49 protein-coding genes, 1 tRNA gene and 3 pseudogenes (1 of these 53 running past the window's edge) are annotated in these 56117 nt (G+C 73.3%); 22 read left to right on the forward strand and 31 right to left on the reverse strand.

Annotation, left to right across the window (positions count from 1 at the left end):
- Positions 1-131: 131 nt before the first annotated feature.
- Positions 132-470 (forward strand): annotated as a pseudogene (locus tag ACFYP3_RS18715) (IS5 family transposase); the annotation flags it as partial.
- Between the two features lie 19 nt (positions 471-489).
- Here the strand turns inward: ACFYP3_RS18715 and ACFYP3_RS18720 are convergent.
- The 4 genes from ACFYP3_RS18720 to ACFYP3_RS18735 form a co-directional block, all read right to left on the reverse strand.
- Positions 490-1734 (reverse strand): MAB_1171c family putative transporter, encoded by a 1245-nt coding sequence (locus tag ACFYP3_RS18720; protein ID WP_388833416.1) that lies wholly within the window; start codon positions 1732-1734, stop codon positions 490-492.
- 4 nt (positions 1735-1738) lie between these two features.
- On the reverse strand, positions 1739-3172 hold the full coding sequence (locus tag ACFYP3_RS18725) for an NAD(P)/FAD-dependent oxidoreductase (protein ID WP_388833418.1): 1434 nt from the start codon (positions 3170-3172) through the stop codon (positions 1739-1741).
- Positions 3173-3258: 86 nt separating this feature from the next.
- Complete coding sequence (locus tag ACFYP3_RS18730; protein ID WP_388833421.1) at positions 3259-3852, reverse strand: toxin-antitoxin system, toxin component; 594 nt, start codon at positions 3850-3852, stop codon at positions 3259-3261.
- A complete protein-coding gene (locus tag ACFYP3_RS18735) occupies positions 3849-4880 on the reverse strand; it encodes a hypothetical protein (RefSeq protein ID WP_388833424.1) in 1032 nt (343 codons plus the stop codon). Before ACFYP3_RS18735 ends, ACFYP3_RS18730 begins: the two co-directional genes overlap by 4 nt.
- Before the next feature lie 259 nt (positions 4881-5139).
- On the opposite strand from ACFYP3_RS18735, the gene ACFYP3_RS18740 reads away from it, so the two are divergent.
- Positions 5140-5556, forward strand: a complete 417-nt coding sequence (locus ACFYP3_RS18740; protein WP_388833427.1) for a hypothetical protein — start codon at positions 5140-5142, stop codon at positions 5554-5556.
- On the opposite strand, the gene ACFYP3_RS18745 is transcribed toward ACFYP3_RS18740, so the two are convergent.
- Together ACFYP3_RS18745 and ACFYP3_RS18750 are read right to left on the reverse strand one after the other, a co-directional pair.
- Entirely contained in the window at positions 5542-6357 is an 816-nt protein-coding gene (locus ACFYP3_RS18745) for a helix-turn-helix domain-containing protein (RefSeq protein ID WP_388833430.1), read from the reverse strand. The genes ACFYP3_RS18740 and ACFYP3_RS18745 overlap by 15 nt on opposite strands.
- Before the next feature lie 37 nt (positions 6358-6394).
- Positions 6395-8197: an FAD-dependent oxidoreductase gene (locus ACFYP3_RS18750; RefSeq protein ID WP_388833433.1), complete on the reverse strand. Its 1803-nt coding sequence runs from the start codon at positions 8195-8197 to the stop codon at positions 6395-6397.
- A gap of 175 nt (positions 8198-8372) precedes the next feature.
- Between ACFYP3_RS18750 and ACFYP3_RS18755 the strand changes: the two genes are divergently transcribed.
- Complete coding sequence (locus tag ACFYP3_RS18755; protein ID WP_388833436.1) at positions 8373-8678, forward strand: 4a-hydroxytetrahydrobiopterin dehydratase; 306 nt, start codon at positions 8373-8375, stop codon at positions 8676-8678.
- Positions 8678-9442 carry a class I SAM-dependent methyltransferase gene (locus ACFYP3_RS18760; RefSeq protein WP_388833439.1) on the forward strand — a complete coding sequence of 255 codons (765 nt, stop codon included), beginning with the start codon at positions 8678-8680 and terminating at the stop codon, positions 9440-9442. The genes ACFYP3_RS18755 and ACFYP3_RS18760 overlap by 1 nt, the downstream gene beginning before the upstream one ends.
- Positions 9443-9512: 70 nt before the next feature.
- Here ACFYP3_RS18760 and ACFYP3_RS18765 read toward each other — a convergent pair whose 3' ends face one another.
- The 5 genes from ACFYP3_RS18765 to ACFYP3_RS18785 all read right to left on the reverse strand — a co-directional run bounded on the left by ACFYP3_RS18765 (position 9513) and on the right by ACFYP3_RS18785 (position 15712).
- A complete protein-coding gene (locus ACFYP3_RS18765; RefSeq protein ID WP_388833441.1) occupies positions 9513-9938 on the reverse strand; it encodes an RICIN domain-containing protein in 426 nt (141 codons plus the stop codon).
- Between the two features lie 13 nt (positions 9939-9951).
- Positions 9952-10758 carry an aldo/keto reductase gene (locus tag ACFYP3_RS18770; RefSeq protein WP_388833790.1) on the reverse strand — a complete coding sequence of 269 codons (807 nt, stop codon included), beginning with the start codon at positions 10756-10758 and terminating at the stop codon, positions 9952-9954.
- Positions 10759-10920: 162 nt separating this feature from the next.
- Positions 10921-11691, reverse strand: a complete 771-nt coding sequence (locus ACFYP3_RS18775; RefSeq protein ID WP_388833444.1) for an ABC transporter ATP-binding protein — start codon at positions 11689-11691, stop codon at positions 10921-10923.
- The gene (locus ACFYP3_RS18780; protein ID WP_388833447.1) at positions 11688-14435 is read right to left on the reverse strand and encodes an ATP-binding cassette domain-containing protein; all 2748 of its coding nucleotides are present in this window, start codon (positions 14433-14435) and stop codon (positions 11688-11690) included. The genes ACFYP3_RS18775 and ACFYP3_RS18780 overlap by 4 nt, the downstream gene beginning before the upstream one ends.
- Before the next feature lie 71 nt (positions 14436-14506).
- Positions 14507-15712 carry an ABC transporter substrate-binding protein gene (locus ACFYP3_RS18785; RefSeq protein WP_388833450.1) on the reverse strand — a complete coding sequence of 402 codons (1206 nt, stop codon included), beginning with the start codon at positions 15710-15712 and terminating at the stop codon, positions 14507-14509.
- Positions 15713-16042: 330 nt separating this feature from the next.
- Here ACFYP3_RS18785 and ACFYP3_RS18790 point away from each other — a divergent pair, with 330 nt between their 5' ends.
- Positions 16043-16678 carry an HdeD family acid-resistance protein gene (locus ACFYP3_RS18790; RefSeq protein WP_388833452.1) on the forward strand — a complete coding sequence of 212 codons (636 nt, stop codon included), beginning with the start codon at positions 16043-16045 and terminating at the stop codon, positions 16676-16678.
- A gap of 45 nt (positions 16679-16723) precedes the next feature.
- On the opposite strand, the gene ACFYP3_RS18795 is transcribed toward ACFYP3_RS18790, so the two are convergent.
- Both ACFYP3_RS18795 and ACFYP3_RS18800 read right to left on the reverse strand, forming a co-directional pair.
- The gene (locus ACFYP3_RS18795; protein WP_388833455.1) at positions 16724-18547 is read right to left on the reverse strand and encodes an AMP-dependent synthetase/ligase; all 1824 of its coding nucleotides are present in this window, start codon (positions 18545-18547) and stop codon (positions 16724-16726) included.
- A gap of 152 nt (positions 18548-18699) precedes the next feature.
- Positions 18700-19551, reverse strand: a complete 852-nt coding sequence (locus ACFYP3_RS18800; RefSeq protein ID WP_388833458.1) for a LysR substrate-binding domain-containing protein — start codon at positions 19549-19551, stop codon at positions 18700-18702.
- Positions 19552-19698: 147 nt separating this feature from the next.
- Here ACFYP3_RS18800 and ACFYP3_RS18805 point away from each other — a divergent pair, with 147 nt between their 5' ends.
- The 3 genes from ACFYP3_RS18805 to ACFYP3_RS18815 all read left to right on the forward strand — a co-directional run bounded on the left by ACFYP3_RS18805 (position 19699) and on the right by ACFYP3_RS18815 (position 22537).
- Positions 19699-20901: an oxidoreductase gene (locus ACFYP3_RS18805; RefSeq protein WP_388833461.1), complete on the forward strand. Its 1203-nt coding sequence runs from the start codon at positions 19699-19701 to the stop codon at positions 20899-20901.
- A gap of 145 nt (positions 20902-21046) precedes the next feature.
- On the forward strand, positions 21047-22087 hold the full coding sequence (locus ACFYP3_RS18810) for a bile acid:sodium symporter family protein (protein WP_388833464.1): 1041 nt from the start codon (positions 21047-21049) through the stop codon (positions 22085-22087).
- 18 nt (positions 22088-22105) lie between these two features.
- Positions 22106-22537: a (2Fe-2S) ferredoxin domain-containing protein gene (locus ACFYP3_RS18815; protein WP_388833792.1), complete on the forward strand. Its 432-nt coding sequence runs from the start codon at positions 22106-22108 to the stop codon at positions 22535-22537.
- On the opposite strand, the gene fdhD is transcribed toward ACFYP3_RS18815, so the two are convergent.
- Complete coding sequence (gene fdhD, locus ACFYP3_RS18820) at positions 22527-23354, reverse strand: formate dehydrogenase accessory sulfurtransferase FdhD (protein WP_388833467.1); 828 nt, start codon at positions 23352-23354, stop codon at positions 22527-22529. The genes ACFYP3_RS18815 and fdhD overlap by 11 nt on opposite strands.
- A gap of 207 nt (positions 23355-23561) precedes the next feature.
- On the opposite strand from fdhD, the gene ACFYP3_RS18825 reads away from it, so the two are divergent.
- Complete coding sequence (locus ACFYP3_RS18825) at positions 23562-24503, forward strand: beta-ketoacyl-ACP synthase III (RefSeq protein WP_030720623.1); 942 nt, start codon at positions 23562-23564, stop codon at positions 24501-24503.
- Here ACFYP3_RS18825 and ACFYP3_RS18830 read toward each other — a convergent pair.
- Complete coding sequence (locus ACFYP3_RS18830; RefSeq protein WP_388833470.1) at positions 24490-25656, reverse strand: low temperature requirement protein A; 1167 nt, start codon at positions 25654-25656, stop codon at positions 24490-24492. The genes ACFYP3_RS18825 and ACFYP3_RS18830 overlap by 14 nt on opposite strands.
- 267 nt (positions 25657-25923) lie before the next feature.
- Here ACFYP3_RS18830 and ACFYP3_RS18835 point away from each other — a divergent pair.
- Positions 25924-26008 (forward strand) — tRNA-Leu (locus ACFYP3_RS18835).
- A 411-nt stretch (positions 26009-26419) separates the two neighbouring features.
- On the opposite strand, the pseudogene ACFYP3_RS18840 reads toward ACFYP3_RS18835, so the two are convergent.
- A pseudogene (locus ACFYP3_RS18840) lies at positions 26420-27139 on the reverse strand (IclR family transcriptional regulator C-terminal domain-containing protein); the annotation flags it as partial.
- 818 nt (positions 27140-27957) lie between these two features.
- Entirely contained in the window at positions 27958-28506 is a 549-nt protein-coding gene (locus ACFYP3_RS18845) for a sigma factor-like helix-turn-helix DNA-binding protein (protein ID WP_388833472.1), read from the reverse strand.
- 467 nt (positions 28507-28973) lie between these two features.
- Between ACFYP3_RS18845 and metG the strand changes: the two genes are divergently transcribed.
- Positions 28974-30689 (forward strand): methionine--tRNA ligase, encoded by a 1716-nt coding sequence (gene metG, locus ACFYP3_RS18850; protein WP_388833473.1) that lies wholly within the window; start codon positions 28974-28976, stop codon positions 30687-30689.
- Positions 30690-30828: 139 nt separating this feature from the next.
- Complete coding sequence (locus tag ACFYP3_RS18855) at positions 30829-33387, forward strand: MFS transporter (RefSeq protein ID WP_388833476.1); 2559 nt, start codon at positions 30829-30831, stop codon at positions 33385-33387.
- A 45-nt stretch (positions 33388-33432) separates the two neighbouring features.
- Here the strand turns inward: ACFYP3_RS18855 and ACFYP3_RS18860 are convergent, their stop codons facing one another.
- Both ACFYP3_RS18860 and ACFYP3_RS18865 read right to left on the reverse strand, forming a co-directional pair.
- The gene (locus ACFYP3_RS18860; RefSeq protein ID WP_388833479.1) at positions 33433-34974 is read right to left on the reverse strand and encodes a YfcC family protein; all 1542 of its coding nucleotides are present in this window, start codon (positions 34972-34974) and stop codon (positions 33433-33435) included.
- 183 nt (positions 34975-35157) lie between these two features.
- Positions 35158-36912 carry a serine/threonine-protein kinase gene (locus tag ACFYP3_RS18865; protein ID WP_388833482.1) on the reverse strand — a complete coding sequence of 585 codons (1755 nt, stop codon included), beginning with the start codon at positions 36910-36912 and terminating at the stop codon, positions 35158-35160.
- 193 nt (positions 36913-37105) lie between these two features.
- Between ACFYP3_RS18865 and ACFYP3_RS18870 the strand changes: the two genes are divergently transcribed.
- Positions 37106-37705 (forward strand): hypothetical protein, encoded by a 600-nt coding sequence (locus ACFYP3_RS18870; protein WP_388833484.1) that lies wholly within the window; start codon positions 37106-37108, stop codon positions 37703-37705.
- An 85-nt stretch (positions 37706-37790) separates the two neighbouring features.
- Complete coding sequence (locus tag ACFYP3_RS18875; RefSeq protein ID WP_388833486.1) at positions 37791-38567, forward strand: hypothetical protein; 777 nt, start codon at positions 37791-37793, stop codon at positions 38565-38567.
- A gap of 16 nt (positions 38568-38583) precedes the next feature.
- Here the strand turns inward: ACFYP3_RS18875 and ACFYP3_RS18880 are convergent, their stop codons facing one another.
- The 3 genes from ACFYP3_RS18880 to ACFYP3_RS18890 form a co-directional block, all read right to left on the reverse strand.
- Positions 38584-39753 carry an MAB_1171c family putative transporter gene (locus tag ACFYP3_RS18880; RefSeq protein WP_388833487.1) on the reverse strand — a complete coding sequence of 390 codons (1170 nt, stop codon included), beginning with the start codon at positions 39751-39753 and terminating at the stop codon, positions 38584-38586.
- A complete protein-coding gene (locus tag ACFYP3_RS18885; RefSeq protein ID WP_351291935.1) occupies positions 39750-40307 on the reverse strand; it encodes a toxin-antitoxin system, toxin component in 558 nt (185 codons plus the stop codon). Before ACFYP3_RS18885 ends, ACFYP3_RS18880 begins: the two co-directional genes overlap by 4 nt.
- A 64-nt stretch (positions 40308-40371) precedes the next feature.
- Positions 40372-41040: a helix-turn-helix transcriptional regulator gene (locus tag ACFYP3_RS18890; RefSeq protein WP_326587006.1), complete on the reverse strand. Its 669-nt coding sequence runs from the start codon at positions 41038-41040 to the stop codon at positions 40372-40374.
- Between the two features lie 216 nt (positions 41041-41256).
- Here ACFYP3_RS18890 and ACFYP3_RS18895 point away from each other — a divergent pair, with 216 nt between their 5' ends.
- The 4 genes from ACFYP3_RS18895 (at position 41257) to ACFYP3_RS18910 (ending at position 46798) form a co-directional block, all read left to right on the forward strand.
- Positions 41257-42246 carry a helix-turn-helix domain-containing protein gene (locus ACFYP3_RS18895; RefSeq protein WP_388833491.1) on the forward strand — a complete coding sequence of 330 codons (990 nt, stop codon included), beginning with the start codon at positions 41257-41259 and terminating at the stop codon, positions 42244-42246.
- A gap of 205 nt (positions 42247-42451) precedes the next feature.
- Positions 42452-43807, forward strand: a complete 1356-nt coding sequence (locus ACFYP3_RS18900) for a 6-phospho-beta-glucosidase (protein WP_388833494.1) — start codon at positions 42452-42454, stop codon at positions 43805-43807.
- Between the two features lie 217 nt (positions 43808-44024).
- The gene (locus ACFYP3_RS18905; RefSeq protein ID WP_388833795.1) at positions 44025-46007 is read left to right on the forward strand and encodes an MDR family MFS transporter; all 1983 of its coding nucleotides are present in this window, start codon (positions 44025-44027) and stop codon (positions 46005-46007) included.
- 125 nt (positions 46008-46132) lie between these two features.
- Positions 46133-46798: a GPP34 family phosphoprotein gene (locus ACFYP3_RS18910; RefSeq protein ID WP_388833497.1), complete on the forward strand. Its 666-nt coding sequence runs from the start codon at positions 46133-46135 to the stop codon at positions 46796-46798.
- A gap of 35 nt (positions 46799-46833) precedes the next feature.
- Here the strand turns inward: ACFYP3_RS18910 and ACFYP3_RS18915 are convergent, their stop codons facing one another.
- Positions 46834-47331, reverse strand: coding sequence for an NUDIX hydrolase (locus ACFYP3_RS18915; protein WP_388833500.1), 498 nt, complete (start codon positions 47329-47331; stop codon positions 46834-46836).
- On the reverse strand, positions 47328-47948 hold the full coding sequence (locus ACFYP3_RS18920) for a helix-turn-helix domain-containing protein (protein ID WP_388833503.1): 621 nt from the start codon (positions 47946-47948) through the stop codon (positions 47328-47330). The genes ACFYP3_RS18915 and ACFYP3_RS18920 overlap by 4 nt, the downstream gene beginning before the upstream one ends.
- Positions 47949-48122: 174 nt before the next feature.
- On the opposite strand from ACFYP3_RS18920, the gene ACFYP3_RS18925 reads away from it, so the two are divergent.
- Both ACFYP3_RS18925 and ACFYP3_RS18930 read left to right on the forward strand, forming a co-directional pair.
- Positions 48123-49094, forward strand: a complete 972-nt coding sequence (locus ACFYP3_RS18925; protein WP_388833506.1) for an NAD(P)/FAD-dependent oxidoreductase — start codon at positions 48123-48125, stop codon at positions 49092-49094.
- Between the two features lie 148 nt (positions 49095-49242).
- A complete protein-coding gene (locus ACFYP3_RS18930; protein WP_388833509.1) occupies positions 49243-50766 on the forward strand; it encodes an NAD(P)/FAD-dependent oxidoreductase in 1524 nt (507 codons plus the stop codon).
- On the opposite strand, the gene ACFYP3_RS18935 is transcribed toward ACFYP3_RS18930, so the two are convergent.
- Complete coding sequence (locus ACFYP3_RS18935) at positions 50655-51797, reverse strand: ATP-dependent DNA ligase (protein WP_388833512.1); 1143 nt, start codon at positions 51795-51797, stop codon at positions 50655-50657. The two genes, ACFYP3_RS18930 and ACFYP3_RS18935, sit on opposite strands and share 112 nt — an antisense overlap.
- Before the next feature lie 75 nt (positions 51798-51872).
- On the opposite strand from ACFYP3_RS18935, the gene ligD reads away from it, so the two are divergent.
- Both ligD and ACFYP3_RS18945 read left to right on the forward strand, forming a co-directional pair.
- Positions 51873-52892 carry a non-homologous end-joining DNA ligase gene (gene ligD / locus ACFYP3_RS18940; RefSeq protein WP_388833515.1) on the forward strand — a complete coding sequence of 340 codons (1020 nt, stop codon included), beginning with the start codon at positions 51873-51875 and terminating at the stop codon, positions 52890-52892.
- 144 nt (positions 52893-53036) lie between these two features.
- Positions 53037-53282, forward strand: a complete 246-nt coding sequence (locus ACFYP3_RS18945) for a WhiB family transcriptional regulator (RefSeq protein WP_030712993.1) — start codon at positions 53037-53039, stop codon at positions 53280-53282.
- On the opposite strand, the gene ACFYP3_RS18950 is transcribed toward ACFYP3_RS18945, so the two are convergent.
- From ACFYP3_RS18950 to ACFYP3_RS18975, 6 genes and pseudogenes are all read right to left on the reverse strand, one after another.
- Complete coding sequence (locus ACFYP3_RS18950; protein ID WP_388833518.1) at positions 53283-53870, reverse strand: hypothetical protein; 588 nt, start codon at positions 53868-53870, stop codon at positions 53283-53285. It abuts the gene before it with no gap.
- A complete protein-coding gene (locus tag ACFYP3_RS18955) occupies positions 53867-54487 on the reverse strand; it encodes a hypothetical protein (protein WP_388833521.1) in 621 nt (206 codons plus the stop codon). The genes ACFYP3_RS18950 and ACFYP3_RS18955 overlap by 4 nt, the downstream gene beginning before the upstream one ends.
- Positions 54484-55116, reverse strand: coding sequence for a hypothetical protein (locus ACFYP3_RS18960; protein ID WP_388833807.1), 633 nt, complete (start codon positions 55114-55116; stop codon positions 54484-54486). The genes ACFYP3_RS18955 and ACFYP3_RS18960 overlap by 4 nt, the downstream gene beginning before the upstream one ends.
- Before the next feature lie 187 nt (positions 55117-55303).
- Positions 55304-55618, reverse strand: a pseudogene (locus tag ACFYP3_RS18965) (putative T7SS-secreted protein); the annotation flags it as partial.
- On the reverse strand, positions 55611-55913 hold the full coding sequence (locus ACFYP3_RS18970) for a hypothetical protein (RefSeq protein ID WP_388833523.1): 303 nt from the start codon (positions 55911-55913) through the stop codon (positions 55611-55613). The pseudogene ACFYP3_RS18965 and the gene ACFYP3_RS18970, both read right to left, overlap by 8 nt.
- A gap of 72 nt (positions 55914-55985) precedes the next feature.
- Positions 55986-56117 carry the end of an acyl-ACP desaturase gene (locus tag ACFYP3_RS18975; protein ID WP_388833525.1) on the reverse strand. It continues 840 nt past the right edge of the window, so only the last 132 of its 972 coding nucleotides appear in the window; the start codon falls outside the window, past its right edge — the gene reads right to left on this strand; its stop codon occupies positions 55986-55988.

The following is a 56117-nucleotide window of genomic DNA, read 5'->3' on the forward strand; positions in this document are numbered from 1 at the left end:
GGACCCCAAGCCTTTCGTCTGGACGAAGACAGCCGACCAGATCCTTGAGTCCCTCGCCTCGTACTGCCGGCGAATTACTGACTCAGCACACTAGGCCGTTTCTCTCGGATCATCTGATCGTTGGTTGATGTGTGTCGTTGACTGACGCGCAGTGGGCGCGGATCGAGCCGTTGCTGCCGGACCGGACGCCAAAGCGGGGTGGGCGGTGGCGTGATCACAGGCAGGTGATCGATGCGATCGCGTTCAAATACCGCACGGGCACGCCGTGGATGGACCTGCCCGAGCGGTTCGGCTCGTGGAAGGGCGCCTACAGTCGCCTGCGGACGTGGGCGATCGACGGCACGTGGGACCGCGTCTTCGCCGCCCTGCTGGCCCAGGCCGACGCCGAAGGCGACCTGGAGTGGGTCGTTGCGGTCGACTCCACGATCGTGCGTGCTCACCAGCACGCCGCCGGGGCCCGTCAAAAGGGGCCCCGGCCGGCGAGCGGGCCTAGGCCCGTACGGCGGCGGCCCGGGCGGCGGCGACGATGGGGGAGCCGCGGAACTCGCGGGCCAGGGCCGTCAGGGGCTGGCCGGACAGCCGTGCCGGCTCGCGGTCCCGCGACGGGGCGGAGCAGGCGCCGGCGGCGGTCCCGGGTGAGGCCGCGTCCGAGGCGGCCGGGCGGGGGCCGGTGTCCGCGTCGGCGGGGGCGGCGGTGGCGGCGGTCCTGCGGCCGCACGCGGCGGCGAGCATGGCGGCGTCCGCGACGACCTCGGCCCGGGCCTCGCTCATGCCCTGCTCGCGCGCGGCCTCGTACGCCTTCCGGCGCACGCACGGGTCGAACCAGCGGGCGAGGGCCAGGATCCCGTCGTCGATGACCGATTCGCGGTGGATCAGCCGGATACCGACCGGTGACCACCAGGTGAGCGGAACCGTCCGCACGCTGGACGCGGCGAAGCCCCGCAGGGCCTTCCACAGCGGATGCAGTCCCCGGTACTCGCTGAAGTCCCGCCAGGTCGCCGACCCGCCGACCAGCGGCACGATGAAGCCCGTCGCGACCATCAGGGCCGCCCCCGCGGCCAGCGGCGGCGCCGCGTCCGTGGACAGGCCGTCCCAGTCGCGGCCGCTCCAGCGGGCACCCAGCGCGGTCCACTTGGCGACGAGATAGCCGAGGTCCAGCAGCCCGCCCGTCATGATCAGGGCCAGCCCGGTGCGCAGCGGCCGCAGGGAGGGGTGGGTGCGGCGCAGCCACCGCCCGGTGAGCAGGGTCAGCGCCGAGCTGCCGACCGTGTGCGCCAGCAGGTAGCAGACGATCATCTCCCGGATCCACGGGGTGTCGGCGTAGTACGTGTCCAGGTCCCGCAGGCGTTCCACCGGGGCCTCGCCGATCACGAAGAGGACGATGATCGCCACCGCGACCCCGCCGTAGACGGCCACCGTCAGCCGGGTGGCGCGGCGCACCACGGCCGGGGGGCCACCGCCCCACTGCAGGACCAGCACCACGCACGACCCGGAGAACGCGGTGATCAGGCCGAAGACCAGCGGGGCCGAGAAGTTGGCCACCCCGGTGAAGCGGTTGACCGCCGCGATCGTCGGCGGCGCCGCCAGGAACAGCACGAGGCAGCCCATGACCAGCAGCGCGCAGACGGCCCGCATCGGGGGCTGGTCCCACCTCCTGTGCAGCGTGGGCGCCTTGACCAGCAGGATCAGGATCAGGAGCGCCCCCGGCACGTAGAGGATCAGGCCGCTCTTCACCTCTTCACCGGGCCCGGCCGACGGGATCGGCCGGATCCGCCCGCTGGTCGAGCCCGGCGACGGTCCGTTCCGCGGCGGTGAGCGGCGGTGCCTTCAGCGCGCCGCGGTCGGAGGCGCGCAGGACGTTCCAGACCACCGAGGGCCGCAGCCAGTGGGTGGGCGTGGTGCTCATCGTGATGACCTGGAGGAAGGCGGCGGTGAGGGCCTCCCGGGTGGTGGCCCCCGTCATCAGCCGGCTGACGTACCCGTTCAGCAGCCCTGCCCCGGTCCGCGGCTTCATGCCGGTGGCTCCGGGGTAGAGGATGTCCTGCGAGGTGGCGAGGTCCCATGCCGTGGCCACCTGCGGGGCGATCGCGCGCTGAGCCTCGCGCCCGAAGGCGGGGTGGGCGAGCCCCTTGGCCCGCAGCAGGGACCGTACGGCGAGCAGCCCCTGGGCCGCGACGGTCATGCCCTGCCCGTAGAGCGGGTTGAAGGTGGCGACCGAGTCCCCGACGGCGAAGAAGCCGTCGGGCAGCTCGACCCTCTCGAAGAAGATCCGGCGGTTGGCGGTGCCCTTGGTGACGGCCACGTCCGTGAGGGGCTTGCGGCCTTCCAGGAGCTCGCCGACGATCGGGTCCCGGATGCCCTTGGCGAAGGGGATGAACGCGTCGGGGTCGCCGGTGGGCTGGCCGCCGCGGGTGCCGGAGAGGGTGGCCTGCCACTGGCCGTTCTCGATGGGCACGATGGTGGCCGTCTGGCCCGGTACGGGCACGCGGGGGTCGGACTGGACGTTCACTATGGGGAAGCCCGACTCGTGGGCTCCCTCGGGCGCCTCGAAGATGCGGGTCGCGTAGACCAGGCCGGAGTCGACCTCGGCCTGCCGGATCCCCCTCACGCCGAGCCCCTGCAGCCAGGTGCGGGCGCGGGAGCCGCGCCCGCTCGCGTCGACCACGAGGTCGGCGGGCACGAGTCTGCCCTCCTCCTCCGGGGTGTCGACGCGGACGCCGGTGACGCGGGCCGCGGTGCCCTCCAGGCCGCGGACGCGGCTCCGCTGGAGGGTGGAGACCCCGTCGAGGGCGGTCACCCGGGCCCGGACGACCGAGTCGAGGAGGTCACGGCTGCAGGAGATGTTGAACTGCATCTCCGCGAAGCGCGGGATCCAGCCCTCGGCGGTCTTGGTGACCAGGTCGGTGGGCAGGCTGCGGCGGATCGCGCCCGCCGCCGTCCAGTCCTCGGTGATCCCGGGCAGGATGTCCTCGATCGCGCGCGCCCCGCCGGACCACATCACGTGGACGTGCCGGGCCTGCGGCAGTCCGCGGCGCGGCGCCGGGCTGTCCGGAAGGGTGTCCGCGTCGATGATCGTGACCGTGGCGTGCTCGGCCAGGACGGCGGCCGCGAGCAGGCCGGCCATGCTGCCGCCGATGACGACGGCGTGGCGGGGCGGGGGAGACTGGGTCATCGTGTCGTGCTCTCTGTCGGGGCCGTGCTGAGGGCATCGGCGCAAGGAGTGCGGCGGGGGCGGGTTGCGGGTCACCGGCGTGACGCTCAACGCCCCCAGCCGAGCGAGGTCTTGATGCGCTCGATCGCCTCGGGGACCTGTTCCTCCCGGGGAGGCGGCAGGTAGGGCTTGAGGAGTTTGCCGAGGTACAGGCCGAAGATCTCGGCCCTGATCTCCGCGGGATCCTCCCGGTCGGCGCGCGCGGCGGCCTGCCGGACCACCGTGCCCAGACCGGTGTCCGACCGGAGCAGCTTCGCGAGGCCGCCGGCCCGGCCGGCTCCGCCGTCCGCGGTGCCCGCGTCGCCCGTGAGCCGGGCGGCCACCGCCATGCCCGGGCCGTGACTGTCGCAGGTGCCCTCGTCCACGTGCCACAACTCATGGCATGCGATGACGAGTTGGTGCTCGGGTCGGGTGTGCTCCTCGATGACGAGGAGATCGCGGGCGTCCATCTCCAGCCACAGCCCGCTGGCCGTGTCGGGCGGGAAGGAAGCGAAGCGGAAATCGACCTTCCGGCCGCCGCGCCGCCGGCCGTACGCGGTGCACAGCGCGCCGATGATCTCGGCGGCGCAGGCCGGCGGCGTCAGCCGCGCACCGGCGAGCAGATCGCCGCCCAGCCGGCGCATCGCCCGTGTGGTCCTCATGGCGCTCCCCCCTCGTCGGGCTCCGCCGGGCGGCCGAGCCGGCCCTCCCGCGCGAGCAGGTCGTCCAGGTGGTCGGCGAGCGACTTCCAGCCCCGCGGGGAGAGCCGGCCGGCCCGCGTGACGATGCTCCGTACGTCGTGCGCCCGCATCACGGCCAGCATCGGGTTCTCCCGGTCAGGCTCCGCGGACTCCAGTTCGGCCTCGATCAGGGCGAATGCGCCGGCGAGCGCCTCGGTGTCGTCGGCCAGCAGGAACCCGCCCTCGACCCCGTAGAAGCGCTGGATCCCGGCGGCCGCGGCGAGGTTGGGCAAGCCCTCGCCCTGCGCGAGGCGGGTCAGCGACTGGCCCGACGCGTCGAAGGACCTGGCGATGGCCGCCAGCGAATGGGCCTGGCCGTCCTCCCGTACGCGGGTCCGGCGCAGGTGCTCGAACCGTTGGTGCACCTGCTCCTTGAGGGGGAGCCGGGGCGGTTCGCCGTCCAGGGTGAGCCGGATGGCCTGCGGGGTCATGCCGGTCAGGTACGAGAGGTGCGCGAGGTCGTCGCGGCCGTTCGGGGCGGCGGTGGCGGTGGCGGCGGCCGGGAGGGCGGTGGCGGTGGCCGGGAGGGCGAGGGCCCGTTCCACGGCGCTCTTGCTGTCGGCCAGGAGGAAGCCGGCGTAGACCCCGAAGAACCGCTGCACGCCCGCCGCGTGTCCCATCCGCGGCAGCCCGGTGCCCGCGTTGAGCGGCCCGAGGGAGGCCCCGGGCGCGTCGAAGTCGTCGGCGATGGCGGCGAGCGGCCACTCCCGGCCGTGCTTGTCCCGTCGGGTGGCCCGCAGCCGCAGGAACCGCTGGTGCACGCGCCGTTCCAGGGGCACCTCGGCGGCCGTGCCCGCCACCACCTGAGCTATGCGCCCCGGTTCGACCCCGGACAGATGGCTCAGCCGCTCCACGCCCACCACCTCGGCCGGGTCGTGACCGCGCCGCTCCGACAGTGCCTCGACACGCCGCCGGATCGCGGCGAGATCGGGACGGACGGCGGCTCGCACCGGCGGACTCTCCATATGTCGACAAGGCGTTCGAGTGGATCGGGCTCCGTGAAGCCTAGCCCCCCGCCCTTGCCCGAACCATGGGAACCCCAACGTTTCCTGCCGTACGGCTCAAAAAGGGTTGGCATGACCCGGGAGGTAATCGACCCCCTCCGGGCCGCCCGGCACAGTGGGGGCATCGGGTTCCGGGGCCGCGCACTCGGCCCCGGAACCCGATGCCCCCACCTGGCCGTTCCACCTCGACGAAGGATGGTTCCCCATGTCCGCGACCCTGCTCGGCAGCATCGCCCGTACCGGCGTCCCGCAGCTCATGCTGCGACGCTTCCTCGCCCTCGACTCCGTCGTCACCACCGGCAACGGGCTCGCGTACGTCGCCTTCTCCGCCCCGCTCGGACGGCTGCTCGGCATCGGGCAGGGGGTGTTGTTCGGGCTCGGGGTGCTGCTCGTGGCCTACGGGGCCGCCGTCGGGCTGCTCGCCTCGCGCGGCCGGCCCCCGGCGCTCGCCGTGAAGGCCGTCATCGAGACCAACTACGCCTGGGCGGCCCTGAGTCTCCTCTCCCCGGCCGTCTGGTTCACGCCCACCCTCGCCGGGACCGTGTGGATCGTGGCGCAGGGCCTCACCGTCGCCGGCTTCGCCCTGCTCCAGCAGCTCGCCCTGCGCTCAGTCGACGAGTGAGCGCAGGTACTTCGCCGTCGCCGGGTCGGCCGGGAGCATGGTCTCGATGGCCAGCTCGGCGACGGTCACGTCCATCGGCGTGTTGAAGGTCGCGATCGACGACACGAAGGACAGCAGGTGGCCGTCGTGCTCGATGACGAGCGGCAGCGCGATGTACGCGACGGGCTCGGCCGGTTCCCCGTCGCCCGGGCGCTGCGCGGCCGGCGCGAGCGGGTACGCGGACACCTCCTCGTACAGCGCGCGCAGCGGCTCGGAGCGGGCCAGCGCGATCTGGCGTTCCATCTGGGCCAGCAGGTGCCCGCGCCACTCCCTGAGGTTGTGGATCCTCGGGGCCAGGCCCTCGGGGTGCAGGGTGATCCGCATGGCGTTCAGCGGCGGGGTCAACAGGTGCTCGGGCAGCCCCTCCAGCAGCATCAGGACGCCCCGGTTGGCGGCGACCACGTGGTAGGTGGCGTCGACGACCAGCGCCGGGTAGGGCTCGTACCCGGTGAGCAGCTGCTGGATGCCCTCGCGCAGCGTCTCCATCGACGGGTCGTCCAGCGCGGTCTGCGCGTAGCGCGGGGCGTAACCCGCCGCCAGCAGCAGGGCGTTGCGCTCCCGGACCGGGACGTCGAGGCGGTCGGCGAGCCTGAGCACCATCTCCTCGCTCGGCCGGGACCGGCCGGTCTCGATGAAGCTGATGTGCCGCGACGAGGAGTCGGCGCGGCCCGCCAGCTCCAGCTGGCTGATACCGCGCCGCTCCCGCCACGCGCGGAGCAGGGCGCCGACCGTCGGAGCGGCCGCGGGCGTCGTGGTGGTCATGGCGACGACGGTAGCCGAGCCCCCGGGGGTGTGCCCGTCACCCCAGGTCGAAGACGTTGCGCAGGCCGAGGCGGTGGCGCCACAGGTCGTGGCGCCTGGCGGACTCCATCTCCGGCGCCCGGTACAGCGGCTGGACCGTGCACCGCCCGGCCTTCGAACCATCCTGGTCCAGGAGGCAGTTGACGGCGGCGCGGGCCGAGGCGTTCGCGCCCTCCATCGTCGCCAGGTCGATGTCCACCGCGACGTAGTCCCCGCTGAGGAAGAAGTTCGGGATGCGGGTCCCCGCGCTCGGCCGGTTGTGGAAGGTGCCCACGGGGTGGATCAGCAGCTCGTCCTGGTTGGTGGGGTGCGGGGTGCCGAGTCCGTCCACCCCCGGGTCCAGGAACCACGAGTGCAGCCGGGAGTCGCTCAGCGGCGTCTTCCCGGTGTCGTTGAGGGAGGCCTTCAGCTGCGCCCACACCTCGCGGGCCACCTCCTCGCGGGTGCACTGCTTGGCCGTCTTCCCGTACAGGATCCCCGGCTTGTCCCACTCGGAGATGTCCACCGAGAGGCAGTCGACGGCCGTACCGTCCCCGTAGTCGGCCGGGAAGTTCCGCGCGGGCCAGTGCTCGGCCTGCTGGATCGCCGTCAACGACCAGGGGGAGTCGATGCAGTTGAGGTGCCCGTGCACGAGGGGCGCCCGCTCGGTCAGATAGAACTGGATACCGGTCATCCAGTCGGTCTCCAGCCTGTCGCAGCGCCCCAGCATCGGATCGGCCGCCCGCAGCCCGGCGCTCCAGGTGCGGCGGGCATGCTCGACAGGCAGTGCGCTCACGTAGTGGTCGGCCGTGACCGTCCGGCGGGCGCCGTCCGGGCCCTCGACGGCGACCCCGCTGACCCGGCCGTCGCCGTACTGCACCTCGCGCACGGTCCACCCGATCCTGAACTCCACGCCGACCGCCCGCAGATGGGTCTCCCACGGGTCGATCCAGGCCTCGTTGGTCGGCAGGTTGAGGATCCGGTCCGGCGGGCCGTCCGCCCCGCGCCCCAGCAGGTTGAAGACGAAGGCCTCGCCGAGGGTCCCGACCGTACGGGTGGAGGCCTCCTCGGCCTTGGTCGCGACGATGTTGCGGGTGATGCCGACGGCGAGGATCCGCTGGTACTCGGGCGACATCTGCGCGGCGCGCACGAAGTCCCACCAGGGTGTCCGCTCCCAGACCTCGCTCCGCCGCTCGTCGCAGCTGGTGAGGAAGACGAGGACGCGGTTGACGAAGTACGCCGTCTCGTGGAGCGGGAGCCGCACCAGCGTCTGCAGGATGCCGGTGAGGGCCCTGCGGACCTCGTCGGGCGTCAGCTCGGCGGGGGAGTGCTCCGGCCAGGGGATCGGTCCGCGCAGGTCCTCGCGGCCTGCCGCCCGGGCGAACATCATCTCGCGCGGGGCGACGAGGTTGTCCCACACGCCGTTCGCGTTCCCGGGGAAGGGGATGCGCCGCATGGTGTCGGGCAGGTTGTGGTAGATCCCGGGGATGAAGCGGAAGCCGTGCTCGGCGGGCAGCGGCCGGCGGCCGCCGCGGGCGCTGCCGGGCACGTCCATGCTGCGCGCCTTGCCGCCGAGCGCCCGGCGCTCGTACACCGTGACGGCGTAGCCGCGCTCGGCGAGTTCGTGCGCCGCCGTGAGCCCGGCCACCCCACCGCCCAGGACGGCGACGCGGCGGCCGTCGGGCGCCGCCGGGGCCCCCGAGGGCGCGGCGGCCGCGGCCGGGGCGGTCGCGATCCCGGCCGACAGCGCACCGGCGGTGGCGACGGCGCCCGCGCCCGCCCCCGCGATGAACGTACGCCTGGAACTCCCTGTGCTGGTCATGGCGAATGCCCCCTGGTTACCGCTGGTAACAGTCATGTCCGGCGCAGGAGCATAAGGGGGCCGCGACGGGCGCGGAAGGCACAGGAGCACCCGTGCGCACTATGGCGCGAAAGGGTTGCCCCGGCCCGCACTGTGGGAACCTTGACTACACGTCACGGGGAAAAGGAGCCGGTGCATGCCGAGTGAGCCGCTGTCACAGAAGGAGATCGAGGACCGGTTGCGGGAACTCCCCGGCTGGGCCTTCGAGGACGACCGGATCATCCGCACCTACCGGCTGGGCACGCACTTCGCCGCGAGCGCCCTCGTCGCCCACATCGCCTCGGTCCAGGAGGAGTTGAACCACCACTCGGACCTGACCCTCGGCTACAACACCGTCCGGCTCGCCGTGAACAGCCACGACGCGGGCGGGGCCGTCACCGAGACCGACTTCGCACTCGCCGAACGCGTCGAGGCCCTCGCCCCCGCCCACGGCGCGAGCTGATGACCACGCACATACAGTCCGTCAGACCCCTGCTGGACTACGACGCCGAGGCCGCGGCCTACGACACGAGCCGCGGCGGCGCCCCACGGGCCGAGGCCGCGGCCGCCGCGGTCCTGCGGCTGCTCCCGGCCGACGCGCGAACCCTCCTCGACCTCGGCTGCGGCACGGGCATCGTCACCCGCCGGCTGACCCGTCCCGGACTGCGCGTCCTGGGCGCGGACGCCTCCCACGGCATGGCCTCCGTGGCACTGCGCCGGGGCGTCCCCGTGGCCCTCGCCGACGCGGCCCGGCTGCCGGTGCGGTCCGGATCGGTGGACGCGGTGAGCGCGGTGTGGCTCCTGCACCTGCTGCGGCAGCCGGGACTGGTGCCCGCGGTGATCGCCGAAGCGGGCCGGATCCTGCGGCCCGGCGGGGTCTTCGTCACCACCGTGGACAAGGACTCCGCGCACGACGTGGGCAGCGACATCGACGCCGTGTTCGCCGCGCACCTGGCCCCCACCCCCGCCGACGCCTCCGGGGACGTCGAGGCCTACGCGGCCCGGGCGGGCCTCCTCCCGGCCGGCGAGGCCCTCTTCACCGGCCACGGCCAGGGCCGCAGCCCGCGCGCCTCCGCCGAGGCCCTGCTCGCGGGCCGGTACGCCTCCCGCATCGCCCCGCGCGGCATCACCCCGCAGGAGCTGGCGGCCCGGCTGGAGCTGCTGCCCGACCAGGAGGTGCCGCGCGCGGAGCCGACGTACCGCCTGCGCGCCTTCGTACGCGTCTGACGGGCGCGCGGCGCGGAGCCGCGCGGCTCCGCCCCGCGCGCCCGGCACACCGGATGCGGGCGCCGCGGGGCTACACCCGTTCCAGGCGCCACCACTGGGCCGGCGAGTCGGTGTCCTCGCCCTGCCGGACCGGGCCCGCCCCGTCCGTCTCCAGCGGCAGGCCGCTGATGCAGGCGATCAGGGACACCACCCCCGGATCGTCGAGGTGCTCCTCGACGATCCACTCCTGCGCGCCGAACGCGTTGGCCCGCCACACCTGCACCCGGGCGCCGCTGTCCGTCGACGCGTTCGCCACGTCCAGGCGCCGCTCGTTGTCCTCGCTCACCACGTGGAAGATCCCGCCGCCGTCGTGCACCGGAGCGATCCGCCAGCGGCGGGCGGCCTGCGGAGCGGGCGGCCCGTCCGGGCCGACCCGCACCCGGGAGGCGCCCTCCAGCTGGAGCACCAGCCCGCTGCCCACGTTGCGGATCCGGTAGAGCCCTTCGGGAAGGTTCATCCGGCCGTCGCCCTCAGACGTCGAACTCGGCCGGGTCCGGCCCGATCCGGCGGCCCGCCGCGCCCGCGCCCAGGGCGTCCAGCGCGGCCATGTCGGCGGCCTCCAGCTCGAAGCCGAAGACGTCCAGGTTCTCCCGGATGCGCGCCGGGGTCACGGACTTCGGGATCACGACGTTGCCGTGCTGGAGGTGCCAGCGCAGCACCACCTGGGCGGCGCTGCGCCCGTACTTGTCGGCGAGCGCGGTGACCTCCGGGAGGGTGAGCAGCTCCTTGCCCTGGCCCAGCGGTGACCAGGCCTCGGTGGCGATCCCGCGCGCGGCGTGCACGGCGCGCAGCTCGGCCTGCGGGAAGAGGGGGTGCAGCTCGACCTGGTTCACCGCCGGCACCAGCGCGCTCTCGGCGGCGAGCCGCTCCAGGTCCTCCGGGCGGAAGTTCGACACGCCGACCGCCTTGGCACGGCCGCTCGCCGCGATCTCCTCGAAGGTCTTCCAGATGGAGACGAAGTCGTCGCGCATCGGGCGCGGCCAGTGGATCAGGTAGAGGTCGACGTGGTCCAGGCCCAGCTTGCCGAGGGAGTCGTCGAAGGCGCGCAGTACCTCGTCCCGGCCCCACCGCTGCTTGCGGCCGTTCCACAGCTTGGTGGTGACGAACAGCTCCTCGCGCGGCAGCCCGGAAGCGGCGACGGCCTTGCCGGTGCCCTTCTCGTTGCCGTAGACGGCGGCCGTGTCGATGCTGCGGTAACCGGCCTCCAGCGCGGTCCCGACGGCGTGCTCGGCGTCCGCGTCGGGCACCTGCCAGACGCCGAAGCCGAGCTGGGGCATGAGGGAGCCGTTGTTGAGCTGAAGGGTGGGGACCTGCTGGTTCACGTCTGGTCGTTCCTCGCGTCGGCGGCGGTACAGCGTCGTACGAGGGGCGACAACCGGCCCCTCGTACGACCTATTCCCGCCATCCGCGGAGCGCTCACGAGGCCCCTCGGACGGCCCTCACGCGGCGCCCAGATACGCCTCCCGCACCAGCGGGTCCGCCCGCACCTCGGCCGCCGTCCCCTCGGCCAGCACCGTCCCGAGGTCCAGTACGACCACCCGCGCGCACAGGTCCATCACGAAGGCCACGTTGTGCTCGACCAGTAGCACCGCACAGCCCTCCTCGGCCGCCAGCCGCCGCACGACCCCGGCCAGCTGCCCGCGCTCGGGCGCCGACATCCCGGAGGCGGGCTCGTCCAGCAGCAGCACCCGCGGCGGATCGGCCACCGCACGGGCCAGTTCGACCATCCGGGCCTGCCCGACGGGCAGCCCGCCGGCGTACGAGGCCCCCAGCGCGCCGATCCCGCAGTCGGCCAGCACCCGCTCGCCGCGGACCCGGCGGGCCCGCTCCCGGGCGCGCCGGGCCGGGACGGCGAGGAGGTCGGCGGCCAACCCGCCCCCGCCGCCCCGCCACTCCTGCGCCACCAGCACGTTGTCGGCCACGCTGAGCTGCCCGAACAACTGCTGGCGCTGGAAGGTCCGGCGCATCCCGTGCCGGGCCCGCCAGACGGGGGAGCGCCGGGTGATGTCCGCTCCGTCCAACAGCAGCCGCCCCTGGTCGGGCCGGCGGATCCCGGACAGGACGTCGAAGAGGGTGGTCTTCCCGGCCCCGTTCGGCCCGATCAGCCCGCACACCTCGCCCGCCCGGATCCCGAGGTCCACCCCGGTCAGCGCCGTGACCCCGCCGAAGCGGACGCCGACACCCCTGGCCTCCAGCACGTAGCCGCTCATGACCCCACCCCGCTCGTCCCCATTCCCAGGTAGGCCTCGGTGAGCCGGTCCGCCTCCACCTCGGCCCGGGGGCCGCACCAGGAGACCCGGCCCTGGGCGAGGTAGGCGACGGTGTCGGCGATCCCGAGGATCCCGGCGGCCTTCTCCTCCACCAGGAGCAGCGCGGTCCCGGCGTCGCGCAACTCGGTGAGCAGCGCGTACACCTCCTCCACCACGCGCGGGGCGAGCCCGAGCGAGGGCTCGTCGGCGATCAGCACCTCGGGCGGCCGCTGGAGCAGGGGTGCCAGGGCCAGCAGTTGCTGCTCCCCGCCGGACAGTGCCCCGGCGGGCACGGCGCGGCGCTCGGCGAGGCGGGGGAAGCGCGCGTACACGGCCGCCCGGGCCCCGGCCTCCGTGAGGTACAGGGCGAGGTTCTCCTCGATGGTGAGCGCGGGGAAGAGTCCCCGGCCCTCGGGGGCGAGCAGCACCCCGGCCCGCGACCGCCGCACGGGGCCGTCGCGGGTGGCGTCCCGCCCGCGCACGAACACCGCGCCGCCCGTGACCGGCAGCAGCCCGGCGGCCACCCGGCACGCGGTGCTCTTCCCGGCCCCGTTGGGCCCGAGCACGGCGAGGATCTCCCCCTTGCGGACGGTGAGATCGACCCCGTGCAGCACGAGCCCCCCGTCGTACCCGGCGCTGATGGCGCGCAGCGCGAGCGCGGGCGCCGCGGGCGGTGCGCCCGAGGGGGCCCGGGGCGGGGCCCCGGTTTCCGGAAGGGACGGGACCCCGGTTTCGGAAAGGGGCGGGACCCCGGTCTCCGGAAGGGGCGGGGCGGGGGACGAGCTGCCCGCGGGGCCCCCCGCCCGCCGCTTCGCGAGCCGCACCGGCACGGCCGCGCAGTACCCGTCGGGATCGTTGGCCAGGGCCAGCCCCGCCAGGCCGAACAGGATCACCGGCAGGTGCGCGGACGGTGTCACGTAGTCGGACAGCAGCCGCGGAGCAACGGCGAACACGAGCCCCGCCACCACCGCGTACTGCGGCCGACGTACGCCCGCCGCCACCACGACCGCCAGCCACACCAGCCCCGTCAGGGCCGTGAAGTCCGTCGCCGTGATGCGGGTGTTGTACGAGGCGTACAGGACGCCCCCGAAGCCGGCCAGCCCCGCCGACAGGGTGAACAGCAGCAGCTTCGTCCGCAGCACGGACACCCCCGAGGCCACGGCCGCCGCCGGCGCCGACCGTACGGCCAGCATCGCCCGCCCCGACGGGGAGTTCCGCAGTGCGCCCAGCCCCGCGGCGACCACCGCGACCAGCACCACCAGGGCCACTCCCAGCGCCCGGTCGTCGGACAGGTCCACCGGCCCGAACACCGGCCGCGGGACCGACCACCCGGAATCGCCGTTCCGCAGCCACCTCAGCTGGAAGAGGACCTGGTCGGCGAGGAACGCCAGCGCCAGCGTGGCCAGCGCCAGGGACCTGCCCCCGAGCCGCAGCGCCGGCAGCGCGACCAGCGCCCCCAGCAGCGCCGCCGCGCACGTGCCCACCGCCAGCGCGGCCACGAACGGCCAGCCCCGGCTCATCAGCAGCCCGGCGACGAGCGCGGCCCCGGTCACGAAGGTGCCCTGGGCCAGGGACACCATCGCCCCGAGCCCGGTCACGACCGTGAAGGACATGAACACCAGCGCGATGGCCAGCCCCTGGGCGAGCAGCCCGCTCCAGAAGGGTGTGGTGACGGTGTAGAACGCCACGCACAGCAGTGCGCCGCCCGCCGCCCACACCCCCCACCGCCGCCCCCACGAGGCCCCCGCCAGATGGTCGACGGGCGGGGCGTCCACGGCCGCGACCCCCGCCGTCCGGGCCCTGCGGGTGAGCACCAGCAGCCCGCCGAACAGGATCAGGAAGGGCACCGCCGTACGGAAGCCCGTGATGCCCTCGGCGAAGGACGCGTACCCGGCCACCAGGTTCTGCAGGACCCCCAGCCCCAGCCCGCCCGCGAAGGCGAGCGGCACGGACGCGAACCGCCCGAGGACCGCCGCCGTGGCCGACACGAACAGGAACAGCGTGAAGTCGTGCGCCGACAGCCCCAGCAGCGGCGTCGCCAGCACCCCCGCCAGGCCCGCCAGCCCCGACGCGATCATCCACGCGGCCGACGACAGCCGGTCGGCGCTGATCCCGCGCAGTTCGGTCAGCGAGCGGTTGTCGACGGCGGCCCGCAGCAGCAGCCCGAGGCGCGTGTGCCGCATCAGCACCCACAGGGCCACCGCCACCAGCGCCGTCACCACCCAGGTGATCAGCTGGTCGGAGTCGATGCCGACGCCCTCGGCGAGCTGCCAGGACCGGGCGGGGCTCGGCCCCACCCCCGGCAGGCCGAACTGGTTCTCCGCCGGCTTCACCGGCGCGCCCGCGTCCGCCAGCAGGTCCACCGCCCACAGCCCGGCGGCCGGCAGCGCCACCAGCAGACCGATGGTCGCCACGATCTGGGCCGTCTCACCGACCCGCGCGAGCCGCCGGAACATCAGCCGGTCCAGCCCCCAGCCGAGACCGGGCGCAAGGACGAACACCACCAGCAGCGCCGCCGGGACCGCCGGCCAGCCCAGCCCCGAGTGCAGCTCGTAGAAGGTGAGCGCGCACAGGTAGGCGGTGGCCCCGTGCGCGAAGTTGAACAGCCCGGACGCCGAGTACGACAGCACCAGCCCGGTGGCGAGCAGTGCGTACAGGGCGCCGGAGACCAGACCGCTCAGTACGAAGACGAGCAGATCTCCCATGCCGCGGCCCTATTTGAAGGGGACGGGTTCGTAGCACGTGAACGGGACGGAGACCTCGTACGCGCCGTTCTTCAGCTGTACGAGCGCGCCGCAGCCGAAGCTGTCCTTCTGCCCCTTGGTTCCGCCCGGTCACCGACGAGGGTGCCGGTGTCGGAGAAGCCCTGCGCGGCGCTCTGGAAGGACTCGACGGTCAGGTCCTTGCCCGCCTTCCGTGCGATGGACACGAACAGGTCGGCCGACATGTACCCGGTCAGCATGTGCATGCTCAGCGGGACTTCCCGGCCGTCCGCGGCCGCCTTGATGTCCGCCTTGAACTGCGCCATCTGCGGGTCGGTCGACTCGAACGGCTGGAACTGCAGCAGGACGTGCACCCCGTCGAGCGCCTGCTTCGTGGCGTCCTTGGCGAGCAGGCCCGGGTCGTAGTCGGTCGGGTCGGACAGCAGCCCCTTGTACCCGCCGCGCTTGAGCGCCGTGAACAGCCCGATGTTGTTGGGGGTCTGCATCACGGAGACCACGGCGTCCGGGGCCTTGCCGCCGTTGCTCTCCAGGATCTCCTTCACGTACGCGGACCAGTCGCTGGGGACGGCGGTGGCGGGCACGGAGGCCTTGGCGTAGGAGACGGTGAACCCGGCGCTGGTGAAGCCCTGCTGGAAGGTACGGATGCCGAACTTCCCGGCGTCGCTGTCGTTGGCGATGACCGCGACCGACTTGCCCTGCGCCCCGCCGAGGATCCGGGCGATGCCCTCGGGCCAGGTCTGGTTCAGGGTGCCGCCGGGGGTGGGGACCAGGCAGCCGTTGAACCCGTAGACGTACTTGGGCCCGCAGAAGGAGGGCAGGGTGCCCCAGCCGAAGGTGGGGACCTTCTCCTGTTCCAGGAAGTCGGCTCCGGAGAAGGTCACCGAGCTCATGGGGGAGACGGCGAAGACCTTGTCCTGCTGGACGAGCTTGCGGGCGGCCGCCAGGTTCTTCGCCGGGTCCTGGCCGTCGTCCTCCGCGCCCAGGTAGTCGATCCTGCGGCCGTTGACGCCTCCCTCGGCGTTGGCCCTCATGTAGCGGGCCTTGGCGCCGAGGTCGGTGTCCTTCTTGCTGTAGCCGCTGGCGCTGGTCATCGACACGATGCCGCCGACCTTGATCGAGTCGGCGGTGATCCCGCGGGAGTCCCCGGGGCCGTCGCCGGGTCTGCCCGGGCTGGTGCCGTTCGTGGAGGCGGAGTTGCAGGCGGAGACGAGCGCGAGGGCCGCCGCCGCGGCGGCCAGGGTGCGGATCGGTCGCAACATGTCGGGGGATCCCCTCCGGTCGGAATCCCCGCATTCTGTGCGTGACCTGACGCACCGTCAATATTTACGGCAAAGAGAAATGACGGACCGTCAGTTGTACGGGAGGGGCGGCCGGCAAGGGGGCCGGACCTGCGGCGACCGTGACGAAGGGGTGATCGAGGCCAAGGGTGCCGGCGAGGCGCTCCGCCCGGTTACCGGCCTCGGCGTGCAGGGCCGCCTTCGACACGGCGAATCCTGACATATCCGACTAAGGTGGGTCGGAAAGGTAAAAAAGCATGTCCGGCGGCTCGTGGCATCCCCGCGCGCCGTCCGGCTGTCCCTGGAGGCGTGATGACCGTACCCTCCGACGCGGCGCCGCGGCACCCACAGAGCGACCCCGAGGACGTCCTCGGGCAGCTCGGAAACTCCTGGCACTGGGCGCTCGGCTTCGCCCTCGCGACCCTGATCCCGGGCATCCTGGTGCTCGTCTGGCCCGACGAGACGCTGCACATCCTGGCCGTGATCATCGGCCTGCAGCTGCTGGTGGCGGGCGGCTTCCGCTTCGTCTCGGCCTTCTCCCACCGCACCGACGGGGGCAGCAGCCGACTGGCCGGCGTCCTGATCGCCCTGCTCGCGTTCCTGGCCGGCGTCCTTGTGCTGCGGCATCCGATGCAGACCATCGGTGCGCTGTCCCTGATCGTCGGGGTGTTCTGGCTGATGACCGGAGTGCTCACGGCCTACGTCGCCATCGCCGACCGCGCGCTCGTGCACCGGGGCCTGACCTTCGCCCTCGGCGCCCTCGGCGTCGTGGCCGGAATCGTCGTGCTCTGCTTCCCGGTGGACTCCGCGGTCGCCCTGACGCGGCTGCTGGGCCTGTGGCTCGTCCTGCTCGGCGTGTTCGAAGTGGTGATGGCCTTCGCGCTGCGCTCGGCCACCCGCCGGACCGCGCCCCCACCGATGCCCAGGACGACGCCCCGGACGGGGTGAACGCCGGGCACCGTCCTCACGAGCACGACGAGCCGGGCACCCCCCTCACGACGAGTAGAGCGCCGCGACCTCCTTGGCGTACACCTTCTCGATCGCCCGGCGCTTCAGCTTCAGCGAGGGCGTCAGCAGCCCCCGCTCCTCCGTGAACTGCTCGCCCAGCACCCGGAACGTCCGGATCGCCTCCGCCTGCGACACCAGGGTGTTCGCGGCCACCACCGCCCGGCGGACCTCCGCCGTCAGCTCCGGGTCGTTCACCAGGTCCGCGGCCGGCAGCTGCGGCCGGCCGCGCATCGACAGCCAGTGCGCGATCCCGTCCATGTCCAGCGTGAGCAGGGCCGCGATGTACGGCCGGTCGTTGCCCACCAGCACGCACTGCGACACCAGCGGATGCGAACGGACCCGCTCCTCCAGCGCGGCCGGCGCGACGCTCTTGCCGTTGGAGGTCACCAGGATGTCCTTCTTGCGGCCGGTGATCGTGAGGTAGCCGCCCTCGTCCAGCCGCCCCAGGTCGCCGGTCGCCAGCCAGCCGCCGCGCAGCACCGCCTCCGTGGCGCGCGGGTCGTTGAGGTACCCGGCGAATATGTGGCTGCCCTGGAGCCACACCTCCCCGTCGTCCGCGATGTGCACCGCGCTGCCCGGGATCGGCCGGCCCACCGTGCCGTACTTCGTCGCGCCCGGCGGGTTCGCCGTGGCCGCCGCGCACGACTCGGTCAGCCCGTACCCCTCGTACACCGTGATCCCGGCGCCGTCGAAGAACAGCCCGAGGCGGCGCGACATCGCCGACCCGCCCGACATGGCGTGCCGCACCCGGCCGCCCATCGCCTCGCGGACCTTCCCGTAGACGAGCTTCTCGAAGAGCTGGTGCTCCATCCGCAGCCCGGCCGAGGGCCCCGGCCCGATGCCGAACGCCTTCCGCTCGCGCGCCTCCGCGTACCGCACGGCCGTCTCCACCGCCCGGTCGAAGGGGCCCGAACGCCCCTCCGCCTCCGCCTTGCGGCGGGCGGCCGCGAAGACCTTCTCGAAGACGTACGGCACCCCGAGCACGAAGGTCGGCCGGAAGGCGGCCAGATCGGGCAGCAGCTCCGCCGCCGCCAGCACGGGCTGGTGCCCCAGTTTCACCCGCGCCCGGACGGCGGCCACCTCCACCATCCGCCCGAAGACGTGGGCCAGCGGCAGGAAGAGCAGCGTCGACGGCTGCTCGCCCGGTCTGCCCTGGAACACGGACTCCCAGCGGGTCACCAGGGTGTCCGCCTCGTACATGAAGTTGGCGTGCGTCAGCACGCACCCCTTGGGACGGCCGGTGGTGCCGGAGGTGTAGATGACGGTGGCCGTCGAGTCCGGGGTCACGGCGCGGCGGTGGCGGTGCACGACGTCCTCGGCGACCCCGCGGCCGTCCGCGACGAGGTCCTCCACGGCTCCGGCGTCGAGCTGCCACAGGCGTTTCAGGTGGGGGAGCCGGTCGATGACCGAGCCCACGGTCATGGCCTGGTCCTCGTCCTCGACCACGCAGGCCGTGCAGTCGGTGTCGTACAGGATCCAGTGCACCTGATCGGCGGAGGACGTCGGATAGACGGGGACGGGCTGGGCGCCGATCGCCCACAGGGCGAAGTCGAAGAGGGTCCACTCGTACCGGGTACGGGACATGACGGCGACCCGGTCCCCGAATCGCACGCCCTGGGCCAGCAGCCCCTTGGCGAGCGCCAGCACCTCGGCGGCCAGCTCCCCCGAGGTGACGTCCCGCCACACACCGTCGCTCTTGCGGCCGAGCACCACCCGGTCCGGATCCTCCTGGGCGTGCCGGAACACGACGTCGGCCAGTCCGCCGACGGGCGCGCCCGTGACGACCGGTGGGACGGTGATCTCGCGCAAGGCCCCGCTCCTCTCCGCGCGCCGCCGCGAACGTACCTCACGGTCAAGGGGCGTTGATCGGCAATCGGATACCTCCACAAGACCTCCCCAGTGATCCACCGTCCCACGCCTCTGACGTGCGACGTTTCAGGGCTTCCGGCGCCGCGGTCGGGTCAGCCGGTGCGGCTGAGCCGGTCCGCGCCGCTGAGCACGGCCGCCGCCAGCGCCTCGGCCGCGGCGGAGGCGCGCGGCCCGCGGAGCAGCGCGAACTCCACCGGCCCCAGCTCGGGCAGCCCGGAGACCCGCACCAGGCCCGGCGGGATCAGCCCGCGGGTGTGCGCCATCACGCCGAGCCCGGCCCGGGCCGCCGCGATCAGACCGCTCAGGCTGCCGCTCGTACACGCGATCCGCCAGGACCGGCCCTCGCGTTCCAGCACCTCCAGCGCACGGGCCCGGGTGATGCCCGGCGGCGGGAAGGCAATCAGCGGAACGGGACGCTCCGGGTCAACCCGCAGCCCCTCCGCGCCGATCCACACCATCCGGTCCCGCCACACCAGGCGGCCCCGCTCGTCGCCCGGGCCGCGCCGCTTCGCCAGCACCAGGTCCAGCCGCCCCGCGTCCAGCCGCTCGTGCAGCGTCCCCGAGAGCTCCACCGACAGCTCCAGATCCACCTCGGGGTGCTCGTGGCGGAAGCCCTCCAGGATCTCCGGAAGCCGCGTCAGCACGAAGTCCTCCGACGCCCCGAACCGCAGCCGCCCGCGCAGCCGCGTCCCCGCGAAGAAGGCCGCCGCCCGCTCGTGCGCCTCGAGGATCGTCCGCGCGAAGCCGAGCAGGGCCTCGCCGTCCTCCGTCAACTCCACGCTGTGCGTGTCCCGTACGAACAGCGGCCGCCCCGTCGCCTCCTCCAGCCGCCGCACGTGCTGACTGACCGTGGACTGCCGCACGCCGAGCCGGCCCGCGGCCTGCGTGAAGCTGAGCGTCTGGGCCACCGTGAGGAACGTGCGCAGCTGGACGGGGTCGTACACACCCCCGATGCTAGGCCGTTCCCCCGGCCGCCGGTCCTCGTCGTGGCCGTTGACCTGCGCACGAGCGGTCCGCGGGGGCGGGGGGCGGCTGCTGCTGACCGCACCGGCGCGGGTTACCGTGTCCCTTCATTTCGAGGGGGACCACTGATGTCGTACACCACGGGGCCGGGGCCGTACCCGGGACAGCCGAATCCGCAGTGGGGAGGGAACTGGCCACCGCCCTTCCCGCCGCCGCCCAAGCCCGGCGTCATACCCCTGCACCCGCTCGCCGTGGGCGAGATCCTGGGCGGCGCCTTCACGACCTTCCGCCGGTACGCCAAGCCCCTGATCGGCGTCATGCTCGCCGTCCAGGCCATCGGGATCATGATCATGGTCGCCGCGATCGGCGCCACCGTCGCCGTCACGCAGGACCGGTTCGCCGCGCTCTTCGACCTCCCGCCGGGCGTGGACCCCGACGGCGCCGACGTGGCGGCCCTGTTCCTGTCCTTCGTACCGGCCGGTGTGCTCCTGCTGGTCGTGGTGACGCTGGGCGCGGCGATGATCGCCGCCCTGTGTCCCGCGGTGGTGCAGGAGGCCGTGGTCGGCCGGCCCACGACCTTCGTCGCGATGTGGAGCCGCAGCTGGTCCCGGCTGCCGTCGGTGCTCGGAACGCTGGTGCTGACCGGGCTGATCGTGGGCGGGCCGATCCTCGTCCTCTACGCGGTCTGCGTTCCGCTGATCGTCATGTCCTCCGAGGGCTCGGGCCCGCCGGCCGCGCTCGCCCTGCTGATCCCGGGCGTCCTCCTCTACATGCCGGTCGCGGTGTGGCTCATGACCCGGTTCGGCTTCGCGCCCGCCGTCGCCGTGTGCGAGGGTCTCGGCCCGGTCGCGTCCCTGCGGCGCTCCTCCCGGCTGGTCAACGGCGGCTGGTGGCGCGTGTTCGGCATCTCGATGCTCGGGTCCTTCGTGGCCGGCGCCATCGGCTACGCCATCCAGCTGCCCTTCGGCTTCGTCGGCATGGTCTCGCTCTTCCCCGCCCTGTCGGCGGGGAGCGAGGGCAACGCCGATCCGGAACAGATCCTCGTCGGGCTCCTCGTGTACGCGATCGCCGTCCTGGTCGGCGGCGCACTGAGCGCGCTCTTCCAGTACGGCTTCCCCTCGCTGGTAAACGCCCTGCTCTACGTCGACCTGCGGATGCGCCAGGAGAACCTCGCCGACGCCCTGATCGCCGCCGCCGGTGCCGCCCCCGCCCATGCCACCGCCGCCGGCCCCGGTCCCACCGCCACAGGTGCCGGTCCCGCCGCCGGTGCCGCCCCCGCCGACGCACCCGTCCCGGCCCCGCCGCCCGCCGCGGAGCCCGACGAGAGGTGACGTCCGCCCATCGCGGATCGTGATGACAGTGAGTGCGGTGTGCGGGTTTCCCGATCACCGCCCACCGTCGACCATGGAGGGAGCACGGTGCCCGGGTCGCCCACCCGGGCGCCACTCCCCCCGACAGCAAGTGAGCACCCCGCCCATGCGCCGCCCGCACCTGCCCGCCCGGCTGCCCCTGGACCCGTACGTCCTGGCGCTGCTCGGCACCGTCGGCCTCGCCACCCTGCTCCCCGCCCGCGGCGCGGCCGCCCCGATCGCCGACGGCGCCTCCACCGCGGCCGTGGCCCTGCTCTTCTTCCTCTACGGCGCCCGGCTCTCCACCCGCGAGGCACTCGAAGGACTGCGCCACTGGCGGCTGCACCTCACCGTGCTCGCCTGCACCTTCCTGCTCTTCCCGCTCCTCGGCCTGGCCGCCCGCGGCCTCGTGCCCACCGTCCTGACACAGCCGCTCTATGCCGGCCTGCTCTTCCTCTGCCTGGTCCCCTCGACCGTCCAGTCCTCCATCGCCTTCACCTCGATCGCCCGCGGCAACGTGCCCGCCGCGATCTGCGCCGGCTCCTTCTCCAGCCTGGCCGGCATCGTCCTCACCCCCCTCCTCGCCGTCGGGCTGCTCGGCGGCCACGCGGGCGGCTTCTCCCTCGACGCGCTCCTCAGGATCACCCTCCAGCTGCTGCTGCCCTTCCTCCTCGGGCAGTGCCTGCGCCGCTGGGTCGGCGGCTTCCTCGTCCGCCACAAGCAGGTCCTCGGCTACGTCGACCGCGGCTCGATCCTGCTCGTCGTCTACGCCGCCTTCAGCGCGGGCGTGACCGCGGGCATCTGGCACCAGGTCAGCCCGGCGCGCCTCGGAGCCCTGTTGCTGGTCGAGGCGGTCATCCTCGCCGTCATGCTGCTCGTCACCCGGTACGGCTCGGCCCGGCTCGGCTTCGACCGCGCGGACCGCATCGCCATCCAGTTCGCCGGGTCGAAGAAGAGCCTTGCGGCCGGACTCCCCATGGCCGGCGTGCTGTTCGGAGCCCAGGCGGGCCTCGCCGTGCTCCCGCTGATGCTCTTCCACCAGATGCAGCTGATGGTCTGCGCGGTCATCGCCCGCCGTCACGCCCGGGCCCCGGACCGGCAACCCGCCGCCGACCGTGTGGCGGAGGTCTCGCCCGCGGCCCAACAGCCCACCGGCCAGGCCCGATAACGTGCGGTGGTGACCTGGATGCGCCCGCTCGCCGCCCACGCCGAACGCCCCTGCACCCTCGTGGTCTGCCGCGGCTGCTGCTGCGGCGACCCCCGCAAGAACCCCGGCTCCGACCACGCGGGCCAACTGGCCCGGCTGCGCGAGGCCGCGGCCGCCTCCGGAGGCCGCCTGGCCGTCCGTACGAGCGAGTGCCTCGGCCCGTGCGCCCAGGCCAACGTGATCGTGGTGCAGCCCACCACCGAGGCCCGCCGCCGCGGTGCCCGCGCGGCCTGGTTCGGCTGGGCCCTGGACGACACCGCGACCGACGAGATCATCGCCTGGGCCGAATCCGGCGGCCCTGGCACCACCCCCGTCCCCCCCACCCTGGACCTCCACCGCATCGCCCCCCCGACCCCCAAGCCGGCCGCCGACACCGGGGGCCGCCGCGGCCGCCGGAAGGCTAGAGGGTGATCCGCTCCTCGCCCGCGTAGATGTTCATGTCCGGTCCCCGCAGGAAACCGACCAGCGTCATCCCCGACTCCAGCGCCAGGTCGACCGCCAGCGAGGAGGGCGCGGAGACGGCCGCCAGGACCGGGACGCCCGCCATCACGGCCTTCTGCACGAGCTCGAAGGAGGCCCGGCCCGACACCAGCAGGACCGCGCCCGTCAGCGGGAGCCGGCCGGCCTGGAACGCCCGGCCGACGATCTTGTCGACCGCGTTGTGCCGGCCCACGTCCTCACGCAGGTCCAGCAGCTCGCCGCCCGCCGTGAACAGCCCCGCCGCGTGCAGTCCGCCCGTACGGTCGAAGACCTTCTGGGCCGCGCGCAGCCGGTCCGGGAGCGCGCAGAGCACCTCCGCGGGGACCCGCACCGGATCGGCGGCGATCCCCGGGAACCGGGTCGCCGTACGGACCGCGTCCAGGCTGGCCTTGCCGCACAGGCCGCAGGAGGAGGTCGTGTAGACGTTCCGCTCCAGCGTGATGTCCGGCACCGGGACCCCGGCGGCCAGCTGCACGTTGACCACGTTGTAGGTGTTCGAACCGTCCTCGGTCGCCCCCTCGCAGTACGTGACGGCCTGTACGTCCGACGCGGCCGCGAGCACTCCCTCGCTGACCAGGAAGCCCACCGCGAGCGCGAAGTCGTCGCCCGGCGTACGCATCGTGATGGCCAGCGGCTTGCCGTTCAGACGTATCTCCAGCGGCTCCTCGGCCACCAGCGTGTCCGGGCGGACGCCGGCCCCGCCGTTCCGGATCCGGACGACGCGACGACGTTCGGTGACCCGTCCCATGGTGATCAGCCCTCCCCTTCTGTTTTCTCGCCGGTACCCGACGACCTCATTCTCCCGGTTCCGCTTCCCGCGACGCTCCCGGCAGGTGGATCCTCGGGAAGCTCCAAAATCCGGGGCCGGAATCCTGTCGGGTCACACGCACCCGTACCCACCAGTAGCAGGCAAAGCTGGGTGATCCAGACTTCCGTACAAGGGGGGACCCCGCCCATGACCGGTTCACGCGTGGTGGCGCTAGGGCACTACCAGCCCGCGAAAGTGCTCACCAACGAGGACCTCGCGGCCATGGTGGACACCACCGACGAGTGGATCCGGTCCCGCGTCGGCATCCGCACCCGCCACATGGCGGGCCCGGACGAGCCGGTGGACGAGCTGGCCTACCAGGCGGCGGGCAAGGCGCTGGCCGGCGCCGGTCTGACCCCGGACGACATCGACCTCGTCCTGGTCGCCACCTCCACCGCGATCGACCGTTCGCCCAACATGGCCGCGCGCGTCGCCGCCAAGCTGGGCATGGGCGGCGGCCCCGCCGTGATGGACATCAACGTCGTCTGCTCGGGCTTCACCCACGCCCTGGCCACCGCCGACCACGCCATCCGCGCCGGCTCCGCCACCCGCGCCCTGGTCATCGGCGCGGACAAGATGACCGAGATCACCGACTGGAACGACCGCACCACCTGCGTGCTCACCGGCGACGGCGCCGGCGCGGCCGTCGTCGAGGCCTGCGAGGAGCCCGGCATCGGCCCGGTGCTGTGGGGTTCGGTCCCGGAGATGGGCAACGCGGTCCGGATCGAGGGCTCGCCGCCGGTCTTCGCCCAGGAGGGCCAGTCCGTCTACCGCTGGACCACCAGCCAGCTCCCGCCGCTCGCCCGCAAGGTGTGCGAGAAGGCCGGCATCACCCCCGAGGACCTGGCCGCGGTCGTCCTGCACCAGGCGAACCTGCGGATCATCGAGCCGCTCGCCGCCAAGATCGGCGCCGTCAACGCCGTCGTCGCCCGCGACGTCGTCGACTCCGGCAACACCTCGGCCGCCAGCATCCCCATGGCCCTGTCCAAGCTGGTCCAGCGCGGCGAGATCCCCTCCGGCGCCCCGGTCCTGCTGTTCGGCTTCGGCGGCAACCTCTCCTACGCGGGCCAGGTCATCAGCTGCCCGTAGGCGTCGCCGTGCAGCCGGGGGTCCAGCGCACCTCGGCTCCCAGCGTCCCCAGCAGCACGACGACGAGCGCCACCAGCTGCCACAGCCCGGAGGCGCCCGTGCCGACCGGGACCGTCGCCAGGACGAGCACCAGCGCCGCCGCCCGGAACCGGGCCGGGCCGATCCCGAGTACGGCCCGGAAGGCCAGGTCCCCGGCGAGGTAGACGGCGACCCCGCCCGCGAGGGCGAGCGCCGGGCCGGTGTGCAGGTGCTCGCCCAGGTGCCCGATGGTCTTCTTGACGCCGGCCGCGAAGGCGGCGATCCCGAGCAGCATGGGCAGGAAGGCGTAGTAGTACGCGAGCATCGCCAGCTTGAAACGGTTCTCCGGCGGCGTCTCGGCGAAGACCTCCTCGGCCCGGCCCTCGTCGCGTACGAAGTACATCCACCACAGCGCCGACGCGACGGCGAGCGCGAGGAAGGCGCCCCCGGCGATCCCCACGGACAGCGGCAGCGAGCCGGTCCCGATGCCGATCGCGATGACGGACTCGCCGAAGACGATGATCAGCAGCAGCCCGTGCCGCTCCACGAGGTGCCCGGAGCTCATGCCGCCGAGCTGGTCGCTGACGGTCGTCACCGCGGTCACCGCCTCGGCGGGCTCCGCCCCGCTCGCCGCCACCCGCTGCACCAGCTGCGGCACGGCGAACTGGATCAGCAGGGCGAGCAGCCACAGCCCCCAGGCGGGCGGCCCGTCGAAGAAGCCGGCGGCCAGCACCGACAGCGCGCACAGCAGGTTGGGGAGCGCGAACCAGAGCACCCCGGACCCGTGCGCCTGCGTGTAGAGGGCGCTGTGCACGAGGACGACGAAGACGTACCCCAGGCCGAAGGCGATCCCACCGGCGCCGAACGCGGTGGGCACGGCCAGCGCGCACACCAGGAACGCCCCCATGGCCAGCATGAGCAGGACCCGCCGGACGGTCCGGTCCGGCGGCACCTGGTTCGTCAGGTGCGCGTAGCCCCCGTACATCCAGAACAGCACGGTGAAGATCAGCACCACCTGTCCCGCTCCCCGCGGGGTCAGGTCGTCCGCCAGCAGCACCGTCAACTGCGTGATGGTGAAGACGAAGACGAGGTCGAAGAACAGCTCCAGCGTGCTGACGCGGTGCTCGGTTTCCATGCGCGGCTCCCCCCGGATGTGTGCGCAGCCATCCGACCGCCCGGCCTCCCGCATGTCCAGCCGGTATCACCATCCGGAAGTTCCGGGGCCCCCTCGCCCACCCCCGCCCGCCCCGGCGAGACACCCCGTCTCGGTACGGCCGTCGGTGCATGCCCGCAGGTCAGACCGGCGTGGCGGACGTCCACCGCTCGGATATGTGGTCGGAAGCCCGCCGATCCTTTGCTATTGTTGTCCATGTCGCCGCGGGAAACCGGGGCCGACCACCTGGTCCGGGTGGCGGAATGGCAGACGCGCTAGCTTGAGGTGCTAGTGCCCTTTATCGGGCGTGGGGGTTCAAGTCCCCCCTCGGACACCGGAAAGAACCCCACACATCGTGTGGGGTTCTTCTTTTTTGTCGTTCACGCGTTGTGCCGTCCACGCGTTGTGCCGTTCACGTGCTCAGGACCACCAGGCCCGTCGGGGTGGTCAGGCTGCCCGGGGTGACCGACGTGAAGGTGTGGGGCAGGGACAGGCGGGGCTGGGCGCCGGCCGGGGCGGCGTCGAAGAGGTAGGCCGCCCCCGCCGTGGTGTCGCTGACCAGGTGGGGGCCGCCCGGGGTGGCCGTGGCTCCGGTGAGCGGGGTGCGGAAGAGCCGGCGCAGGTGGCGGAGGGTCTCCGGGGTGACCGGGGCCCGCATCGGCACGGGCCGAGCCGGGGGCTCCGTGACGGGGGCGTCCGCGCCGGCCGGGGCGGCGGCCGCGCCGTCCGGGGGGATCGCGCCGGTCAGGAGCAGCGCCAGGAGGACCGGTACGGCCTTGCGGCGCAGGGCCGCGGTGGCCTCGGGCAGTCGGTGGGCATGGATCGCGGGCAGGGAGAGCGCGAGGCTCCCGGCCGCGTCGCCGGTGGCGATCGGGACCGCCGAGCAGACGACTCCGGGGGAGTACTCGAGCAGGTCGAAGACGGGCGCGCCCGGAGCGACCGCGTCCAGCGCGCTGAACAGCACCCTGCTGTCGGTGATCGTCCGCGGGGTGAGCCGGGCGGTCCGGTGCCGGGCCACGTGATCGGCGCGGCGGTCGTGGTCGAGCTGGGTCAGCAGGCACTTGCCGACCGCGCTGGCGTGCGCGGCCGCCCGGAAGTCGACCCACTCCCGCACCGGTGGGGTCGCGGGCCCGTCCGCCATCTGCGTGATCCGGACCTCGCCCTCGGCGTACCGGCTCAGGTACACCGCGGCGCCCGCGCTGTCCCGGGCCAGGGCCAGGGTGCGCTGGAGCTGGCCGGCCAGGCCGTGGCCGCCGGGGGCGGCCAGCCGGTCCAGGGCGGGCCCGCGCGCGTACACCCCCGCGCCCGGGCGGTACGCGTACTCCTCCTCGCACAGCATCGACAGGAGCGGGCGCAGCTCCCCCTCGGAGAGGCCCGCCGCCCGTGCCAGCCGGGCGGCCCGCACCCCGAGCGGGTGCCGTTCCAGGACGCGTACGACGGCCAGGGCACGGCGGGCCTCCGCCAGGGCCTCGCTCGTCCCGCCCTGGACGACGGTCCCGCGGGCCGCCGCCGTCAGTGCGGGGTGGCGCAGCGGTCCGGCGGCCGGCCGGGCCGTGGCCACCGGCGCCGGAACGGTCGCCGTCGCCGCCACCGAGACGGGCGGCGCCTGGAACGCGGCCAGCACCCCGGACAGCCCGGGCCGCGGCAGCGGCACCGGGCCCAGGTCGGGGTCCTCGAACTGGTCGACGTAGCGCAGCACGGCCGCCTGCGCGCACAGTCGGACCTCCCGCAGGTCCCGCCGCCCGCCCGGCCGGAAGCCGCGGCGGCCCAGCTCGCGCGCCCAGTGCCGGGCGTCGTGGTGTTCACCGCGCCGGGAGTGGTCGAGGAAGAGGCAGTACGCGGCGGCGGCGGTCGGCGGGCTGCCGGAACCGGCCGCGAACTGCCACCAGAAGCGGGAGCCTTCGCGCAGCCCGGCGAGGTGCAGCAGGCAGCCGAAGACGACCGCGCCGGCCAGGTCGGTGCGCCCGCCGGTGCCGAACGTGTCGAGGTGCGCCCCGGCCTTCGGTGCGCACACCGAGGCCAGGCAGACGGCCTTGAGGTCGCGCCGGGCCCGTTCGGCTTCGAGCGGGCAGTCCCGGGCCGGGTCGCTCCAGCCGTAGGCGGACCGGCGTCGGGCCCGGTGGCCGGGGACCGGCCCGTGCGGCGTGGGGCGCAGCAGCCGGGCCTCGGCCGCGCCGAGGTCGTAGTACCGGTAGCGGTCGCGCACGGCGGCCCTGGCGAGGAACTCGGCGAGCGAGCGGGGGGGTCCGTCGCCGTCCCGCCGCTCCTGGGGTTCGTACCGCTTCATGAGCCGGCGGATTCGGCTGGTTCGTCGGACGTGTCGAGGAGGCGCGCGAGCCGCCGGTGGGCCTGGCCGAGGTAGGAGCGGACCGTGGCCTCGTCGACGCCCATCACGGCGGCGGCCTCACCGGGGGTGCACTGGAGCCCGTACCGCAGGAGCACGGCGTCGCGCTGGCGCTCGGCGAGCCGGGAGACGGCGGAGTAGAAGCGGATGGTGTCGGTCAGTACCTCGTACTGGTCGGCGTGGGCCTCCTTGAGGGCGGCCTCGAAGGCGCTGATGACCATCGGCTCGGGCTGCTGCTGCCAGGGGTGGCGCCGGCCCTGCCGGTCGACCAGGCAGTGCTTGAGCACGGTCCACGCGTAGGCGTCGAGGCGGTCCATGTGGAGCATCCGGAGCCATTCGCCCATGATCGAGTCGAAGGTGGCGTCCACCGCCTCCTCCGCCGCCGCGTCGGACCCCAGGTGCAGGTACGCGAAGCGCATGTACGCGGGCCGCCGATTGGCGTGGAAGGCCCAGTACGACAGGCGCGCCGTCGGCTGCCACTGGCTCATGGGAGTCGGCCGCCGACGCCGGCTCGGTAGTCCCACGGCCCCACCGGACTCCTCCGGTCCGCCATCGTTCACCGCTCCACCTCATCCCCTGTGCGCAGAACAGGAAAGCAGCGCGGGCGCACTCGGAGGGCGCAGAGAAGAAACCTGGAAGCATTGCGTCGGTGATGATCGACCTGTGATCGATGTCGATCGCACGGGGCTTCAGCCAGCGCATATGCATATGCCTGCTGCCGGTGCCGCCGGACCACCGTCCGACGGCCGGCGGTCGGGCGGCGGGCGGCGGGCGGTCCGCCTGTACCATGGGCCCGATCGCGAGGGCCGTGACGGAGAGGTCACTGCCCTCGCTTTTGCGTTATGTCCCCAAGAACAAATGCGGCGCGTGGCCTTTCGGCGGTTCGATACGATGAACCGCACTCACAGTCCGTCACGTCACGTGGTACCGCACAGAGGAAATGGAGCATCCGAGGATGGCTCGACACCTGATCACCAGCGCGCTTCCGTACATCAACGGGATCAAGCACCTGGGCAACATGGTCGGGTCGATGCTTCCGGCGGATGTGTACTCCCGGTACCTCCGCCAGCGCGGCCACGACGTCCTCTACATCTGCGCCACCGACGAGCACGGCACCCCCGCCGAACTCGCCGCCAAGGAGGCCGGCATCTCGGTCGCCGAGTTCTGCGCGCAGGCCCACGACGCCCAGAAGGCGGTCTACGACGGCTTCGAGCTGTCCTTCGACTACTTCGGCCGCAGCTCCTCCGCGCAGAACCGCGAGATCACCCAGCACTTCGCGCGCCGGCTCCAGGAGAACGGCTTCATCGAGGAGCGCGCGATCCGGCAGGTCTACTCGCCGGTCGACGGCCGCTTCCTGCCGGACCGCTACGTCGAGGGCACCTGCCCGCACTGCGGCTACGACAAGGCCCGCGGCGACCAGTGCGAGAACTGCACCCGCGTCCTGGACCCCACGGACCTGATCGAGCCCCGCTCGGCCATCTCCGGCTCCACCGAGCTGGAGGTCCGCGAGACCAAGCACCTCTTCCTCCTGCAGTCCAAGCTCCAGCACGAGGTCGAGGCCTGGGTCTCCGAGCACGAGGAGGAGTGGCCGCAGCTCGCCTCCTCCATCGCCCGCAAGTGGCTGACCGAGGGCCTGCACGACCGCGCCATCACCCGCGACCTCGACTGGGGCGTCCCGGTCCCGGCCGACACCTGGCCCGAGCTCGCCGCCGAGGGCAAGGTCTTCTACGTCTGGTTCGACGCCCCGATCGAGTACATCGGCTCCACCAAGGAGTGGTCGGACCTGGACCCGGCGAACCGCGACTACAAGTCGTGGTGGTACGAGGCCGAGGACGTCCGCTACACGCAGTTCATGGCCAAGGACAACGTCCCGTTCCACACGGTGATGTTCCCCGCCACCGAGCTGGCGACCCGCGAGCCGTGGAAGAAGGTCGACTACGTCAAGGCCTTCAACTGGCTGACGTACTACGGCGGCAAGTTCTCCACGTCGCAGAAGCGCGGCGTCTTCACCGACCAGGCGCTGGAGACCCTCCCGGCCGACTTCTGGCGCTACTTCCTCATCGCCAACGCGCCCGAGTCCGACGACTCGTCGTTCACGTGGGAGCACTTCGCCGCCACGGTCAACAAGGACCTCGGCGGCACCCTCGGCAACTTCGTGAACCGCGTACTGACCTTCTCCCGGAAGAAGTTCGGCGACGAGGTCCCCGCCGGCAGCCCCGCCGGCGATGTCGAGGCCAAGCTGGGCGAGCAGATCGCCGAGCTGCTGGCCGAGTACGAGGGCCACATGGACTCCCTCCAGTACCGCAAGGCGGCGGCCGCGCTGCGCGCCCTGTGGTCGGCCGGCAACGCGTACCTCGACGAGAAGGCCCCCTGGCTGGAGGTCAAGACCGACCTCGACGGTGCGGCGCTCACCCTGCGCACCGCGATGAACCTCATCCACCTCTACTCGGTGGTCTCCGAGCCGTTCATCCCGGCCTCGGCGCGCGTCATGCGCTCCTCCTTCGACCTCGCCGACGACACGGCCGCGTGGATCACCCCCGAGCAGGCCAAGGCCCTGGACGCGGTCCCCGCCGGTACGCCGTTCACCGTGCCGCCGGTGCTCTTCGCGCGGGTCACCGAGGAGGACCTGGAGTCCTACCGCGAGCGCTTCGGCGGTTCCCCGGAGGCCTGAGCCTTCGAGTGACCACCACGCGTCAGGGGGCGCGACCTTTCGGGGTCGCGCCCCCGACACGTGCCCGCGAGGCGGCGGCCGCCCGGGCATTTTGCCTGACGGCCCCCGCACATTGGATAGTTGCACTATCCTTCCGTCCGTGGATCAGCTGATCGCCGAAGACCCGACCCGTATGGGACCGTACCGCTTGATCGCCCGGCTGGGCGCGGGCGGCATGGGCCTGGTCTACCTGGGCCGCTCCGAGGGCGGCCGTACCGTAGCCGTGAAGGTGGTCCAGGCCGAGTTCGCCGGGAACCCCGAATTCCGCAGGCGGTTCGCCCGCGAGGTGGCCGCCGCGCGCCGGGTGGGCGGCAGCTGGACGGCGGCGGTGCTCGACGCCGACACCGAGGCCCCCGTGCCCTGGGTGGCGACCCAGTACATCCCGGGGCCCGACCTGCAGGCCGTGGTGGCCCGGCAGTTCGGGCCGCTGCCCGAGGACTCGGTGCGGACCCTCGCCAACCGGCTCGCGCTCGCGCTGCGGGCCGTGCACGACGCCGGCCTGATCCACCGCGACCTCAAGCCGTCCAACGTGCTGGTCACCGTCGACGGGCCCCGCGTCATCGACTTCGGCATCGCGCGGGCGATGGACAGCCTGACCGGGGACAGCCTGCTCACCCGGACCGGGATGCTGATCGGCTCACCCGGGTTCATGTCCCCGGAGCAGGTGCGCGGACTCGAACTGACCCCCGCCAGCGACGTCTTCTGCCTCGGCGCGGTCCTCGTGTACGCCGCCACGGGGCGCATGCTCTTCGGCGCCAGGGACACCGGTCTGAACGCCCACCTCTTCCGGATCGCCGAGGAGGAGGCCGACCTGACCGGCGTACCGGAGTCGCTGGTCGACCTCGTCGGCGCGTGCCTGCACAAGGACCCGGCCCGGCGGCCCACCCCCGACGAGGTGGCGGCGCGCACGGCGGCGGACGCACCCGGGGAATGGCTCCCGGGAGCGGTACTGGCCCAACTGGGGCGACATGCCGCGCGGCTGCTGGACTACGCCCCGGCGTCGCCTCCCGGAGTCGGAGGCGGCGCCGGAGTCGGAGTCGGAGTCGGAGGCGGCGAGGACCCGTCCGGTATGCCCGCCGCGGCGCCGGATCCCCGGCTCGTACCGGCGCAGTCCCGGCAGGAGCCCTCCCCGTACGGGTCACCGCCCGCGTACGCCCCCACGCCCCCCGGCCACTTCGGCCCCGCGGACGGCTTCGGCCCGGCCCCGGTCCCCGTCCCCGGCGACCCGTCCGCCCCCGCGCCCCCGCACCCCCGGCGGTGGTGGGGCCTCGCGGTCCTCGCCCTGACCCAGCTGCTGGTGCTGGTCGACGCGGCGCAGTTCAACCTGCTGGGGCCGCAGCTGCACGCCGGTTTCGGCGTCAGCGGCGACGGCATCGGCCCGGCCTTCAGCGCCTACCTGGTCGCCCTCGGCGGACTGCTGCTGGTCGGCGGGCACCTCGCCGACCTGCTCGGTGCCCGGCGGATGCTGGTGGCCGGCCTGACCGGGTTCGCGGTGGCCGCGGTGCTCGGCGGCGCGGCCGACGGCTCCGGGCTGATGATCACCTCCCGCGCCCTGCAGGGCGCCTGCGCCGCCCTGCTCGTCCCGGCAGCCCTGTCCCTGGTGACCACCGGTTTCACCGACCCCCGGGAACGCGGCCGGGCCTTCGGGATCTACGTCGGGGTCACCGCGGGCGGCAGCGCGCTCGGCCTGTTCACCGGCGGGTGGCTCGCCGAGATCCTCGCGTGGCGCTGGGCCCTGTGGTCGGTCGTCCCGCTCGCCGTGCTCGCCCTGATCGGCGCGCGAACCCTGCTGCCGGACCGCCCGGACCGCCCGGGCCGTACCGGCGCCCGGTTCGACGCACCCGGGGTGCTCCTCGGCTCGGCGGGACTCGCGGCCCTGACCTACGGCCTCGTCGAGGTCGAGACGGGCGGCTGGGCCGTCCCCCTGACCCCGTTGCTGCTCGTGGGCGGCGCGGCGCTGCTCGCCGCCTTCCTGTGGTGGGAGACCCGGACGTCCGACCCGCTGCTCCCGGCGTACGTCCTCGCCGACCGGAGCCGCCTCGCCGCCCTCCTGGCCGTCCTGTTCACCGGCGCCGCCACGGTCGCCCTCCTCTCCGCCCTGGCGTTCTTCGCCCAGCAGATCCGGGGCGAGGGACCGGCCGCGTCCGGGACGGCCCAGCTGCCCCTGGTCGCCGCCGCGCTCGTGACCGCCACCCAGGTCTCCGGCCGGCTGCTGCCCCGTCTCGCACCCCGCGTGCTGGTGCTGCCCGGCCTGCTGTTCACGGCCCTCGGGCTGGCCCTGCTGGCCGGTGTGGGGGGCGCGGCCACCTACGTGACAGGGGTGCTGCCCGGCATGCTGCTCACGGGCGTCGGTCTGGGCCTGGCCCTCGTCCCGCTCTCCTCCCTCGCGACCGCCGGGCTGACCCCGCGGCACGCCGGCGGGGCCTCGGCGGCCCTCGGCGTGGCCCACCACCTGGGGCAGTCGATCGGCGGGGCCGTGCTCGGCACCGTCCTCATGAGCCACCTCGACGGGGTCTCGGACGACACCGACCTGTTCGCCCGGATGCTGGACTCCTACACGACCACCCTGTGGTGCGCGGTCGGCGGCCTCCTCCTCGCGGCCCTGCCGGCCGCCCTGCTCATCAGGACCGGAACCCCGCGGCGGCCCCAGGCACACTGATCACGAGCGCCGTCGGACCCGTCACCCCGTCACCCCGTCACCCCGTCACATCACCGCGCCCAGCGTCAGGAAGCCGCAGACCAGCACCGCGAGGATGGCCAGCAGGGGCCAGACGAAGCGCAGGTACTTGTCGTAGCCGACCTTGGCCAGGGCCACGCCGCCGACCACCACGGCCGTCGTGGGGACCCACAGGTTCATCCAACCGCTCGCCGACTGCCAGGCCGTGACGGCCAGGGCGCGGGAGACCCCCGCGAAGTCGGCGAGCGGGGCCAGGATGGGCATCGCGAGGGTGGCGTGGCCGGAGGTGGAGGGGATCAGGAACGCCAGCGGGAGGTTGACCAGAAAGACCAGCACGGCGAAGGCCGCGGACGAGGTGCCCTCGACCACGCCCTCGATGGAGTGCAGCACGGTGTCGGTGATCATGGAGTTGTTCATGATGACCGTGACCCCGCGGGCCAGCATGATGACCAGGGCCGGGGAGATGAAGTCGGCGGCGCCCCGGATGATCGTGGCACTGAGCTTCGCCTCTCCCATCCGCGCCACCAGGCCCACCAGCACCGCCGCGCAGAGGAACAGCGCCGAGAGCTCCGGGAAGGACCACTGCAGTTCCCAGGAGTACGGGCCCGCCTCGGCCTCGCCGGTGAGCGCGCCGGACCAGGGCACCACAGAGAAGATCATGAAGGAGAAGACGAGGACGACGAGCACCAGCACCGTCCTGTGCAGGCGGGTCAGTTCCGGCTCCTCCTGGTCGGCTCCCGTCGCCCTCTGCTCGCGGTCGCCGGGCAGGAAGCCGCACACGGACGTGGCCGGGTCCTTCTGCACGCGCCTCGCGTACCGGACGACGTAGAGGATGGTCACGGCCGTCAGCACCACCCACATCGCGAAGCGCAGCGCGATGCCGTCGCCCAGCGAGATCTCGGCGGCCGAGGAGGCCACCCCGGTCGCGAACGGGTTCACGGTGGAGCACAGGACGCCGATGCCCGCCCCGAGGACGGCCGTGCCGACGGCGACGAGCCGGTCGTAGCCGAGGGCGAGCATCATCGGGACCAGCAGACCGTAGAAGCCGAGGGTCTCCTCAGCGAAGCCCTCCACCGTGCCGAGGACCGAGAACACCAGCATGACGGCGGCGATCAGCAGCGCCCCGCGGTCGCGCAGGCGGTGGGCGAGGAGGGCGATGCCGCGGTCGAGGGCGCCGGTGGCGAAGACGACCGTGATGAACGCGCCGATGGCGAGGACGAAGAGGAAGACGCCCGCGCTGCCGTACAGATCGCCGCTGAAGCCGGGGCCGACCTCGCCGGTCCGCTCGTCCCGGATGCCGTAGAGGCCGTTCACGGGGGAGAGGAACAGGTCGTTCAGGCGCTCGGTGAAGCTCTGGGTGTCGGGGACCCGGTGGTAGGTCCCCGAGAGGGGGACGCCGCTGTCGTTGCGCTCGTACCGGCCCGCTGGGACGAGGAAGGCCAGCAGCCAGACCGCCACCGTGACCACGGCCAGGATCGTCAGTGCGCTCGGGAAGGTGAACGTGCGGGCCGCAGGCTCCTCTTCCGGCGCCGGGGCCGGGGCGCCGGGTCCGGGGGGTGCGGTGGTCACCGGGCGCTCCCGGCGTCGGCCCGGCGCTCCAGGCTGCTCGGGCTGTCCGGTTCCATCCGCCACCATCCCTGTGAGGGGTCGCCTCCCCCGAGCATGGGGCGCGGGCGGGGCGGGTGCCGTGATGGACTGCGCCGGGTGAGTGAACCGGCCGGCCCCCCGGCCCCCGGTCCGCCGGTCCGCCGCTCAGCCGGTCCGTACGAAGGTCCGCACCGCCGTGTCGAAGTAGCCGCGGGCCTCACCGGAACGCCCGACCGGCGCAGAGACCCACACGTCGTACAGCCGGCCGCCCTCCTCCCAGCACAGGTCGCGGGTGTGCCGGGGGCCTTCGGCCGCCGAGAAGCCGTCCCAGGTGAACAGCCAGAGGGCGGCCTCGTGGCCGTCGTGCGTGCTCGCCACGACCTCCGCGTCCCGGTAGCCGGGGTTGTTCGACGGCCCCTTGGCGTGGGCCCGTTGGTGCACGGCGAGCGGTCCGCCCGATTCGGGTTCGGCCACCTTGACGCCGATGCGGAAGGTCTCGTCGGGGGACATGTAGAAGATCCGCGAGCCCTCGACCTTGCGCGTGAAGCCGAGGGGGACGGCGAGCGAGAAGCCCGCCGGATCCTCGACCACGCGGTAGCCGGCGGGGGCGGCCTTGTCGTCGGAGGCGGGGGGAACCGGCCGCGGCGCCGCCGGACTCGCCGTCCCGGTCCGCCCGCCGGGGCCGCCGGGGGAAGCCGTGGGAGTGGGGGGTGCGGGCGTGGCGGGTCCGGGAGGCGCGGAGGCGACCGCGTCCGCGGCCGTGCTGCGGCCGCCCGCGCCCCCGCTCGTGGACGCCTGCCGCGGACGATCGTCGTCGTTCATCATCAGGGCGGCGGCCGATACGCCCGCGCCGGCGATCGCGGCCACCAGCAGGCCGGCGATCAGCGCGGCCGCCGGCCTGCGCCTCGTGGCGGAGGGGACGGCCGGGGCCGCGGCGGCCGGGGTGGTGACGGGCGCCGTCGCCGGCACGGACGGGGGCACCGGCGTCGGCGCCGACGCCGCCGCGGGCACCGGTACGGGCGGTGGTGTCGGGGCGGGTACCGGTGCGGCGGGCCGGGCCGCGTCCTGCGTCGGCGGGTGCTCGGGGGCGGCCGCCGCGTACGCCCGCAGCAGCCGCTCCGCCTGCTCCGCCCCCAGCCGCTCCGCGGGATCGCGCTCCAGCAGCCCCCGCACCACCGGCAGCAGCGGTCCGCACGCGGCGGGCGGCCGGATCTCGGCGTAGACCACCGCGTGCAGCACCCCGCCGAGCGAGTCCCGCCGGAACGGTGAGGCGCCGCTCACGGCCGCGCACAGCAGGGCGCCCAGCGACCACAGGTCGGACTCGGGCCCCACCGGCGTCTGCGCGGACATCCGTTCGGGCGCGGTGTACTCGGGGGAGCCGACGAAGGCCCCCGTCGAGGTCAGCGTCGTCGCGCCCGCGACCTGCGCGATCCCGAAGTCCGTGAGGACGGGCCGCCCTCCCGGCGCCTCCAGCAGGACGTTCGCCGGCTTGATGTCCCGGTGCAGCACACCCGCGGCGTGCGCCGCGCGCAGGGCGCCGAGCAGGGCGATCCCGATCCGGGCGCCCTCCGCCGGGTCCACCGGGCCGGTACGGGACAGCCGGTCGGCGAGGGAGCCGCCCTCGACCAGCTCCATGACGATGTACGGGCGTTCGTCGTCCTCGACGATGTCGTGCACCACGATGATGTGCGGGTGCTTGAGCTGCGCGGCCGCGCGCGCCTCGCGGAGCGTGCGCTCGCGCTGGAGCAGGGCCTCGCCCTCGGACAGCGCGGGATCGAGGGCGACCTCCTTGACGGCGACGTTCCGGCCGAGCAGCTGGTCGGTGGCGCGCCACACGACGCCCATGCCACCGCGGCCGAGCTTGGCGTCCAGCCGGTAACGCCCGGCGATGATTCGGGCGTTCTCCCCCTGGGTTGCCATGGCGCCATCATGCCGCATCTGCGGTGCGGGGCGGTGCGGGGCCGGGGCGGACGCACGCACGCCTGGGCGCACGACGGGGTGACGTGATCCCCGCGTCCGGGTTCCCGTTCCGTCCGCGGCGTGTCGATCCGGGGCCTTGATCGTTTCTTCAGCGGTGACCATGCATCGGCCGCGGAACTTCGGGAGGACGCGCGTGACCGCTTGGCAGTACTTCGCCGGGGCGGGGCTGGTGGCGGCGCTCTGCCCGCTGCACGGCCACGTGGCGGTCGCGGGTGACGGCCACGGCCGCGGCGCCCGCGTCGACCTGTGCGTGCCGATGAAGGGGCCGCAGCCGAAGGGTCCCCTCGTCCAGCCTCCCGGGCGGCCCCCGGTGCGGGCGGCCGTGCCCGGCGCCGACCGGCCGACCGTCCACCACCAGGGGCGGACGCCCGTGCCGGCCGCCGCCCCGGAGCGGCCCGGACGGCCCGCACTGCCGGAGCCGGCCGGGCCGCCGGACGCGCCCGATCCGGTGGGGCCTTCCGCGGCGGCGGCGGCCGGGGAAGCGGAGCCGCCGGGGCCCGCGCCGGAGCCTGCCGAGGAGACCGCGACGGCGCCCGCCGCCGCCCCCGCTCCGCCCCGGCCCAGGGCGGCCCTCGCCCGCGTGAGCGCCTTCCACGTGCGTCCGTACCGCGCGGTGGCGCTGGAGCGGCGCGGCCCGAACGGCATGTCGACCGTGATGCTCATGGTCGTCGTCACCACCCCGGCCGTGCTCGCCGCGGCCGCCCTGCGTCCGCGTTCCAAGAGCCGCGGCTGATCCCGCCGCGTCCCGCACACCCGACCCACCCGACTCAGCCGACTCTGCCCACCTCACCCACCCCACCCACACCGGGAGAATCCACGTGTCCGAATGGCTGGTCCTGGCCATTGCCATGGCGCTCGTCTGCGCCGTCGTCCTCGCCATCACCACGATCCGGCACCGCCGGGCCGCGGACGACGAGGACACCAGCGAAACCCCCGACGTCATCGAGTACATGACGATGATGGTGGGCGTGGTCTACGCGATCGTGCTGGGCCTGGCCATCGCGGGCGTCTGGGAGGCGCGCGGCGCCGCGGAGGACAGCGTGCGCCGCGAGGCCCAGGCGCTGTACGAGGTCACCCAGCGCGCCGACGTCTACCCGGCCGCCGTCCGCGACCGGATCCGCGGCGAGGTGGACGCGTACGTCACCCACACCGTCGCCGTGGACTGGCCGCGGCTGACCTCCGGGGAGGGCGCCTCGGCCGAGGGCGCCCGGCTGCTGGGCACGTTGCGCAGCGACGTCACCCACCAGAGCCCGGCGACCGAGCTACAGGCGCAGGCCTACCAGCCGCTCCTGGACCACATCGCGGCCGCCGACGACGCCCGCCACTCGCGGACCCAGAGCGCCGAGTCCACGCTGCCGAGCGTGGTGTGGTTCGGGCTGCTCGTCGGCGGGGTGGTCACGGTCGGACTGATCTTCACCCTGCAGATCCGCCGGTCCGGGCGGGAGTTGCTGCTCGCCGGGCTGTTCAGCGCGCTGATCGTGTTCCTGCTCTTCATGGTGTGGAGCTTCGACGCGCCCTACGGGCGAGAGGGGATCGACTCGGCGGGGCCGTTCCAGGACCTGTTCCCGAAGACGGCGGTGACCGCCGCCCGTTGAACCCGCGGGGGCCGCGTCACACCGCCACCTGCTGACGGACCGCCTGCACCACCGGTGAGTTCCGCAGGGCGTGGGAGATCCTCAGCAGGTCGCGGGGTACGTCGGGGGTGTCGAGCGGGGTCTCCTCGTCCTCGCCGATGATCTTGCCCTCCGGGTCGGCGGAGCGGGCCCGTACGGCGGCCGCGACCATGGCGGCGTCGGCGACCGCGCGGGCGGTCTCCTCGTCGGCCCCGGTGGCGACGGCGCTCTCGTAGGCGTCGTCGCGCAGGCCCTTGTCGAAGTAGGGGCCCAGGTGCAGGAAGCCGTCGTGGATGTCCGACTCCCGCTGGATCACCCGCAGCTCGGCCGCCGACCACCAGGCCATCCGCACGGAGGGCGTGCCGCTGGGCGCGGAGATCTGCACCTCCTGCCACAGCGCGCCGAGCCGGCGGTACGTCGCCCAGGTCTGCCAGTGGTCCGACAGCCGCTGGCAGACGAGGGGCACCACGAAGCCCATCGCGCTGATCAGCGCGCCCAGGGCGGCGAGCGGCGGGGCGACGTAGGTGCTCAGGTCGTCGAGGTCGTGGCCCAGCCAGCGGGCGACCACCGCGGAGATCTTGGTGGCGTCGTAGGTGAGGTTGAAGATGTAGCCGGACACGATGATCATCAGGCCGACCCGCAGCCAGCCGCGCACCTGCAACGACCAGCGCCAGCACAGGACCACCATCACCACCGCGGCCACGTGGTGGGCCAGCAGGTAGAGGGCGATCATCATCCCGATGTACGGGGTGTTCGCGTAGAAGGTGTCGAAGTCGCGCAGCCGCTCCACCGGGGTGTCGCCGAGGGCGAACAGCACGATCAGGGCGGCGACGACGAGGCTGTAGCCCTTGATCCAGCGGCGCGAGACGCGGCGGGTCTGTTCGGGCGGTCCGCCGCGCCAGTTGACCATCAGGACCAGGCAGGAGGCGCTGAAGGCGGTGATCAGGCAGTACACCAGGGGGGCCGAGACGTTGACGATCCCGGTCCAGCGGTTGACCGCCGCGATGGTGGGCGGGGCGGCGAAGAAGAACACCGCACCCGCCAGGGTCAGCAGGGCGACGACCGAGCGCAGGAGCGGGTCACGCCAGTTGTGCCGCAGGGCCGGCAGCTTGAACGCGAGTGAGATCGCCATCGCGGCCGCGGGTATGTAGTAGTCCTCGCCGTTCAACGGTCGTTCCTGTGCCCCCGGTAGCCCAGCGATGCCTCGATGCGGCCCGCCAGTTGGTCGCGCTGGACCGGAGCCCGGTGGCCGGCCGATCCGGCCAGCCAGTTCCGGCACCGACTTCCCAGCAGTAAGCCGAAGGTCTCGGCCTCGGTCTCCTCCTGTACGTCGGCGCGCGTGCGCGCCGCGACACGGCGGACGGTCTCGCCGATGTCGGCCTCGTCGGACAGCAGCCGCGCGGCGACGGCGGCCCCGTCGACGTGGTGGCTGCAGTGGCCGGCCTTCATGTGCCACAGCTCGTGCCCCAGGATGACCAGCTGGTGGTCGGGCGCGGTGCGTTCCTCGATGACCACGAGGTCGCGGTCCGCCATGTCGAGCCACAGCCCGCTGGCCGTCCGCGGGGGGAACGATGCCATCCGGAAGTCCACCCGGCGGCCGCGGTGTCTGCTCATGCCCTCGCAGAGGGCAGCGTAGAGTTCCACGGGTTCCGCGGGAGCGGTCAGCCGGATGCCGGCCACCAGCTCCCCGCACAACCGCCGCTGCTCTCTGCCTATGCTCACCGTTCTCCCCGTCGGCGCGGATCCGGATCAGGACTCAAGGATCAGACCCAGACTTTCGACTGGGTCAGGATTCGTTCGGTTTGACGCTTTCGAGGAGCATGTCCAGCCATTCGGTCACCTTGTCCCGGTGCTTGTCGCTGGGCAGTTGGGCGGCGCGCCAGGCGATGCCCCGTACACCGTGGTTCTGGAGGAGTCTTGCCAGCGGATCGCCCGCCGATGCGGCCGCGGCCGGTACGGTTTCCCGCGCGCGCCCCGCGAAGTCCTGCAACAGCTGTTGCTCGGTCCGCTGGAGCGCGTCGGTGAGGGCGTCGGAGTCGTGTGCCGTGAGGAACCCGGCGTGCACCCCGAAGAAGCGCTGGATCGCGTCGCAGTGCTCCATGGTGGGGCGGCGGTCGCCGTTGATCAGCGCCCCGGCCTGCTGCCGCGACATGCCGGCGCCGTCCGCGATCTCCTGCTGCGTGTAGCGGCGGCCGTTCGGTTTGACGCGCGTGCGCCGCAGCAGGTCGAGCCGCTGGAGGAACCGGGTCTGCAGATCGGGTTCGCCGGCCGGCCTGCCGTCGAGGAGGGTCCTGACCACGTCCGTGGGCACGCCGGAGGCCTCCGAGAGCCGGCGCAGGTCGAAGACCTGGTTCAGGTCGCGGCCCATCTTGCCCGCGAGTTCGGCGACACGCGTGATGGTGGCTGCCAGGGGTGCGTTGGCCACCGCGACGGGAGCCGGGAAGCCGTCTGTCACCAGTGGTTCTCCTAGATCGCGCGAAGTCGGTACGGCACATGGTCGGCTTCTGGAATCTAGCCGCTCTCGCCCGTAAGGGCTAGAACGTGCCACAGCTGTGGCGGGAATGAGCTGTCAAGAGGCTGGAATTGCCACAATAGTTGACACTCGAATGAAGTCGGTAGCAGGATCGCCACACGGAAATGAAGATCCAGACCGGAGGAGGGGGAGCTCTCGGTGCCACATCTCGCAGCGGTGGGCCCGTCCGATGGCCTCGCCCGAGCCGGTGAGGAGCGCCTGGCGGGCGAGGAGTCCGCACGAGGCGTCGTGCGGTCGGAGCGACGCAAGGAGATTTTGCGCCAGCGCCGCGAGGAGCTGGGGCTGAGCCAGGAGGACCTCGCCGCCCGGCTGCGCATCAGCGTGCGCGCGTACGGAAACTGGGAACGCGGCCTCGTCAAGGAGTGGACGGACCGCAAACTGCTCGCCCTGGCCGAGGCCTTGGAGATGAGCGAGCGGCAGTGCTTCTGGCTGTTCCGCGTCATGGTCGACCGCGACCCGCCGCCCACGTGGCGGGCGGCCGAGGAGAACCGGCTGCCCGAGGACCCGGCGCAGCGCGACTACCTCTGCGACTACGCGGCCCTCATGGAGTCGGTGCCCTACCCGAGCTTCCTCGTGGACCACCGGTGGGACGTCGCGCTCACCAACTCCGCCTTCGACCAGCTCTTCCAGTCCGTACGACCGCACCCGACGGCCCTGCCGGACGACAACTTCCTGCGCTTCGTGCTGTTCCACCCGGACGCGGCGGGCGTACTGGAGGACCACGAACCGGCCTGGTGCGTCCCGCTGCTGGCCCAGTTCGCGGCCGCGCTGGCCGTGGCTCCCGAGGACGAGGGGCTGCGCAGCATCCGCCAGGAGGTGGCCCGTGACCCGTTCATGGAGGCCGCCTACCGGTACGGGGTGCCGCACTGGCTGAGCATGCGCGGGGCCGAGGCCGCCGAGATGGACGGGGCGGTGCGCACGGTGCGCCACCCCGACCCGCGGTGGGGGCTGGTGCGCTGCCGGATGGTGGCCGAGAACAGCCGGATGCTGGACGAGATGGGGCTGACGCGGATCACCCTGATCCTGTCGCTGCCGCAGGGCGCCCCGGTGGGTCCCCTCCCGGGCGGTGGCGCGGTCGCGCACCAGCAGGGCGCCAGGCTGCGCGCCGTGCCGTCGCTGGAGGAGTGACCGGCCGGGGCAGACTGGTGCCGACGGGCGCGCGCAGCGGGTTCCGTGCCCCCGATCGTGTCACCGATCGTGGCACGGGAGCCGCCGGAGCCGCCGCGGGCACGCTCGTGGTGCGGAGTTCCGCCACGGGAGCTGCCACGGCCACCGGCACCCGCGGTGGCCTCAGCACCGGCACGGGCCGGCACGGGCGAAGGGCGGTAGGGACGTGCGGCTGACGATCCTCGGCGGAGGCGGCTTCCGGGTGCCGCTCGTCTACGGAGCACTGCTCGGCGACCACGCCGAGGGCCGGGTGTCCCATGTGACGCTGTACGACGAGGACCGGGCGCGGCTCACCGCCATGGCCCGCGTCCTGCGCGACCAGGCCGAGGCCGCCGGCGTGCCCGACGCCCCGGCCGTCGCGGCCACCGGGGACCTCGACGAGGCCTTGCGCGGGGCGGACTTCGTCTTCTCGGCCATCCGTGTCGGCGGCCTGGAAGGCCGCGCCGCGGACGAGCGGATCGCCCTCGCCGAGGGGGTGCTGGGCCAGGAGACGGTGGGCGCGGGCGGGATCGCGTACGGACTGCGGACCGTGCCGGTGGCCCGCGCGCTCGCGCGCCGGATCGCCCGCGTCGCCCCCGAGGCCTGGGTCATCAACTTCACCAACCCGGCCGGGCTGGTCACCGAGGCCATGGCCGAGGAGCTCGGCGAGCGGGTGATCGGCATCTGCGATTCCCCCGTGGGACTCGGTCGGCGCATCGCCCGGCTGCTCGGGGCCCGGCCGGAGGAGGCCTGGATCGACTACGTCGGCCTCAACCACCTGGGCTGGGTGCGCGGGCTGCGCATCGGCGGCCGCGACGAACTGCCCCGGCTGCTGGCCGACACCAAGGCCCTGGAGTCCTTCGAGGAGGGCCGGCTCTTCGGCGCCGAGTGGCTGCGCTCCCTCGGGGCGATCCCCAACGAGTACCTGCACTACTACTACTTCAACCGTGACACCGTACGGGCCTACCAGGAGGCCGCGCAGACCCGCGGGGCCTTCCTGCGCGACCAGCAGCGCGGCTTCTACGCCGAGGCCGGCCGGGACGGGCAGCCGGCCGGGGCGGCGCTGGCCGCCTGGGACCGGACCCGGGCCGAGCGCGAGGCCACGTACATGGCCGAGAACCGCGAGGCGGCCGGCGTCGGCGAGCGCGACGAGAGCGACCTGGAGTCCGGCGGGTACGAGAAGGTCGCGCTCGCGCTGATGCGGGCCATCGCCCGGGACGAGCGGGCCACCCTGATCCTGAACGTCCGCAACGGCTCGACGCTGTCGGTCCTGGACGCCGCGGCGGTCGTCGAGGTGCCCTGCCTGGTCGACGCGAACGGCGCCCACCCGGTCGCCGTCGCACCGCTGCCGCTGCACGCGGTGGGGCTCGTGACGTCCGTCAAGGCCGTCGAACGGGAGGTCCTGGCGGCCGCGGCGAGCGCCTCCCGGGCGGCCGCGGTCAAGGCCTTCGCGCTGCACCCGCTGGTGGACTCCGTGGCCGTGGCGCGACGGCTGCTCGACGGGTACGCGGCGGAGCACCCGGGGCTGGCGTACCTGCGCTGAACCGGCGGCGCCGACGTGGGCGCCCCGGCGTGGCTACGCCTGGGTGGCTGCGCCGGAGGCCCGTGCGCCGCGGGCCGTCGGTCCCCCGTACGGCGCAGTGCCGCATGCGGCGGGGCGGGTGCGCTGTGAGAGTGCGAGGGTGACCACTGCTCCTGCCGTAGAAGCCGCGCCACCCGTGCTCGACCGGCGGCAGCGCAACATCATCTTCGGCACGATCATGCTGGGAGTGCTGCTCGCGGCGCTCGACCAGACGATCGTCGGCACCGCCCTGCCCACGATCGTGGGGGACCTCGGCGGCGGGGACCACATGTCGTGGGTGGTGACCTCCTACCTGCTCGCCGAGACCGTGTCGACCGTACTGGTGGGCAAGTTCGGCGACCTGTACGGCCGAAAGCTCATCTTCCAGATCTCCGCGATCGTCTTCATCAGCGGCTCCTTCCTGTGCGGCCTGTCCGCCAACATGACCTTCCTGATCGTGTGGCGCGGCGTCCAGGGCGTCGGAGCCGGTGGTTTGATGGTCACCGCCATGGCGCTGATCGCCGACGTGGTGCCGCTGCGCGAACGCGGCAAGTACCAGGGCATGATCGGCGCGGTCTTCGGCGTCGCCACCGTGATCGGACCGCTGCTCGGGGGGTTCTTCACCGACCAGCTGAGCTGGCGGTGGTGCTTCTACGTCAACGTCCCGATCGCCATCCTCGTGGTCATCGCGGCCGCCAGGACGATCCCGGTGGTGAAGGCCTCGGGGAAGGCGGTCATCGACTACCTGGGCATCGCCCTGGTCGCGGTCGGCGCGAGCGCGCTGATCCTGGCCACCAGCTGGGGCGGCAACGAGTACGCCTGGACCTCGCCGACGATCATCGGCCTGTTCGCGCTCGGCGTCGTCGCGCTGGCCCTGTTCTGCTTCGTCGAGACGCGGGCCGCGGAACCGATGCTGCCGATGCGGCTCTTCGGCAATCCGGTCTTCGCCGTGTGCTCCGTACTGAGCTTCGTCGTCGGGTTCGCGATGCTCGGCGCGTTGACCTTCCTGCCGACCTACCTCCAGTACGTCGACGGGGACTCGGCCACCATCTCGGGCGTCCGGACCCTCCCCATGGTCTTCGGACTGCTGATCGCCTCCGTCTTCAGCGGCAACGTCACCAGCAGGACCGGCCGGTACCGGATCTTCCCCATCGTCGGCAACGCGGTCACGGGCGTCGGCCTGTACCTGCTGTCGCTGATGCGACCAGGGACCAGCACCCTGCTGGAATCCCTGTACATGTTCGTGCTCGGCACGGGCATCGGCCTGTCCATGCAGGTCCTGACGATCGCCGTGCAGAACACCGTCGACTACGCCGACCTGGGCACCGCCACCTCCGGGGTCACCTTCTTCCGTACGCTCGGCAGCGCCTTCGGCACGGCGGTCTTCGGGACGATCTACGCGAACCACCTCGGCCCGGAACTGAAGGCGGGGATCGTGGAGGCGGGGCGCATCACCGGGCAGGACCCGGCACGGCTGGCCGAGGCCGCGTCGACCCCCGAAGGGGTGCACCGGCTCAGTCCACAGGCCGCAGCTCCGATCATCGACGCGTACGCGGAGGCCCTGCACACGGTGTTCCTCTGGACCGTGCCGGTGGCGGTCTTCGGGTTCGTCGCCGGGCTCTTCCTCAAGCAGGTCAAGCTGCGCGACAGCGCCCGGGCCGGCTCCACGGACATGGGCGACGGATTCGGCTCCCCGGCCACGGCCAGCGGCAATTCGGCCAAGCTGCTGGAGCTGGCGGTCGGCAAACTCGTACGGAACATGGGAGCCGACACGGCGCGCGCGATCGTCGGGGCCAGCGACACCCGGCTGGACATCGCGGGCGCCTGGACGGTGATGCAGGTGGAGCTGATGACCCGGACGGTCGGCACCGCCAGCATCGGGCTGATCGCGGCCCGCCGGTCGGTGCCGCCGGAGGTGCTCCTCCCGGTCTTCGACCGGATGACGGAGGAGGGCTACCTCAGCCGCGAGGGCAGCTTCTTCTCCCTCACCCGGGCCGGGCAGCGGGAGGCCGCGGTCATCTCGGCGGCGTGGGCCGAGTGGCTCGGCGACCAGCTGGAGAAGGACAAGGGGCGGCCGCGGAGCGCCGAACTGCGGGTGGCGGCCGACGCGATCGCGAAGCGGCTGCTGGCCGAGGACCTGGGCGAGGGGAACTTCGCGCCGAAGGTGGTGGTGCGGACGTAGCGGGCGAGAGCGGGGGCGGGGGGCACCGGCGCCGGGCGGACTGCTGCCGGAATCGGAACTTCCGCCGACGGTCGGACGTCCTCCCCGACGACACCTGTGGAGTACGGCGGACGGGGGAAGCGGACATGCGCATCACACTGGCCGAGGAGATCGTGCTGCTGTCCCTGGACGACGACTCCGGAGAGACGCGCCGGCGCCAGGCGGCGGGCTGGGCCGCCGCGGCCGCGATCCTGCTCGAACTGGTCATGGCCGAGCGGGTGTCGGTGGCCGACAAGTACCTGGAGCTGCACGACACCACGTCCACCGGGGACGCACTGCTCGACGGCCGGATCCGGTTGATGGAGACCTGGCTGCGCGGACGCGCCAAGCGCCGGGTGACGGACTGGCTGACCAGGGACCAGACCAAGGCGGTCGGCGCCGTGCTGGAGCGCCTGGTCGAGCGCGGTCTGGTGACGGTGGAAGAGCACAAGGTGCTCGGGATGTTCCCGCAGAAGCGCTACCCCGAGACCGACGGCGCCGCCGAGCGCGCACTGCGGGAGCGGCTGCGCGCCGTCGTCATCGACGGCGCCGAGCCGGACGAGCCCACGGCCGGCCTCATCGCGCTGATCCACTCGACGGGCCTGCACCGGCTGGCCTTCCCGGACCGGCGCCGCGCCGAGGTGGCCCCGAGGACGGCGGAGATAGCCGCCGGTGAATGGGCGGCCGAGAGCGTCCGGGCGGCCATCCGCGACGTACAGGCCGCGATGGTGGCCGTGACGGCCGTGACGGTGGCGACGACCTTCACGGCGTGAGACCGGCCGTCTCCGCCGCTCCGCTCTCGGAAACCTCAGGCGCTCGCGGCCGGGTCCGGGCTCGCGGTGGGGTAGTCGTACGAGGGGACGTGCGGCAGTGCCGCGAGGTCCGGGCGCCAGCTGCGCAGCACGGCCGCCGACGGCGCGTACAGGGCCGCGGGGATCTCGGCCGGGGCGAACCACTGCCAACGGGCGATCTTGTGCGGTTCGGTGACGGTGGGGACCCCCTCCGCCGAGGTGGTGACGGCGGCCGCCGTGAGCCGGGTCAGGCCGGACTTCGCGTCGATCTGGACGGAGAGGACACGGATCCCCTCCGGGGCCGCGCGCAGATCCGTCTCCTCCGCGAGCTCCCGGGCCGCGGCCTGTTCGAAGCCCTCGCCGGGGTCGACCTTGCCGCCCGGCAGCTCCCAGCGGCCGTCGTGCGCCTGGCCGAGCAGCACCCGGCCGTCCGGGCCGATGACGACGAGCCCCACGCCGACGACGGCGTTGGGCTGCGGCACGGCCCGCTCGGGGCGCTCTCCGGTGGTGGTCATGGGCGTCCTTCCGGTGAAGTGGTGGGCCGGGCGCGGACGTGGATCCGTTCGCCCTGCGGGCCGAAGAGGCTGAGGAACTCCGCGGCCCGCGGCCCCGCGTTGAAGAAGGCGTGCGGGGTGCGCGTGTCGAACTCGGCGGCCTCGCCGGGGCCGAGGACGAGGTCGTGCTCGCCGAGCAGCAGCCGGATGCGCCCGGACAGTACGTACAGCCACTCGTAGCCCTCGTGGACCTGGAGTTCGGGCCGCTCGGGCGGCGGGCCTTCGAGGGGCGGGAGGATCTGCTTGAAGGCGTGCACCCCGCTGAACTTGCGGGTCAGGGGCACGTAGGTGCTGCCGTGCCGGACGAAGGGGCGCGGGCGGATCCGGGGATCCCCGGTCTCCGGGGCGCCGACGAGCTCGTCGAGCGCCACCCGGTGCGCCCTGGCCAGCGGCAGCAGCAGCTCCAGCGTCGGCCTGCGCTGTCCGGACTCCAGCCGGGAGAGGGTGGACAGGGAGATCCCGGTGGTCTCGCTGAGCTGGGCCAGCGTGGTGCCGCGCTGCCGGCGCAGGGCGCGCAGTCGCGGGCCCACGGCGGTGAGCACGCCGGCGAGTTCCTCGTCCTGCTCCTCGGTGGCCATGGCTCCATTTGCCACTTCGGCAAGAACATTTGTCAAGCGGGCGTCTGCGAGCGGACCCTCGGAGACATGGACGACGCACGGGACGCAAGGAATTCGGGCGACAGGAATTCGGGCGACAGCAATGCAGACGGCAGGAACGCTGACGGCAGGAACGCAGGCGACGCGGGGGACGGCGTGTTCGACGTGGTGGTCGTGGGAGGCGGGGCCGCCGGGCTCGCCGGTGCGCTGACGCTGGTCCGGGCCCGCCGTTCGGTGCTGGTGATCGACTCCGGCAGCCCGCGCAACGCCCCGGCCGCGCACCTGCACGGATACCTCGGCCAGGACGGCCAGAGCCCGGCCTCGCTGCTGGCGAGGGGGCGCGCGGAGGTGGCCGGCTACGGCGGCGAGATCAGGCCGGGCACGGCCATCGCCGCGGACCGGCTGCCCGACGGAGGCTTCCTGGTCCGCTGCGGGGACGGCTCGACCGTCAGGGCGCGGCGGCTGCTGGTCGCCACCGGCCTGGTCGACGAGCTGCCCGCGGTGCCGGGGATCGGGGCGCGCTGGGGCCGGGACGTGCTGCACTGCCCGTACTGCCACGGCTGGGAGGCCCGAGACCTGCCGGTCGCGGTGCTCGCCGACGGACCCGTCGCGGTGCACCAGGCGCAGCTCTGGCGGCACTGGAGCGAGCGGACCACCCTGCTGGCGCACACCTGGCCGCTCACCGACGCGGACCGGGAGCTGCTGGCCGCGCTCGGTGTCCGGGTCGTCGAGGGGGAGGTGACCGGGCTCGCGGTCGAGGAGGACCGGCTGACGGGGGTGACCCTGGCCGACGGCTCCGGCGTGGAGTGCGCGGCCCTGGTGGTGGCCCCGCGGTTCACCGCCCGCTCCGGAGTCCTGACGAGCCTGGGCCTGCCGACCACCGTCCTGGAGCGGGACGGGCACGCCGTCGGCACCTGCGTCGAGTCCGATCCGGTGACCGGCGCGACCGCGCTGCGCGGGGTCTGGGCGGCGGGCAACGTGACCGCCCCGATGGAACAGGTCGCGGGCGCGGCGGCGCAGGGGGTGCGGGCGGCCGTCGCCGTCAACACCGACCTGATCGAGGAGGAGGCCCAGCGTTCCGTGGCGGCCCACCGTGCGGGGGCCGGGGCCGGACCTGTCGGCGGCTGACCCGGGCCGGCCGGGCCGGGCGGGGAGCGTACGGCTCGTATCGGACAGTTGTGCGGGTTTCGGTCGCCGTCCGTCCGCGCAGGCTCTGGACGGTGTGATCGTCGTACGGTCCGACGGTCGACGGCCCAATGGTTCGGGGGGACGCTCCATGACACATGTACTGGTCATCGGCGGAGGAGTCGGAGGGCTGGCCACGGCCCTGCTCGCGGCGCGGCACGGCCACACGGCGGAGCTGTTCGAGCGCGATACGCGCGCTCCGGGCACCGCCCTCGACCGCGACTTCTTCGGCTGGCGTCGGCCGACCGTACCGCAGGCCGCCCAGCCGCACGCGCTGCTCGGGGCCGCCCGCACCGTCCTGCGCGACGAACTGCCCGACGTCTACGCGGAGATGCTCAGACTCGGTGCGCGCGAGCGGCACGAGCTGGACTGGTTCGAGGAGCGGCCCCCCGCTCGCGCGGGTGACGAGGACCTCGTCATGCTCCAGGCGCGGCGCATCGTGTTGGAGAGCGCGCTGACGACGGCCCTGCGCGCGGAGGCGGGCGTCGTCGTCCGGTACGGGGAGGCGGTCGCCGGCCTCACCACCGCCCCGGGGCCGGCCGAGAACTCCGGGATGCAGGTGACGGGAGTGACCACCGAGGCGGGGACTTACGAGGGAGACCTCGTGGTGGACGCGGGCGGGCGGCGCGGGGGAGTCGAGCGCAGGCTGGCCGAGGCGGGCTGCCGGCCGCCCGTCGTGGAACGGCACCGCACGGGGCTCGCGTACTTCTGCCGCTGGTACCGGCTGCCCGAGGGCAGGGACGAGGGGCCGCGCCGGCCCTGGGCGGTGACCGGCGGCGCCTTCGCCGGGTGTGCGGTGTTCCCGGCCGACAACCGGGTGTTCGCGGTGACGCTGTTCGTGCACACCTCGGACACCACCCGCTCGGCGCTGCGCGATCCGGCCGTCTTCGAGCGGGCGGCCCGTGCCTTCCCGCCCGGCGCGGCCTGGCTGGCCCTCGGGGCCGAGCCGCTGTCGGACGTACGGGCCACGGCGAGCCTGGACAACCGGTGGAGCGCGCTGGTCGACGAGCACGGCCCGGTGGCGACCGGGCTGGTGCCGGTCGGCGACTCGATCACGCACACCAATCCGACGCTGGGGCAGGGCACCTCGCTCGCGCTGTGGGCCGCGCGCCGGGTGGCCCGTACGGCGCACCGGGACCCGGGATCGGCCCGGTTCGCCGTCGATCACCACGACTGGGCGGTGCGGACGCTGAAGCCGTGGTTCGACTTCCAGGTGGTCGCCGACGCGGCCATCGGGGAGCGCTTCGCGACCCGGGTGGGGCGGACGGGGACGGCGCGCGAGGTGGCCGCGCTGTTCGACTGCGCGCTGGAGGACCCGGAGGTGATGCGGGCGCGGGCGAGGGTGCGGCACCTGGCCGAGCCGCCGGAGCGGGCGTACGCGGATCCGGAGGTCAAGGGCCGGGTGGCGCGCTGGCTGGCGGCGCGGCCGGACTACGCCCCGCACGAGGCGGGGCCGGACCGGGCGGAGTGGGAGAAGCTGACGGAGGGGGCGGGCGGGGCCGCTCAGCCGCCGGAGTCGGCAGAACCGGTGGAATCGGTGGATCCAGCGGTGCCTGCGGTGCCTGCGGTGCCTGCGGTGCCGGCGGACGGGCCGAGCACGTCGGCGAGGTCGTAGCCGACGACCTCCTCCAACTGGGCGTAGGTGCAGCTCTCCGGGGTCCGGTCCGGCCGCCAGCGGTGGAACTGCGCGGTGTGCCGGAAGCGGTCGCCCTCCATGTGGTCGTACCTCACCTCGACGACCCGCTCGGGGCGCAGCGGCACCCAGGACAGGTCCTTCTTGCCGGTCCAGCGGCTCTGCGCGCCCGGCAGCCGCGCGCTCTCGTGGGCCTCCTCCTCCGCCCAGGCGGCCCACGGATGTCCGGCCGGATCGGGCATCCGCAGGGGTTCGAGTTCCGCCACCAGCTCGGCGCGGCGCTTCATGGGGAAGGCCGCGCAGACGCCCACGTGCTGGAGGGTGCCGTGGGCGTCGTACAGGCCGAGGAGCAGCGATCCGACAATCGGACCGCTCTTGTGGAAACGGAAACCCGCGACGACGACGTCGGCGGTACGTTCGTGCTTGATCTTGTACATGAGGCGGGCATCGGGCCGGTAGGGGAGATCGAGCGGTTTGGCGATCACCCCGTCGAGCCCGGCGCCCTCGAACCGCTCGAACCACTCCTGCGCCAGCGCGGCGTCGGTGGTCGCGGGCGCGAGATGGACGGGGGGCCGAGCGGTGGAGAGTGACCGGACCAGTGCGGCACGGCGGTCGGTGAGCGGCGTGTCGAGGAGCGACTCGTCGTCGAGCGCGAGCAGGTCGAAGGCGACGAAGCTGGCGGGGGTGGTCTCGGCCAGCAGGGCGACACGGGACTGCGCGGGATGGATCCGCTCGGTCAGCCGGTCGAAGTCGAGCCGCCCGCCGTGAACGATCACGATCTCGCCGTCCACGACGCAGCGGTCCGGCAGATTGGCCTTCAGCGCCTCCGCCAGCTCGGGAAAGTACCTGGTCAGGGTCTTGCCGGTGCGGCTGCCGAGTTCGATCTCATCGCCGTCGCGATGGACGATGGCCCGGAAGCCGTCCCACTTGGCCTCGTACTGCATGCCGGGCGGGATCTTCGCCACGGACTTGGCGAGCATCGGTTTCACGGGCGGCATCACTGGCAGATCCATGCTCTCGATTCTGCGGTGGTACGTCTGGCCGCGCCCGGTATGCGCGCACGAGCGGGCCCGCCTACCGTGGCGCACATGGGTGCTGCCGGTAATGCGATCGAGCTGGACGCGGGCGGGCGGACGGTACGGCTGTCCAACCCGGACAAGGTGTACTTCCCGGAACGCGGCCTCACCAAGCGGCACGTGGCCGAGTACTACCTGGCGGTCGCGGACGGCATCACGCGCGCCCTGCGCGACCGGCCGACGACCCTGGAACGCTTCCCGGACGGGGTGGAGGGCGAGTCCTTCTTCCAGAAGAGGGCGCCGAAGAACCTTCCCGACTGGATCCCGACCGCCCACATCTCCTTCCCGAGCGGTCGCTCCGCCGACGAGATCTGCCCGACCGAGCCGGCCGCCGTCCTGTGGGCCGCCAACCTGGGCTGCCTCACCTTCCACCCCTGGCCGGTACGCCGCGAGGACACCGACCGCCCCGACGAACTGCGCATCGACCTGGACCCGCAGCCGGGCACCGACTACCACCACGCGGTGGCGGCCGCCCACGAGCTGCGCGCCCTGCTGGAGGAGCTGGGCCTGCGCGGCTGGCCCAAGACCTCGGGCGGGCGCGGGCTGCACGTCTTCGTGCCGATCGCCCCGCGCTGGACCTTCACCGACGTCCGCCGGTGCGCCATCGCCCTCGGCCGGGAACTGGAACGCCGGATGCCAGGCAAGGTCACGACGGCCTGGTGGAAGGAGGAACGCGGCGAGCGGATCTTCGTCGACTACAACCAGACGGCCCGCGACCGCACGATCGCCTCCGCCTACTCCGTCCGCCCCCGCCCGCACGCCCCGGTCTCGGCACCGCTGCGCTGGGACGAGATCGACGACGCGGAGCCCCGCGACTTCGACATCCTGACGATGCCGGCCCGCTTCGCCGAACTGGGCGACCTGCACGCGGACATGGACGAGCACGCCTTCGCCCTGGACCCCGTACTGGAACTCGCGGCCCGCGACGAACACCAGCACGGCCTCGGCGACATGCCGTACCCCCCGGACTACCCGAAGATGCCGGGCGAACCCAAACGCGTCCAACCCAGCCGCGCCAAGCACGAGGACTGACACCCACGCCCGCCGGCCGACCGCGCCGCCGCGTCGAGCACCCCCGCCACGGAGGCGATGTCCGTCGTCCGCTCCGGCACGATCCGCCGCGGTGTTGATCAGGCGTTGATCGGACGTCCATCCGTGGCGGTCAGTATCTGCGGCATGTCGATGAACACCACTGAAGCAGCCACTGACACCGCCTGGTACGAACTCGCCCTGTGCGCCCAGACGGGCCCGGGCTTCTTCTTCCCGGAACCGGGCTCGTCGCTGCGCGACGCGAAGCGGCTGTGCGGGGCGTGCGAGGGGCGGGCGGCGTGCCTGGAGTACGCCCTGGCCAATGACGAGCGCTTCGGCGTCTGGGGCGGCCTCTCGGAAGCCGAGCGCCTAGCCCTCCGCCCCCGCCGCTGATCAGGTCCGCGTACCCTTACCGCTCGCGCGGACCAGCCCCACCCGGCGGGCGAGGTCGAACCCCTCGCCACCGCACTCCTCGCGGCGCGGCACATGCGGCACGACCCGCACGGGGTAGTGCCCCCCGACGGGCGACACGACCCCCCCGAACCGAGGATCCCCCGCGAACCAGATCCGGTCCGGATGATCGCCCTCCAGCGCGGCGAGCGCGACGGGGAACGGGATGATCCGGAACGTGGCCGTAAGGTCCTCCCGGAACCGGATGTCCAAAGTCGCGGGGCTTCCGGTCACGTAGGGGATGTGGCCACAGGTCAGATCGGACCACGGATATGCCTGGAGGACGGCTTGCACGCGCCGGCGCCTGAAGTAGGCGATGGCAACCCAGGGGAGCCAAGGAATACAGGCGACTGTGACGAGGAGGAAGACGCCCGCAGCCTGGCCGAGGACCCCGACGATAAGGCTTGCCGCAGCGAGCAGGTACGGCGCGCCCAGGCTACCAAGCCAGATGGCCCGGCGGCGGACAAGCCGCTTGTACCCGACGACCGTCGGCGGGTGGTCCCATGCGACCTGCGTGCGCAGCAGCTTCACAGAAGGACCTCCAGAATGCGAGAAGTCCGTGGCGCCTCAGCGGGACCGGGATGGGGATCAGCGAAGCTGACGGTGTGGGTGATGGCCTCGATGATGGCGGTGTACGCGTCGGCATGATGGGTGGCCGCGCTGGTCAGGTCGAGGACCAGGACGTGCTGTCCATCTGCATGAGCCGTGATCGCTCTGGCTTGAAACAGGTGTTGATCAGTGCCCGGGAGAGTGATGGTTCCCGCGACCAAATAGCCGGGGAGCGAGGAGGACAGCTCGACAGGGCGGCGCTCCGCGTTGTTCCACAAGTCGGATGCGGCGATGGCGAGGGCTGTTCGTGCCACGCTCACTCGAAGATCGGCGTGTTCAGCAGTTCGGACGGCCAAGGAGAAGAACGAGGTGCACACGCTGAACGCGTCCTCTGGGTGCAATCCGAGCGCAGTGTGCACGACATGGTGTCCAGCGAGGCCGTCCAATAGGTCCAACAGTTCTGAAAGCTGCTGCTGAGCGCTCGAGCTGCCCAGCGCGCGAGCGACGTCGTCCAACGCCTCGCGGTCGCCCGGCGAGACATCGTGAAAGCCAGGGGGGAGCCGGAACCAAACTGGTGGTGAGCTCTGGGCGGTGCTCATGGCCTGATCACGGACCAGGCGCGCTTCGACTTCGCGAAGGCTGAAGGGCCGTCGTCCAACGCTGCACGCGCGCCGTCGGTTGCAGTCGAGGCGTGCTCGATCGTGTCGTTTTCCGGCCCGTAGTCGAGGAGGGCTGTCCCCAGTCCCGCTGTGGGCCCGGCCATGTTCACAGAGTTCCTCACAGTTCGATTCGTGGTGCTTCGCAATGCCCATGTGGTGAGCGGGTTGTCGACCTCCTGGATGGCGAGGCCTGTTGACCATGTCGTGCTGCGGAAGGAGGAGGTGCCGGCGCTGAGGCCCGTCAGGGCGCTGGCTTCGGGGGCGGCGGTCATGGCCGCGCGGGCGGCCAGGGTGCCGGCCTTGGCGCCCGAGGCGACCGCGGCCACGCCCGGGACCGTGCCGGCGGCGTCGCCCAGGAGGGTCACGCCGCTCTTCCAGAAGTCCGCGTCGAACTCACCCTTCGTGGCTCCGTCCACCAGCGGTTTGCGGAACTTCGGGTCTGCCAGGTGCACGGTCAGGGCCGCCAGGGACAGGCCGCCCGCGACCAGCATCACCGCCAGCCCCGCGGGCGGGCAGAACAGTGCCACGCCCGCACCGATCGCGCCCAGGATCGCCGACGCGTTCGACAAGGCGTCGCCCGGGTCTTCTGTGATCTTGTGCCAGAGCGAGGCCAGGAGGCCCGGTTCCTGCGGGGCCAGGCGGTCCGTCGCCGCGTTCAGGGTGCGGGCGACGCGGCTGGCCGCCGCCGCGTGTTCGGCGGCGAGTTCGCGGGCCAGGCGGCGTGTCGGAGAGGGCCTGCTCCGTCTTGGCCGCGGCCGCCTGGGCCTCGTACCGGGCGGCCAGCGCGCGGTGCGCGACCAGGGTGTCGTGCCAGCCGGCGAGCCGGCGGGCGGCCTCCGCGAGGGAGGTGTGCGCCGCGCCCAGGTAGCGGGGGAGTTCCTGCGAGAGGGAGGCGCGGAAGGCGGTCGCGGCCTCGCCCTGCCACTGCGCGCTGTGGGACACGAGGTCCTGCACGACCCGCGAGGCCTCCCCGAGGGACTGCGCCGACGCCCCGAGCTTCTTCGTCAGGGCCAGGACCGCGGTCGGATCGCCGGGCGCCGGGTCGAAGCCCAGGGCCGCGTGGTCAGCCATGCGAGGCCGCCACCCGGCGGAAGGCCGCGCGGACGGCCTCCTCCAGCTCCGCGTACTGCGCGGCGCTGCGGTCCACGCCCTCCCGTACGGTCTTGACGCGGCGGGTGAGCTCCCGCGTGCCGTGGGCCCAGCGTTCCTGGAAGCCGTCGCACGCCGCGTCGAGGTCGGCCGTGCCCAGTTGGTCGGCCCGTACGTGGTCCAGCGCGCGCCGTGCCTCCCGCAGGGAGACCAGGGAGGAGTCCAGGGCGCGCGTCAGACGGGTCAGCTGGTCGATGTCCACCTGGAGCGAGGTCATGACGCGAAACCCTGGCAGAGCACGGCTCTGCCAGGGCAATCGGCGTCACTCGGCCGAGCGAGCGGAAACAGGTCAGCCCTTGCGGGCCGCGATGCGCGCCGCGCGGGCGGCCAGGCGCTCGTCGAACTTGCGGGCCTCGCTGTCCAGGCCGTTCATGAACAGGCCGAGCTCCTCCTGGGCCTTTTGGCCCTCGGGGCCGAGGCC

Source organism: Streptomyces sp. NPDC005533, from assembly GCF_042871845.1.
Classification (GTDB): Bacteria; Actinomycetota; Actinomycetes; order Streptomycetales; family Streptomycetaceae; genus Streptomyces.

Bases quoted from the DNA above. Each gene is read 5' to 3' on its own strand.
- ACFYP3_RS18725 (WP_388833418.1), bottom strand. From the start codon at position 3,172: ATGACCCAGTCTCCCCCGCCCCGCCACGCCGTCGTCATCGGCGGCAGC.
- ACFYP3_RS18730 (WP_388833421.1), bottom strand. From the start codon at position 3,852: ATGAGGACCACACGGGCGATGCGCCGGCTGGGCGGCGATCTGCTCGCC.
- ACFYP3_RS18740 (WP_388833427.1), top strand. From the start codon at position 5,140: ATGTCCGCGACCCTGCTCGGCAGCATCGCCCGTACCGGCGTCCCGCAG.
- ACFYP3_RS18745 (WP_388833430.1), bottom strand. From the start codon at position 6,357: ATGACCACCACGACGCCCGCGGCCGCTCCGACGGTCGGCGCCCTGCTC.
- ACFYP3_RS18750 (WP_388833433.1), bottom strand. From the start codon at position 8,197: ATGACCAGCACAGGGAGTTCCAGGCGTACGTTCATCGCGGGGGCGGGC.
- ACFYP3_RS18755 (WP_388833436.1), top strand. From the start codon at position 8,373: ATGCCGAGTGAGCCGCTGTCACAGAAGGAGATCGAGGACCGGTTGCGG.
- ACFYP3_RS18760 (WP_388833439.1), top strand. From the start codon at position 8,678: ATGACCACGCACATACAGTCCGTCAGACCCCTGCTGGACTACGACGCC.
- ACFYP3_RS18765 (WP_388833441.1), bottom strand. From the start codon at position 9,938: ATGAACCTTCCCGAAGGGCTCTACCGGATCCGCAACGTGGGCAGCGGG.
- ACFYP3_RS18770 (WP_388833790.1), bottom strand. From the start codon at position 10,758: ATGCCCCAGCTCGGCTTCGGCGTCTGGCAGGTGCCCGACGCGGACGCC.
- ACFYP3_RS18775 (WP_388833444.1), bottom strand. From the start codon at position 11,691: ATGAGCGGCTACGTGCTGGAGGCCAGGGGTGTCGGCGTCCGCTTCGGC.
- ACFYP3_RS18780 (WP_388833447.1), bottom strand. From the start codon at position 14,435: ATGGGAGATCTGCTCGTCTTCGTACTGAGCGGTCTGGTCTCCGGCGCC.
- ACFYP3_RS18785 (WP_388833450.1), bottom strand. From the start codon at position 15,712: ATGTTGCGACCGATCCGCACCCTGGCCGCCGCGGCGGCGGCCCTCGCG.
- ACFYP3_RS18790 (WP_388833452.1), top strand. From the start codon at position 16,043: ATGACCGTACCCTCCGACGCGGCGCCGCGGCACCCACAGAGCGACCCC.
- ACFYP3_RS18805 (WP_388833461.1), top strand. From the start codon at position 19,699: ATGTCGTACACCACGGGGCCGGGGCCGTACCCGGGACAGCCGAATCCG.
- ACFYP3_RS18810 (WP_388833464.1), top strand. From the start codon at position 21,047: ATGCGCCGCCCGCACCTGCCCGCCCGGCTGCCCCTGGACCCGTACGTC.
- ACFYP3_RS18815 (WP_388833792.1), top strand. From the start codon at position 22,106: ATGCGCCCGCTCGCCGCCCACGCCGAACGCCCCTGCACCCTCGTGGTC.
- fdhD (WP_388833467.1), bottom strand. From the start codon at position 23,354: ATGGGACGGGTCACCGAACGTCGTCGCGTCGTCCGGATCCGGAACGGC.
- ACFYP3_RS18825 (WP_030720623.1), top strand. From the start codon at position 23,562: ATGACCGGTTCACGCGTGGTGGCGCTAGGGCACTACCAGCCCGCGAAA.
- ACFYP3_RS18830 (WP_388833470.1), bottom strand. From the start codon at position 25,656: ATGGAAACCGAGCACCGCGTCAGCACGCTGGAGCTGTTCTTCGACCTC.
- ACFYP3_RS18845 (WP_388833472.1), bottom strand. From the start codon at position 28,506: ATGAGCCAGTGGCAGCCGACGGCGCGCCTGTCGTACTGGGCCTTCCAC.
- metG (WP_388833473.1), top strand. From the start codon at position 28,974: ATGGCTCGACACCTGATCACCAGCGCGCTTCCGTACATCAACGGGATC.
- ACFYP3_RS18865 (WP_388833482.1), bottom strand. From the start codon at position 36,912: ATGGCAACCCAGGGGGAGAACGCCCGAATCATCGCCGGGCGTTACCGG.
- ACFYP3_RS18905 (WP_388833795.1), top strand. From the start codon at position 44,025: ATGCTGGGAGTGCTGCTCGCGGCGCTCGACCAGACGATCGTCGGCACC.
- ACFYP3_RS18910 (WP_388833497.1), top strand. From the start codon at position 46,133: ATGCGCATCACACTGGCCGAGGAGATCGTGCTGCTGTCCCTGGACGAC.
- ACFYP3_RS18915 (WP_388833500.1), bottom strand. From the start codon at position 47,331: ATGACCACCACCGGAGAGCGCCCCGAGCGGGCCGTGCCGCAGCCCAAC.
- ACFYP3_RS18920 (WP_388833503.1), bottom strand. From the start codon at position 47,948: ATGGCCACCGAGGAGCAGGACGAGGAACTCGCCGGCGTGCTCACCGCC.
- ACFYP3_RS18930 (WP_388833509.1), top strand. From the start codon at position 49,243: ATGACACATGTACTGGTCATCGGCGGAGGAGTCGGAGGGCTGGCCACG.
- ACFYP3_RS18935 (WP_388833512.1), bottom strand. From the start codon at position 51,797: ATGGATCTGCCAGTGATGCCGCCCGTGAAACCGATGCTCGCCAAGTCC.
- ligD (WP_388833515.1), top strand. From the start codon at position 51,873: ATGGGTGCTGCCGGTAATGCGATCGAGCTGGACGCGGGCGGGCGGACG.
- ACFYP3_RS18945 (WP_030712993.1), top strand. From the start codon at position 53,037: ATGTCGATGAACACCACTGAAGCAGCCACTGACACCGCCTGGTACGAA.
- ACFYP3_RS18955 (WP_388833521.1), bottom strand. From the start codon at position 54,487: ATGAGCACCGCCCAGAGCTCACCACCAGTTTGGTTCCGGCTCCCCCCT.
- ACFYP3_RS18970 (WP_388833523.1), bottom strand. From the start codon at position 55,913: ATGACCTCGCTCCAGGTGGACATCGACCAGCTGACCCGTCTGACGCGC.